The sequence below is a fragment of the Nocardioides caldifontis genome (assembly GCF_008087345.1).
Taxonomy (GTDB): Bacteria; Actinomycetota; Actinomycetes; order Propionibacteriales; family Nocardioidaceae; genus Marmoricola_A; species Marmoricola_A caldifontis.
In genome coordinates, this window is sequence record NZ_VHIB01000018.1 from 1 (window position 1) to 57,671 (window position 57,671).

Annotated in this window: 47 protein-coding genes, 3 pseudogenes and 1 other annotated feature (1 of these 51 running past the window's edge); of the genes and pseudogenes, 33 read left to right on the plus strand and 17 right to left on the minus strand. The window is 67.7% G+C overall.

Annotated elements, in window-relative coordinates; translation table 11 throughout:
• Positions 1-224: 224 nt before the first annotated feature.
• Both FIP57_RS24580 and FIP57_RS21920 read right to left on the minus strand, forming a co-directional pair.
• Entirely contained in the window at positions 225-596 is a 372-nt protein-coding gene (locus FIP57_RS24580) for a GIY-YIG nuclease family protein (RefSeq protein WP_203231408.1), read from the minus strand.
• Complete coding sequence (locus FIP57_RS21920; RefSeq protein WP_203231409.1) at positions 529-1,677, minus strand: SNIPE associated domain-containing protein; 1,149 nt, start codon at positions 1,675-1,677, stop codon at positions 529-531. Before FIP57_RS21920 ends, FIP57_RS24580 begins: the two co-directional genes overlap by 68 nt.
• Positions 1,678-1,797: 120 nt before the next feature.
• Here FIP57_RS21920 and FIP57_RS21925 point away from each other — a divergent pair.
• Positions 1,798-3,062 (plus strand): IS3 family transposase gene (locus FIP57_RS21925; protein WP_148575820.1). Its coding sequence is split into 2 segments (ribosomal slippage): positions 1,798-2,089 and positions 2,089-3,062, totalling 1,266 coding nucleotides; the frame shifts between segments, so codons are not numbered across the junction.
• Positions 2,076-2,219 (plus strand) — a sequence feature (AL1L pseudoknot). Its footprint overlaps the gene before it by 144 nt.
• Here FIP57_RS21925 and FIP57_RS21930 read toward each other — a convergent pair.
• From FIP57_RS21930 to FIP57_RS21940, 3 genes are all read right to left on the minus strand, one after another.
• Positions 3,028-3,912 carry a hypothetical protein gene (locus FIP57_RS21930; RefSeq protein ID WP_203231410.1) on the minus strand — a complete coding sequence of 295 codons (885 nt, stop codon included), beginning with the start codon at positions 3,910-3,912 and terminating at the stop codon, positions 3,028-3,030. The genes FIP57_RS21925 and FIP57_RS21930 overlap by 35 nt on opposite strands.
• Before the next feature lie 1,463 nt (positions 3,913-5,375).
• Complete coding sequence (locus FIP57_RS21935; protein WP_148575822.1) at positions 5,376-5,717, minus strand: hypothetical protein; 342 nt, start codon at positions 5,715-5,717, stop codon at positions 5,376-5,378.
• Between the two features lie 153 nt (positions 5,718-5,870).
• A complete protein-coding gene (locus tag FIP57_RS21940) occupies positions 5,871-8,297 on the minus strand; it encodes a helicase-related protein (RefSeq protein ID WP_162529925.1) in 2,427 nt (808 codons plus the stop codon).
• Positions 8,298-8,457: 160 nt separating this feature from the next.
• Here FIP57_RS21940 and FIP57_RS21945 point away from each other — a divergent pair, with 160 nt between their 5' ends.
• The gene (locus tag FIP57_RS21945) at positions 8,458-9,687 is read left to right on the plus strand and encodes a tyrosine-type recombinase/integrase (protein WP_148575824.1); all 1,230 of its coding nucleotides are present in this window, start codon (positions 8,458-8,460) and stop codon (positions 9,685-9,687) included.
• The gene (locus FIP57_RS21950; protein WP_148575826.1) at positions 9,680-10,660 is read left to right on the plus strand and encodes a hypothetical protein; all 981 of its coding nucleotides are present in this window, start codon (positions 9,680-9,682) and stop codon (positions 10,658-10,660) included. The genes FIP57_RS21945 and FIP57_RS21950 overlap by 8 nt, the downstream gene beginning before the upstream one ends.
• Here FIP57_RS21950 and FIP57_RS21955 read toward each other — a convergent pair.
• Positions 10,620-10,869, minus strand: a pseudogene (locus FIP57_RS21955) (transposase); the annotation flags it as partial. The gene FIP57_RS21950 and the pseudogene FIP57_RS21955 sit on opposite strands and share 41 nt — an antisense overlap.
• A 998-nt stretch (positions 10,870-11,867) precedes the next feature.
• Between FIP57_RS21955 and FIP57_RS21965 the strand changes: the two are divergent.
• The gene (locus FIP57_RS21965) at positions 11,868-12,956 is read left to right on the plus strand and encodes an AbrB family transcriptional regulator (protein WP_148575828.1); all 1,089 of its coding nucleotides are present in this window, start codon (positions 11,868-11,870) and stop codon (positions 12,954-12,956) included.
• A gap of 166 nt (positions 12,957-13,122) precedes the next feature.
• Here FIP57_RS21965 and FIP57_RS21970 read toward each other — a convergent pair whose 3' ends face one another.
• A complete protein-coding gene (locus FIP57_RS21970) occupies positions 13,123-13,362 on the minus strand; it encodes a hypothetical protein (protein WP_148575830.1) in 240 nt (79 codons plus the stop codon).
• An 873-nt stretch (positions 13,363-14,235) separates the two neighbouring features.
• Positions 14,236-15,542, minus strand: a pseudogene (locus FIP57_RS21975) (ISL3 family transposase).
• Between the two features lie 249 nt (positions 15,543-15,791).
• Here FIP57_RS21975 and FIP57_RS21980 point away from each other — a divergent pair.
• The 12 genes from FIP57_RS21980 (at position 15,792) to FIP57_RS22040 (ending at position 27,967) form a co-directional block, all read left to right on the plus strand.
• Positions 15,792-16,637 carry a CoA transferase subunit A gene (locus tag FIP57_RS21980; RefSeq protein WP_275266190.1) on the plus strand — a complete coding sequence of 282 codons (846 nt, stop codon included), beginning with the start codon at positions 15,792-15,794 and terminating at the stop codon, positions 16,635-16,637.
• Positions 16,634-17,389, plus strand: a complete 756-nt coding sequence (locus tag FIP57_RS21985; RefSeq protein WP_148575834.1) for a CoA synthetase — start codon at positions 16,634-16,636, stop codon at positions 17,387-17,389. The genes FIP57_RS21980 and FIP57_RS21985 overlap by 4 nt, the downstream gene beginning before the upstream one ends.
• Positions 17,389-18,453, plus strand: a complete 1,065-nt coding sequence (locus tag FIP57_RS21990) for an ATP-grasp domain-containing protein (RefSeq protein ID WP_162529926.1) — start codon at positions 17,389-17,391, stop codon at positions 18,451-18,453. Before FIP57_RS21985 ends, FIP57_RS21990 begins: the two co-directional genes overlap by 1 nt.
• The gene (locus FIP57_RS21995) at positions 18,450-19,325 is read left to right on the plus strand and encodes a succinate--CoA ligase subunit alpha (protein WP_148575839.1); all 876 of its coding nucleotides are present in this window, start codon (positions 18,450-18,452) and stop codon (positions 19,323-19,325) included. Before FIP57_RS21990 ends, FIP57_RS21995 begins: the two co-directional genes overlap by 4 nt.
• A gap of 58 nt (positions 19,326-19,383) precedes the next feature.
• Entirely contained in the window at positions 19,384-20,061 is a 678-nt protein-coding gene (locus FIP57_RS22000; RefSeq protein ID WP_162529927.1) for an enoyl-CoA hydratase/isomerase family protein, read from the plus strand.
• A gap of 37 nt (positions 20,062-20,098) precedes the next feature.
• Positions 20,099-21,148, plus strand: coding sequence for a TRAP transporter substrate-binding protein DctP (gene dctP / locus FIP57_RS22005; protein WP_162529928.1), 1,050 nt, complete (start codon positions 20,099-20,101; stop codon positions 21,146-21,148).
• A gap of 40 nt (positions 21,149-21,188) precedes the next feature.
• Positions 21,189-21,764, plus strand: a complete 576-nt coding sequence (locus tag FIP57_RS22010) for a TRAP transporter small permease (RefSeq protein WP_148575846.1) — start codon at positions 21,189-21,191, stop codon at positions 21,762-21,764.
• A gap of 31 nt (positions 21,765-21,795) precedes the next feature.
• Complete coding sequence (locus FIP57_RS22015) at positions 21,796-23,061, plus strand: TRAP transporter large permease (RefSeq protein ID WP_162529929.1); 1,266 nt, start codon at positions 21,796-21,798, stop codon at positions 23,059-23,061.
• 13 nt (positions 23,062-23,074) lie between these two features.
• Positions 23,075-24,244, plus strand: a complete 1,170-nt coding sequence (locus FIP57_RS22020) for an acyl-CoA dehydrogenase family protein (protein ID WP_148575851.1) — start codon at positions 23,075-23,077, stop codon at positions 24,242-24,244.
• A gap of 76 nt (positions 24,245-24,320) precedes the next feature.
• A complete protein-coding gene (locus FIP57_RS22025) occupies positions 24,321-25,688 on the plus strand; it encodes a phenylacetate--CoA ligase family protein (protein WP_162529930.1) in 1,368 nt (455 codons plus the stop codon).
• A gap of 438 nt (positions 25,689-26,126) precedes the next feature.
• Positions 26,127-26,282 carry an IS3 family transposase gene (locus tag FIP57_RS24585; RefSeq protein WP_148575855.1) on the plus strand — a complete coding sequence of 52 codons (156 nt, stop codon included), beginning with the start codon at positions 26,127-26,129 and terminating at the stop codon, positions 26,280-26,282.
• A gap of 872 nt (positions 26,283-27,154) precedes the next feature.
• Positions 27,155-27,967 carry a plasmid pRiA4b ORF-3 family protein gene (locus FIP57_RS22040; RefSeq protein WP_238993670.1) on the plus strand — a complete coding sequence of 271 codons (813 nt, stop codon included), beginning with the start codon at positions 27,155-27,157 and terminating at the stop codon, positions 27,965-27,967.
• Here FIP57_RS22040 and FIP57_RS22045 read toward each other — a convergent pair.
• Positions 27,940-29,511, minus strand: a complete 1,572-nt coding sequence (locus tag FIP57_RS22045; RefSeq protein ID WP_148575861.1) for a class I adenylate-forming enzyme family protein — start codon at positions 29,509-29,511, stop codon at positions 27,940-27,942. The two genes, FIP57_RS22040 and FIP57_RS22045, sit on opposite strands and share 28 nt — an antisense overlap.
• Positions 29,512-29,777: 266 nt before the next feature.
• Between FIP57_RS22045 and FIP57_RS24365 the strand changes: the two are divergent.
• From FIP57_RS24365 to FIP57_RS22085, 8 genes and pseudogenes are all read left to right on the plus strand, one after another.
• Positions 29,778-31,190, plus strand: a pseudogene (locus tag FIP57_RS24365) (acyl-CoA dehydrogenase family protein); the annotation flags it as partial.
• A 68-nt stretch (positions 31,191-31,258) separates the two neighbouring features.
• Positions 31,259-32,581, plus strand: a complete 1,323-nt coding sequence (locus FIP57_RS24370; RefSeq protein WP_275266191.1) for an acyclic terpene utilization AtuA family protein — start codon at positions 31,259-31,261, stop codon at positions 32,579-32,581.
• Positions 32,578-34,158 carry an acyl-CoA carboxylase subunit beta gene (locus FIP57_RS22060; protein ID WP_148575865.1) on the plus strand — a complete coding sequence of 527 codons (1,581 nt, stop codon included), beginning with the start codon at positions 32,578-32,580 and terminating at the stop codon, positions 34,156-34,158. Before FIP57_RS24370 ends, FIP57_RS22060 begins: the two co-directional genes overlap by 4 nt.
• A complete protein-coding gene (locus FIP57_RS22065) occupies positions 34,155-36,191 on the plus strand; it encodes an ATP-binding protein (protein WP_238993671.1) in 2,037 nt (678 codons plus the stop codon). Before FIP57_RS22060 ends, FIP57_RS22065 begins: the two co-directional genes overlap by 4 nt.
• 58 nt (positions 36,192-36,249) lie before the next feature.
• Positions 36,250-37,779 (plus strand): class I adenylate-forming enzyme family protein, encoded by a 1,530-nt coding sequence (locus tag FIP57_RS22070; RefSeq protein WP_238993675.1) that lies wholly within the window; start codon positions 36,250-36,252, stop codon positions 37,777-37,779.
• Positions 37,772-38,569 carry an enoyl-CoA hydratase-related protein gene (locus FIP57_RS22075; protein ID WP_148575872.1) on the plus strand — a complete coding sequence of 266 codons (798 nt, stop codon included), beginning with the start codon at positions 37,772-37,774 and terminating at the stop codon, positions 38,567-38,569. The genes FIP57_RS22070 and FIP57_RS22075 overlap by 8 nt, the downstream gene beginning before the upstream one ends.
• The gene (locus tag FIP57_RS22080) at positions 38,566-39,735 is read left to right on the plus strand and encodes an acyl-CoA dehydrogenase family protein (RefSeq protein ID WP_148575874.1); all 1,170 of its coding nucleotides are present in this window, start codon (positions 38,566-38,568) and stop codon (positions 39,733-39,735) included. The genes FIP57_RS22075 and FIP57_RS22080 overlap by 4 nt, the downstream gene beginning before the upstream one ends.
• Positions 39,732-40,796 (plus strand): MBL fold metallo-hydrolase, encoded by a 1,065-nt coding sequence (locus tag FIP57_RS22085; RefSeq protein WP_148575876.1) that lies wholly within the window; start codon positions 39,732-39,734, stop codon positions 40,794-40,796. Before FIP57_RS22080 ends, FIP57_RS22085 begins: the two co-directional genes overlap by 4 nt.
• A 16-nt stretch (positions 40,797-40,812) precedes the next feature.
• Here FIP57_RS22085 and FIP57_RS22090 read toward each other — a convergent pair whose 3' ends face one another.
• Positions 40,813-41,433 (minus strand): TetR/AcrR family transcriptional regulator, encoded by a 621-nt coding sequence (locus tag FIP57_RS22090; RefSeq protein ID WP_162529932.1) that lies wholly within the window; start codon positions 41,431-41,433, stop codon positions 40,813-40,815.
• A 69-nt stretch (positions 41,434-41,502) separates the two neighbouring features.
• On the opposite strand from FIP57_RS22090, the gene FIP57_RS22095 reads away from it, so the two are divergent.
• Positions 41,503-43,167 (plus strand): acyl-CoA synthetase, encoded by a 1,665-nt coding sequence (locus FIP57_RS22095; RefSeq protein WP_238993672.1) that lies wholly within the window; start codon positions 41,503-41,505, stop codon positions 43,165-43,167.
• A gap of 30 nt (positions 43,168-43,197) precedes the next feature.
• Here the strand turns inward: FIP57_RS22095 and FIP57_RS22100 are convergent, their stop codons facing one another.
• The 7 genes from FIP57_RS22100 to FIP57_RS22130 all read right to left on the minus strand — a co-directional run bounded on the left by FIP57_RS22100 (position 43,198) and on the right by FIP57_RS22130 (position 50,243).
• Complete coding sequence (locus FIP57_RS22100; RefSeq protein WP_148575880.1) at positions 43,198-43,959, minus strand: SDR family NAD(P)-dependent oxidoreductase; 762 nt, start codon at positions 43,957-43,959, stop codon at positions 43,198-43,200.
• Between the two features lie 21 nt (positions 43,960-43,980).
• Complete coding sequence (locus FIP57_RS22105; RefSeq protein ID WP_148575882.1) at positions 43,981-44,607, minus strand: TetR/AcrR family transcriptional regulator; 627 nt, start codon at positions 44,605-44,607, stop codon at positions 43,981-43,983.
• Positions 44,604-45,668, minus strand: coding sequence for a CaiB/BaiF CoA transferase family protein (locus FIP57_RS22110; protein WP_148575884.1), 1,065 nt, complete (start codon positions 45,666-45,668; stop codon positions 44,604-44,606). Before FIP57_RS22110 ends, FIP57_RS22105 begins: the two co-directional genes overlap by 4 nt.
• Positions 45,668-46,828, minus strand: a complete 1,161-nt coding sequence (locus FIP57_RS22115; RefSeq protein WP_148575886.1) for an acyl-CoA dehydrogenase family protein — start codon at positions 46,826-46,828, stop codon at positions 45,668-45,670. Before FIP57_RS22115 ends, FIP57_RS22110 begins: the two co-directional genes overlap by 1 nt.
• Complete coding sequence (locus tag FIP57_RS22120; protein ID WP_148575888.1) at positions 46,828-47,790, minus strand: hypothetical protein; 963 nt, start codon at positions 47,788-47,790, stop codon at positions 46,828-46,830. Before FIP57_RS22120 ends, FIP57_RS22115 begins: the two co-directional genes overlap by 1 nt.
• 132 nt (positions 47,791-47,922) lie before the next feature.
• Complete coding sequence (locus FIP57_RS22125) at positions 47,923-49,086, minus strand: thiolase family protein (RefSeq protein WP_148575891.1); 1,164 nt, start codon at positions 49,084-49,086, stop codon at positions 47,923-47,925.
• Positions 49,083-50,243 (minus strand): thiolase family protein, encoded by a 1,161-nt coding sequence (locus FIP57_RS22130; RefSeq protein ID WP_148575893.1) that lies wholly within the window; start codon positions 50,241-50,243, stop codon positions 49,083-49,085. The genes FIP57_RS22125 and FIP57_RS22130 overlap by 4 nt, the downstream gene beginning before the upstream one ends.
• Positions 50,244-50,352: 109 nt before the next feature.
• Between FIP57_RS22130 and FIP57_RS22135 the strand changes: the two genes are divergently transcribed.
• From FIP57_RS22135 to FIP57_RS22170, 8 genes are all read left to right on the plus strand, one after another.
• Positions 50,353-51,201 carry an NUDIX hydrolase gene (locus tag FIP57_RS22135; protein ID WP_148575895.1) on the plus strand — a complete coding sequence of 283 codons (849 nt, stop codon included), beginning with the start codon at positions 50,353-50,355 and terminating at the stop codon, positions 51,199-51,201.
• A 164-nt stretch (positions 51,202-51,365) separates the two neighbouring features.
• Entirely contained in the window at positions 51,366-52,442 is a 1,077-nt protein-coding gene (locus FIP57_RS22140; RefSeq protein ID WP_148575898.1) for a thiolase C-terminal domain-containing protein, read from the plus strand.
• 34 nt (positions 52,443-52,476) lie between these two features.
• Complete coding sequence (locus FIP57_RS22145) at positions 52,477-53,523, plus strand: NAD(P)H-dependent flavin oxidoreductase (RefSeq protein ID WP_148575900.1); 1,047 nt, start codon at positions 52,477-52,479, stop codon at positions 53,521-53,523.
• A 60-nt stretch (positions 53,524-53,583) separates the two neighbouring features.
• Entirely contained in the window at positions 53,584-54,588 is a 1,005-nt protein-coding gene (locus tag FIP57_RS22150; protein WP_203231412.1) for an LLM class flavin-dependent oxidoreductase, read from the plus strand.
• 5 nt (positions 54,589-54,593) lie between these two features.
• Positions 54,594-55,607 (plus strand): beta-ketoacyl-[acyl-carrier-protein] synthase family protein, encoded by a 1,014-nt coding sequence (locus FIP57_RS22155; protein WP_148575902.1) that lies wholly within the window; start codon positions 54,594-54,596, stop codon positions 55,605-55,607.
• The gene (locus FIP57_RS22160; RefSeq protein ID WP_148575904.1) at positions 55,604-56,806 is read left to right on the plus strand and encodes a thiolase family protein; all 1,203 of its coding nucleotides are present in this window, start codon (positions 55,604-55,606) and stop codon (positions 56,804-56,806) included. Before FIP57_RS22155 ends, FIP57_RS22160 begins: the two co-directional genes overlap by 4 nt.
• Positions 56,807-56,847: 41 nt before the next feature.
• On the plus strand, positions 56,848-57,567 hold the full coding sequence (locus FIP57_RS22165; RefSeq protein WP_162529933.1) for an enoyl-CoA hydratase/isomerase family protein: 720 nt from the start codon (positions 56,848-56,850) through the stop codon (positions 57,565-57,567).
• A 2-nt stretch (positions 57,568-57,569) separates the two neighbouring features.
• On the plus strand, positions 57,570-57,671 hold the 5' portion of the coding sequence (locus tag FIP57_RS22170; protein ID WP_148575909.1) for a Zn-ribbon domain-containing OB-fold protein. It continues 372 nt past the right edge of the window; the window shows 102 of its 474 coding nt (coding positions 1-102); the start codon lies at positions 57,570-57,572; its stop codon lies off the right edge, out of view.

Here is a 57,671-nt window from a genome sequence, read left to right on the forward strand (position 1 = left end):
GTCATCGGTGTGTCCTTCTTCGAGTCGGTTGTGAGAGATCACTCGAAGGATCACCCGATGACCGCGTTCACGTTCTCAGCGACGCGCTACCGGGATCTCGTCGTACACCACTCTGCTGGACTCCACTGACCTCTGCTGCCAGATCGGCGAAGGAAGGGCAGATGACCGGTTTGTAGGCGCGCGCTGTGGCGCGGTCCTGGTGCTTACGACGACTGCGTGCGTAGCTATCGGGCTTGCTGGCTCTGGTGGTACTCGACGGCCTCGGGCAGTTCGTCGAACTGAAGCAATTCGCCGGTGAGCTCGGTGAGAAGGTCCCGAGCTTCGGCGGGTGTGGCGTAGAAGAACTCGCGACGCGGGTTGACGCGGTTGACGCGTCGGTCGGCGAGGCGTTGATGCATTTGGGATTCGATGGCGACGGCGTCCTCGGAGAAGAAAAGCGCGTGGACGTCGAAGTTGAACGGACGGAGGCGTCGCTGAGTTCGCGGATGCGGTCCATGGGTTCGAGGCGGCGCGTCATGCCGACCTTGATCATCTTCTGCCGAGGGCGCCGATGTTGGAGATGACGTATACGTACCCGGCTCGGATGTTCGCGGCACGATAGTCGACGTCGGACAGCGCCTGTTCGACGTCGGCGAGCTGGGTGCGCAGCCGTGCGGCACCTTCGGCGTCGCCCTTGACCTCGAGTGCGGCGAGGGCGTTGAGGTAGTGCTGCTTCTCCTTGTCGAGCCGTTCCCGTTCGCGCTGGATCTCGTGCTGCACTTTGCGTTCTTCGCGAAGCCGTTCTTTCTCCTCGCGCTCCTGCTCCTTCTCGCGGGCGAGCATCTCCTGGTAGTCCGCGGTCAGCTCGAGCTCTTGGACTCGGAGCCGGTGGTTGGCCGGGGAGACCCGGATCGACATTGAGGCTCCAAGCTTCGCGATCGTGAACGCGACCTTCTCCAACCGGTCAATGGCAGTGGGGAGCTTGTACGGCTTGAGGCCGCGGACGAGGTTGTCAGCTTCGGCGTTGTAGGCCCGCAGCATGAGCTTGGATATGTCGCGGACCATCTTGCGGCCCTCGGCGGCCGACCCGTTGACCTGCCAACTAGTGGTCGCCTCGATGGCTCCGCCGTCAGCGCGCACCATCGTTTTGATCTGTCCCTGGACACGCGCCAACGCGTCCCTGAAGGCGACCGAGTCGCTGAGCGGATGGCGGTACCGGTAGACGCCGACCTCTTGCAGGATCTCGTCCTCCTGGGTGACAACAACCCGCTGGCGGAGATCGGCCAGTTGCCGCTCCATCTCGGTGCGCTCGGCGGTCAGGCGCGCACGTTGCGCGTCGACCTCGACGCGCAGCTGGTCGCGTTGCCGGCTCAGCTCGGCGACATCGAGGACGCCCAGCCGTGCCATGTCGGCGCGCAATCGGTCCAGTTCTTCAGCTTGTTGCTTCGCGACGTTGCGTGCCCCGAACAACGGCACCTTGGACTCAGACGCCGCTGGTGCCGCTTGGGCAGTTGGCTGAGCAACTGACTGGGGAGCGGGTGCCGATGCCCCCGCCGTCGGTGTCGCCGGCGCAGCCGTCTGCTGACCCTGCACCGCAGGGTTGGATGCGCGGTGGTCGGTCCAGCTGCTGCCGTCCCAATACCGCAGTTGCCGGGCGTCGTGCGGATCCGGGTACCAGTTCGCCGGCGTACTAGTCATGGGGTTCCTCCTGCTCTTCGAGCCGCCCCTGTTCGGCTCGACCGTGAACGCATTCGACCACAACACCGTGTCCCGTGCCGGGTCTGATGGAGGCTCTCATTCCACGAGAGGATGAGAGTCATGGCAGCACCGAGGAAGTACCCCGAGGAGCTTCGGGAGCGGGCGATCGAGATGGCGGTCAGTCTGCGGCGTGATCCAGCGACTCGTAGCGGGGCGTTGCGACGGGTGGGTGACCAGCTCGGGATCAACCCTGAGACGTTGCGGAACTGGGTCCAGCAGGCCGAGATCGATGCCGGCGAGCGGGCGGGCACGACGACCGCTGAGGCCAAGCGGATCGCCGATTTGGAGCGCGAGGTCAAGGAGCTTCGTCGCGCCAACGACATCTTGAAGACGGCATCGGCGTTTTTCGCCGCGGCGGAGCTCGACCGCAAGATCAAGTGAGCACGGCGGTGGTCGTGGACTACATCGACGAGCACCGCGCCCAGCACGGGGTCGAGCCGATCTGTGAGGTCCTCACCGAGGCCGGTATGCAGATCGCCCCGAGCACCTACTACGCCGCCAAGAAGCGGCCACCCTCGGCCAGGAGCGTCAGCGACGCCGCCACGACCGAGGTCCTCACCCAGGTCCATGCCGAGAACTACGGGGTCTACGGGGTGCGCAAGATGCACGCCGAGCTCAACCGCCAAGGTCACCAGGTGGCTCGGTGCACCGTCCCGCGGCTGATGAGGACCGCTGGGCTGCGCGGGATCTCGCGCGCGAAGGGACCGCGCACCACCATCCCCGGCACGGGTCCGGACACCCGTCCCGATCTGGTGCAGCGAGCGTTCACCGCCACCGCGCCGGATCACTTATGGGTTGCCGACATCACCTACTGCCGGACCTTCGCCGGCTGGGTCTACGCCGCGTTCGTCATCGACGTCTTCTCCCGCCGCGTGGTCGGCTGGCAGCTGGCGAAGAACCTTCGCACCGACCTCGCTCTCGACGCCCTGGAGATGGGGCTGTGGACCCGCGCCCGGGCCGGCCACGACACCACCGGCGTCATTGCGCACTCCGACAAGGGCGTCCAATACCTTGCGGTGCGCTACACCCAACGGCTCGCCGAAGCCGGCGCCGTCGCCTCGGTCGGATCCACCGGCGACAGCTACGACAACGCCCTGGCCGAGGCGTTCAACTCCCTGTTCAAGGCCGAGCTGGTCCGCAACAAGGGACCCTGGCGATCCATCGACGACCTCGAGATCGCCGTCGCGGAGTACATCGACTGGTTCAACCACCGACGCCTCCACGGCGAGATCGGCACCGTCCCACCCGTCGAACTCGAGAACGACTACTACCGGCACAACACCGCCCCGGCTACCGTCGAGGCGTCAGTTGGGAGTCTCCACTAGACCCGGCACGGGACAGCTGGCTGGCCGTAACCTGCCGCGCGGAGTCGGCGGTGATCTCAGGCTCAGCGGCGTAGAACGCGTCGGAGGCATGGAGTGGGCGCAGGAACCGGGCCAGGCGTTGCTGTGCGGCCGCCAGGTCGTCAGGTGTCGAGACCAGCGACACCGGCTCCACCACCGTCGACGGCGCCGCCTGCCGCACGCGAGGGGTCGCCTCTTCGGGGCTCGCGGTCGTGGCATGCCACGTCGCGACCCGGGCTGTCTGGGAGAGCACCATGCGCTTCTCGTCCAGCCTCATCGCGTCATCCGGTCGCTGATGCTCAGCCAGCAGGCCGACCTCCTCAAGGCGGGAATCGAGTACGACGACCGCTTCTAGGGCCACCGACACGTCGCGCATCACCCACCAGCCGGCCCCCGGATCGGTGCGCCAAGGCTGCTCGGCGGCCGCCGAGAGCGCATGAGAGGCCGCAAGCAGCTCGATGGCCGCCGCTCGCCACGCCTCGACCGTCGGATCGGTCGAGGCGGGAGCGAGGTAGTCGGCTGGGGAGCGGCGCTCGTCGAGGGGGAGCGTGGGGAGTGCGACGGCGATGTTGTCCACCAGCGTCGCCAGCTTCTCGTCCAGCCCAGCCAGTGTCGGCATCGGCGTACGGGCCGGCAGGTGGTCCGGCGGCGGGTACCAGCTGTCCTGGCCGACGTCGTAAAGCCGCTGCCGCAGCGCGTCGACCACTGCCTCGCGGCAATGCAGCAGCCGGTCGACCGCGGCCTCGTCGGCCGGGATCACGTCATCGCGGATCAGGTTGTTCAGCGCCTGCGCCGCGTTCTCGGTGTGCTCGCCATAGGTGGAGACCGTCATCGCGGGTCACCAGCCGGGCACCGTACGGGCCAAGTCGTTGCCATGCCCGGAGAAGCAACCGCCGAGGTGTCGGATCGGACACCGCGGCGGGAAATGCTTGTGGAGACGGCCGACTACCTACCCGGCGGTCCGGGGAGCGGTCTACCGGCTCCGCGATGCCCTCGGCGTCCGGCCGGCTCTCATCCGAGCCGGGCGGGTGCAGTGCGCCGGCCTGCAGCAGCCCGCGACGGGCCGTACTGAGGCGGCGTTGCGCGCCGGGGTGGGGTCGGGGTCCCCGAAATGGCTCGGGTCACCCGGGTCGATCAGCGTGACCCGGTGCCCGTAGTCGGCGTACATCTTGGCGATCGAGGCCGGATCTGTGGCCACGTACACGTCATCGAGCCACTCGTTGCGGTTGGTGTCCTCGGCGAAGCCGTCGATGAGGGGCCGGCCCGCCCGTCGCGCCCGTCGAGGCGGGGGCCGACCAGGGAGGGGGTGGTCGAGTCCTGCATGGCGGCCACCGCCTGCTCGTACGACGAGTACGGGCCCACGACTTCCGGCCGCGGGTGCACGGAGTCGGCGAGCCAGCCCAGGGTCACCCACCATCCCGACGCCTCGGGGCCGCCGTGCGCGTTGAGATAGTCGGTCCAGGTCGCATCGTTGGGCAGCGCGTTGGTCATGTCCGAAGAAGCAACCTCCGACGTGCAGTATCGGACACCTTGATCCTGACGTGACTACAGTCGAGGCCGCGGCGGACCGCCGTGAGCGAGGCGGTGGGGGAAGGTGGCCGTGCCCCCCTCCGCCTACTGCTCGCTCTTCGCGACGCGCGTCTCCCATGCCGTGGCGGGCTTCCACCAGCGGGGTCGGGCGTAGCCGACCACGGTGATGTCGTCCGGGCTGAGGCCGTGCTGGGTGAGCAACTGGTACTCGACCTGATGCCAAGGGGCGAGGTCGGTGGCGGTACTTCGGGTACTGGAGTGGGAGCCCGTCGATCTCCTCCCAGTCTCCAAGAAGGAGGGCTGAGTGCCCGTCGGGCCGACGTCGCGGGGTAGGCACTCTTCGATTTCCGCGACGATCGCGTTGGCGAGGACTGTGTGATCTTCGTCGGTCGCCAAAGGTGTGGTCGTGGCTTGCAGCGAGAGATAGTCGCGCCGTCGTCGGCCGTGATGCCAGGCGAGGCGCAGCCGTCGGGTGGCCGTGCTGGTTATGGTCGGCCTCCTTGGTTGGCTTCTGAGTGTTCCCGACAGGTCCGATACAACTCCGCGGCCGCGGTCAGGATGCCGCGCCTGTGAAGGCCTGGACAAGGTCGCGATCGGCTGGTGGACCTGATGACCAGCGGGCTCGGTCCACCGCTTCACGTTTGCGCCGTGGTACCACCGTGGGGAACGAAGTTTCGGTTCCACCGGCTTTACCAGCGCCCCGACCGGCTGGTCGAGCAGGTTGCCGGTGACCTCGCGGACCCGGCCGCGGTCATCGCAGGGTTCCTAGGTGACAGTGGCAACGCCGCGGCGCAGCAGCCGGCGGGCTGAGTCGAGGCGCAGCGTGTGCTGGAGCACCTGCGAGTCCGCCAGGAGCACGGTGAGGCGCTGCTCGAGGTCGGCCAGACCGGACCGCAGGTCGCCGATCTGCACCGGAACGTAGCGGGCCGGACGCCGCTGCCCGAAGTCGGTGAGCTCGGCACGGGCCATGCCCAGGAACGGCAACACCATGGCGTGCCCCTCCTGCCCGGTCGCGTCCTCGAGCGCGGCGAGCAGCGAGACCGCGTAGACGAAGTCCGGGGACGCGTCGTACACCTCACTGGTGCGATAGGTGGCGGGACTAGTCATCGGGCGTGGTCCTTTCGAGAGAGGTCGCCAGCAGGTTCGACCCCGCTGACCAGTGGAGCAGAGTCCGCCAGCACGGCGCATCCGGCGCGCCCGAACCGGTGGAGAACAGCCGCGCAGCACGGCCTGTGGAGAGGATTGGGATCTGCGCCGTGCTCATCGCGACCACCCCACAGGGACGGGCGGCCGAGGGTCCTCGTCCGGCCGCGGCCGTGGGGGAGCGGGTGGAGGCGCGATCGCGGGCCGCCCCGCCTGGCCAGCCGGCTCGGGCACCGTCGTGGGCGTGCGGGGCTGGGATCCGTTAGGCGCGGAGGGCTGCTCAGCGGCTTGCACGAATGAGGCCTTCTCGGCGCTGTCGGCGGCCAGCTCGGCCGAGAGCCGGTCCCGCGTCGCGCGCACCTCGGTCAACTCTCTGGCACGCGGGAAGACATCGACCAGCCCAGCCTGGGCACGCTCTGCGTCGCGGTTGATCTTGCCTGTGTCCATCTCGACGTCGTCGAGCACCCGCTCCAGGCGCCGGGGGAGGTTCTCGACCCGCGTAACCAGGCCGATGCTCGGTTGGCGCACGTCGCCGGCCTCGACGAGCAGATGCACTCGCGGGATCTCGACGAGCGAGACGACGTACCTGGGCTGGCCCATCCACGAGTCCGCGGACACCTGCAGATGTAGGCCTCCGACGTCGCCGAGCGGTTGCGGGTCGCGCTGGTACGGCTGCACCGCTAGCAGGGCCCGCTGCAGCTCAGGGGCGGCATCTGCACGCTTGTCGTACGCCGCGCCGTTGATCCGCATCGAGAACGCATCCCCGTCGGTGTCGCGGCGCAGCGGCAGCGCCGCGATCAGCTGCTCGCGGTCGGTCGCCAGCCGCTCCAGCCGCGGCTTGGCCTCCCGGATCGTCGCCGCGAGACTGCGCTGGGCTGCCGCCCAGGCGCGCTCCAGGCGCTCCAGCTTGGTCGCATCCGTCTCGGCCTTGGCCAGCTCCATGATCCGCGGGTCACCCGATGCGAGGGCTTTGACCTCGGCGTAGGAGAGGGCAGAGTCGCCGATGTCCTCGATCTCGCGCACATCCAGCCGGCCGCGCATCAGCTGGTTGATGAACTTCGCCTTCCGCCCCACCGTCTGCCACAGGTAGGTGTCGAAGCTCGACTCGGTGACATACCGGTACACCCGGACGGACTCGTTCAGGTTGCCCTGCCGCATGATGCGGCCGTCGCGCTGCGCCAGGTCGGCGGGCCGCCACGGGCAGTCGACGTGATGCAACGCGACCGCGCGGCGCTGCACGTTGGTGCCGACGCCCATCTTCTCGGTCGACCCGATGAGCACCGCGACGTGGCCGGTGCGGGCTTGCTCGAACAGCCGCGCCTTCGCGCGGTCGTTGTTGGACTCGTGCATGAACCTCACCTTCGGCGCCGGTACGCCACGGGCGACGAGCTGGGCCTTGAGCTCCTCATAGGCGTTCCAGCCTGCCCCGGTCGGCGTACCCAGGTCGCAGAACACCAGCTGCAGGGCGCCTGGCTCCGGGTCGTTGCCGAAGGCGATGTCGGCGTGGTCGTGGTAGATGCCGGCGACACGTTCGGCGACCGCGTCGACCTTCGAGGGCTCCCGGTCCAAGTACGCCCCCAGGCCGTCGATCTGGTGGTCGATGAGCCGCAGGTCGAGCGCGGCAGCGCGGCCGTGGCCGCTGATCTTGAGCATGTTGTCTTCGCTCGGATCGACCGCCCGCGAGGAGACGGCGTCGGCCCGCTTGGCGAGCAGCGCCATAAAGTCGACCAGCTCCTGGCTCGGCGGCACCACCACCGCTCCGCCCTCGAGGTCGGGGGTGGGCAGGTGGAGGTCGTCTGCGGTCTTCACGTCGGCGACCTGGTTCCACAGCCGCAGCAGTTCGGGGACGTTGTTGAATTTCGCGAACCGGGCCTTCATCCGGAACCCCGTCCCGGACGGGGAGAGCTCGAGGTCGGTGACGACCTGCCCGAAGGTGGCCGCCCAGGTGTCGAAGTCGCTGATCCCCGCCGCCTCCAGGTCAGCGGGGGCGAGGTAGCGCAGCATCGTGTACGCCTCGGCCACGGAGTTGGCGATCGGGGTGGCGGTCATGAACGTCGCGACCCGGCGGCCGTGGCGGCCGCGTAGGTAAGACATCTTCAAGTCCAGGTCGGTGGCCCGGTTCGACCCGTCCACGGCCACACCGGGGATGTTGGAGGCCAGCCGGAGGTTCTTGTAGCCGTGCGCCTCGTCCACGCACAGGTAGTCGATCCCGGTGGCCTCGAAGGTGATCGCCGGGTCGCGTTCGACGTCGCGCAGCTTCTTCAACCGCTCCTCGGCCCGCGCGAGGGTGCCCTCCAGCCGCTTCACCGACAGGCCGCGCTCGGACTTCGAGGCTGCGAGCCACATCCGCAACTGCGTCAGCTGCTCGTCGAGGTAGGCCTCCTCGGTGTCCCTGGAGACCGGGATCTTCTCGAACGCCGACCTGGACATGATGACCGCGTCCCACTCACCGGTCGCGGCGCGGGCGACGAACAGCTGGCGCTTGTCCTTGACCAGGTCCTCGGTGCCGCACGTCAGAATCCGGGCCTGCGGGTAGGCCTGCAACCACTCCCAGCCGAACTGGTCCTGTTGACTGCACTTCGGAACCCGCCCAGAAGTTGCCGAGTGTACTGCCCCCGTTGTCCCCGGGCCGGTTCCCCATAGGGCAGGCGTCATCCGGCAGGGACACCCGCGCAGGCGGGTTTGAGCGGAGGCGCTGCACACCATGGTGGGCGAGATTCGACGGGCTCTGATGGACGGGGGCGAGCAGCTCCCTCGCACGGGAGCCGTACGCGCCGGCGAGACGGCGTCGCTGCCGTTCGTGGTGGTCGACGCGCATGGCGAGGAGGTCGAGCCGTTCTCGGCGTTCTTGCGGGACCTGATGCTTACCGACATGAGCCCGCTCACCGCCCGCTCCTACGCCCAGGACCTGCTGCGCTGGTGGCGGCTGCTTCACGCGCTTGAGGTCGACTGGGATCGCGCGACGCGCGCCGACGTCGAGGTATTGGTCGGCTGGATGCGAACAGCCGACAACCCGCAACGACGGCGCGGGCCGTCGACATCGACGTCGACGGCGTCGGTCAACCACCGCACCGGCAAGCGCGCGCTCGGGTCGGGGTACGCCCCGGCGACCATCAACCACACCCTCTCGGTGCTGTCCTCGTTCTACATCTTCCACGCCCAGTTCGGCCGCGGCCAAACCAGGAACCCGGTGCCGGCTAGCTCGACTCGCCGCGCACGACTGGCGCACCGCAGCCCGCTCGAACCACGGCCGCAACAGCGCCGCGCGCCGCTGCGACAGAAGCCACCGGCGCTGGTCCCCCGTTCTCTCCCAGACGAGCTGGCCGCCGAACTGCTCGCTGCGATGCGCAACACGCGCGACCGGGCGCTGCTGGCCTCGTTCCTTTCCACCGGGGCCAGGGCCAGCGAACTGCTCGGCGTCACCGGCGACCGGGTGGACTGGACCCGACAGCAGCTCTGGGTGATCAGCAAGGGCACCCGCGCCCTGCAGCCAGTGCCCAGCTCGCCGGAGGCGCTGCGCCTGCTGGCGGTCTACTTCGACGAGCGCGGCACACCCGCCGGCGACGAGGTCATCTGGCGCGCCCTGCGCGGCCAGCCACGGCCGCTGTCGTACTTCGCCGCACGGAGGGTGGTGCAACGCGCGAACGATCAGCTGGGCACGGACTGGACGCTGCACGATCTGCGGCACACCACGATCGAACGGATGACCGCCGACCCGAACCTCACCCTGGAGGACGTCATGACCGTCACCAGGCACCAGCATGTGGCCTCCCTGGACCCGTACCTGCGGCCCCGGGTCGAGGAGGTCTTCGACCGGCTCCAACAGCACTACACCGCGCCCCGACCGGCGACCACGCCGACGCCGGGATACGACCACGCCGACTTCAAGACCGTGTTCGGTGGCGGCAGTTCGGCGGGTGAGGTCGATGGCTGAGCGACGACACACCAAGCAACGCGCGCTGCACCCCGAAGCCCCGCCGCGCCCACGTCGGCAACTGACTGCCCGGCAGGTGATCACTCCGTCACCATCCCCGGCCCCCGCGGTCCCACCCCGCCCCCACGGGAACCTGGACACCGCGACCGCGGAACAGATCGCTGCGATCGCCGACGAGATCTGGCCGGTCAGCCAATCGCGCTCCTCCGAACGCCGCGCTGGGCTGCGTCATCTGCTCGCATACCTGGCCCAGTACCCGGGCGGGACCTGGCAGGAGCAGTGGCTCGCATCCGGGCTGGACGCCGGCATCACCCAGGTTCGCGACCTCTTCACGCTGCCGTCGCACCGCGAGCACGCCGGCCACGCGCTGAAGATGCTGTTCTGCCTGCGGGTGATTCACCCGTCCCTTCCTGCATTCCGCAGAAACAGGTTCAAACACTACTTCCAGGACTTCGAGGCCGCCCAAGCCGATCCGGACCTCGAGCGGTTCTCGACACTGGTTGATCAGACGAACACCTCGCTCCACTACAAGCGCTGCGCGAGGATGGATGTTGCCGGCGCGCTGACTACCCAAGGCATCGAGCTGGCCGACCTGACCGCCGAAGGGTTGCTGCACCATGCGGTCGAGACCCGCCGCGGGCGCTACGGCGCCGGCTACGAGCACCACATCGGACACCTCGCCTGGCAGGTTCTGCACGGGTGCGGGCACTTCGGTCCCGGTGTCCCCGCCACGCTGCGTGGCGCGATGCGCGCCCCAGCGATGACGCCGGCTCAGCTGGTCGATTCCTATGACCTGGCCAACCAGGATGTCGCCGAGATGCTGACCCGTTACCTGACCCGCCGCAGCCACGACCTGGACTACTCGACCCTGCGAGGGCTTGCGCGAGACCTGTGCGACATCTTTTGGGCTCTCCTGACTCATCCGTGGGTTCTCATCCACCCGGGAGGACCGGGCGGTGTCGGCCGTCGCTGAGCATGGCCAGGGCGATGAGGGCGTCGGGGCTAGCGAAGCCGAAGGCCCCCCGGGTGATCAGGCAGATCTTCGGTGTTGACCGACTCGATGCGCCCGTTAGACAGGCCGCGTTCGATCGCGGCGATGATCGAGTCTCGGTGGGCGACAATGCGGCGTTCGAGGCTTACGAGGGCGTCCCGATGTCGTCGTGGCCGACCGCGCCTACACCAACGGCGTCAACCGGCGCATGCTGGCCGCGCGCGGCGTCAAGACGGTCATCCCACAGAAGGCCACCGAGATCGCCGCCCGACACGGAAGGGCTCGGCCGGCGGGAGACCGCCCGCCCTCGATCCCGAGATCTATAAGGGCCGCAACGTCGTGGATCGCTCCTTCAACCAGTCGAAGCAGCGGCGGGGCCTGGCGACCCGCTACGACAAGCTCGCCATCTCACCTACCGGGCCGCAGCCGTGCTCGAGGGCTGCATCCGCTGGCTCCACCTATTGGGAGACGCCCTGTCCGGACCGCGTCCTCCTCACTGGGCATGCCGGTCCACAAAGCTTCAGGCTCCTCGAGGTCTGTGCGATGCGCCGCGGCCACGTCACCGGATGCCGATCCCCGTATGCGGAACAGTTCGACGCCTCCGGGGGTAATCTTGGACTCTCCCTTGTCCCATGCTTGTTGTCGCCACCCAATGCCGGAAAGGAGGCGTGCCAACAGGTTCGGGCCCGTCGGAGGGACCGCGGTAACGAATCGAGCCGTTCGACTGCGCCCTTGCTACCCGACTTCAACTGGCTGACGGATCCCGCAAGAGGGAAGTTGTCGCAGGTCACACTCTCCGAGGTTTCCCTGGGAGACGCGGCGGGTAGCCGATCAGCCGGGAGGAACGTGCCACTTGGACCTGATATCGGACCACCGCCTCGCCACTGGCCAGGCGTCCTGCGGAGGTGATTCGTCCCACCGGCCGCTCGCTAATATGCGGGCGGCCTGCCTCCTGCCGGCTGCGGTCGCCGACCCTGCGAGGAGCCCCACCACCAGTCACCGGGCCGGTTGCACGGCGACCACTCGAAGGGCCCCGGCACGGTGCGTGGGCGGATGATCCCCGTCGTAGGACTTTATAGGTGTGGGGGATCGTCTCCCAGGCGGCCGGTTCCATCGATGGGGTCGCTCCGTGGGTGTGGTGCCTGGTGTTGCCGTGGGGCTCCGAGCTGATTGCTGCCGACGAGATGCCGTGCTGACCGGGATCGTGCGACGGATGCCCGGAAGCGGCCCGATCCGCCCTTGGCTGCTGGCCTTCGCGAGTTACGTCGTAACGATCTTGGCCTTGACGGCCCTCGGCGCACCGTCACCGCCACTCTTCGCCGCCATTGTCGCGGGCTGCCTCGCGGCGCGGCGATTGCCCGACCAGCCGCAACTCCCGGGGCCGATGCGTGACCTCGGCATGGGCCTGGTGGGTGCCGCTGCAGGCGCCAACGTCGACAGCGACGTGCTCGACACCATCGTCGACCAGCCGGTTGCGGTGGTGGGAGGGGTAGCGGCCACGCTGGTGATCACAATGCTCGTCGGACAGCTGCTACGACTCGACCCTGAGGTGGACGGCCCGACCGCGGCCTTCGCCTCGATCGCCGGCGGGGCGTCGGGGGTGTCGCTCGCAGCCCGGGAATTCGGGGCGGACGACGCCGTCGTCATGTCCATCCAGTATCTGCGGGTGGTGCTCGTCCTGGTGAGCGTGCCGGTGGTTGCGCCGATGCTGGGCGACGCGGGCGGGGCCCACCTCGGTGCGCCCGGCGCGAGCGACGCGCTGTCGCAGCACGTCTACACCCTCGCGGCCCTGGGGATCGGTCTGGGGCTGGCGCGTGTGCTGCGGTTCAGTGCCTCGGCGATCCTGCTGACGCTAGTCGTGTCGAGTGCACTCGCACTGTCGGGCGTCTTCGCGAACCCCGGCGTGCCCGGCTGGGCACTCGCCGTCGGATACACGATTGTCGGTGCCAACGTGGGTCTTGGCCTTACCCGCGAGCGACTGCGGCGGCTCGCCCGGCTCTTCCCGCTGGCGATGGGGCAAATCCTGGTCGGGGTCGTGGCCTGTGGCGTGGTGGGCATTGTGTTTGCCGACGCGATCGGGATCGCGCGCATCGATGGCTACCTCGCCACGAGCCCCGGTGGCTTGCCGGCTGTGGTCGCGGTGGCGGTCGACTCAGGTGAGGAGGTCGGTCTCATTCTGACGATGCAGTTTCTGCGGGTGTTCGTCGCACTGGCGTGCGCGCCGCTGATCGGCCCCCTGCTGCGGCGCCGGTCCCCGCCTACCCGGCCGGCGGCGTGAGCACCGATGCCGCCTCGAGTCCCACACCGCCCTGGCCCTGTGGCTGTGCCAGAAACCGGGGTTCAGGCCCGAGCATAGTGGTGATTCCCGTAGGGGCGACGCGATTGTCGGAGGAGGGATCCGGCTGTGGTCACGCTCCGCGAGCCCATCCGCCCGCGGGACATAGCTAACGGCGTTGCCGTCCGTTACGGTCGGCAGCCCAGACGGTCCTGGGACGCGGCGGGGCCGACAAGCTCCTTTGCGACACCGCGCCGCCCGGCCAGAGCCGGCGCAAGTCCTGGTAGTGGATGAGGCTGCCGACCAAGCCGACGCCACCACCCCAGGCTGCGGTCGTGCCGCGCGTTGCCAGCTGCGCCCGCAGCAACGCGACCAAGTCGGCCGGACCGCGATGCTGGTACTCGACCATGGCCTCAGTGTCGAGCCTCGCGGGCCGAAAGCCCGCCGGGTAAACAACAACCCGAGGACCTCGGTGCGGCTGCGCGGACAATAGCTGATGACGTGCGCGGCCACGTCTCGCACTCGCCGACCCGCACAAAGGCTGGGCACCCCCACTGCTCGACCAACGCGACTCGAGGAAGTCAGCCATGTCGTCCGCTCGGGAGCTGCCATTGCCATGGCGTCCATGACCACGTCGTAACCATGTAGCTTCGGATCCGCGCTCACCTCAAGCGGTCGAGTCACGGACAGCCTCGCCGATTCCCTAGAACTAGATGTGTTGATGGCCGCCCCGCTTGACGATCGCGTCGTCATTCGTCGCATCGTCGTCCCTGCTGGAAGCAACCGGCACCAGCGCGACGCGGCCTCTGCATTTGGCACGGACGACCTCACTACAGTTCATGACCAACGGGACGTCCGCAAGCAGGGCTGTCACTTGAGAAGAACTCGGCGCGTGCCGCTTCCCACTCCCCGGGATCGATGCCGCCTTTACGGTTGGCAAAGACACCGATCATGACGTCGTCGCTCGTCAGTCCGTCAATGGCAAATCCATCATGGCGAACGGCCAGGGCCCTCCACCGACTGGTAACCCTCCGCCGGACGCAAGCGTCAGGGCCCTGAGATCGAGCCGCCTTCGCCGTAGCCGTTCGGCTACCGCACGTCTCGGCTCCCTGGCCGGAGGCAGCTCGGCGACGTGGTTCCCAATAGAGCCACGTTGGCCTACCGGTCTCGTGCCTACGGTGCCCGTAGTCGATCTCGGTCGGCGTGCCCCGCGAACAACGGGTCCGGCTTGTCAATACGCGTATCCATACGCCGGCACGTCGACTGGCCCATTGACGGCTCTTCACAATCCAGGGTGTAGTCGTGGCCTGAAGCCTCCGGACTCCAGCAGCGATCTAGCGATGTAGTTGGTGAGGTTGCGGAACCCGAGGGCGGAGCCGCGGAGGTGTTCCAGGCGACCGTTGATGGCCTCGGTCGGACCGTTGCTGGTGCCCGGTCGTTCGAAGTAGGCCAGCACGTCAGCTGCGCGCTTCTTCAACGTCCGCCCTAGCGTGACGAGCTCGGCCAGCGCCCGCGGGACGCCGTGGCTGAGCGACTCGATCAGCTTGACCATGAGCTTGCGACCGTGGGCGCGATCTGGGTGCCGGTAGGCGGTGATCATCCGCTGGTAGATCCACCAGGTCACCTCGACCTCGACGTGGGCGTCGGTGGCGAAGAGGGTCTCGAGCCGGTCCTTCTGCTTGTCGGTGAGGAGGGCACGTCCGGTGTGTAGCGTCCTGCGTGCGTTGTAGAGCGGGTCGTCCTTGCGGCCACGGTGGCCGTGCAGGTTCTGCTGAACACGGCGTCGGCAGCGGTCCAATGCGTCGCCGGCCAGGCGGACCACGTGGAAGGGATCCATCACCGCGACCGCGTCGGGGACTTCCTCGGATGCCGCGGTCTTGAAGCCGGTGAACCCGTCCATCGCGACGACCTCGATCTGATCGCGCCATGCCTGCGGGCGCTCAGCAAGCCAGGTCTTGAACGCTGCCTTGGAGCGGCCCTCGACCATGTCCAACAAGCGTGCTGGGCCGGTGCCGTCACGGATGGGCGTGAGGTCGATGAGCACCTTGACGTACTTGTCCCCGCGCCGCGTGTGACGCCATACGTGCTCGTCGACGCCGAGGACCTTGACGCCGTCGAAGCGGTGCGCGTCGTCGATCAGGACGCGCTTGCCCTCAGCGAGGACGGCGTCATTGGCGGTGTTCCACGCGACACCGAGCCCGTCGGCGACCCGAGCGACGGTGAGGTGGGCGACCACGATCCCTTCCAGCGCCCACCGCAGCCACGGCGCGAGAGCTTCGCTCGCGGCTCGGCGGCGCGGGTGGTGTCTTGGCGCCACACGTGCCCGCAGCCCGTGCATCGGTAGCGCCGGATCGTGATGACCAGCGTGGTCGGGCGCCAACCCAACGGCTCGTGTGCCAGCCGCCGCTGGACGGTGTCACGCGGGGCGCCCTCGCAGCCACAGCGGCGGCACCACTGATCGGGTTCAACAACCCGACAAGCGAGGACCGCGCGGCCCGGTTCGAGCCGTTGGCCAGTGACCTCAAGGCCGAGGTCATCGAGCCGGGCGAACGTGGTCAGGTCAGGGCGCGCGAAGGTAGCGTCAGACAAGTCGAGGTCTTCCAGGTGGCTGGCGTAGGAACCGCCATTCTCGGGAGACCTCGACGTCTACCCGGCCACCGGCCCCGGTCCGCTCGCTACACCGTCAACTGTGAAGAGCCCCATTGACGGGTGAGTTCATCGGAACTAACGTGGCGGCTCAGCCGCACGGTCGACAACCTACCGGAGGGATGAACTCATGGGATTCATCCCGACCGCGGCGCCTGTCGGCCGACCTAGATTCATGTCAGGGGTGCATTAGTGGGCAATCGCTTGGTCACCTTTTCCGAGGTTCCAAAACTTCTCTCCGGCGCTCGGAGCGTCACATTGGGGGGAATGCTCCTGGAGAACCGCCCAGCTACATTGGTGCGCGCGCTCCTGCGGGAGGGCGTGAAGGACCTCTTTGTAACCTCCGCCCCCGCCGCCTCGTGGGATGCGGATATCCTTTTAGCGACGGAGAGAGTGGCCAGAATCCGAATACCGCATATCTCGCTGGGTTCCCTTGGTTTAGCCCCTGGCCTCCGTCGGGCCGTTGGTCAGGGCCTTACCATCGATGAGGTCGATGAAGCCACGTTAATCGGTGGCTACATGGCGGCAGCCGCTAACTCTCGGTTGCAAGTCCTCGACCACCTCGGTCGCAATGATGTTCTAGACGGCAACCCCTTGATCGTCGAATCGGGGGGGCTCCGCGGCGTGGAACCTCTCCGAGTCGACCTCGCCCTTATCCATGCGCCATTGGGCGACGCGTCCGGAAACTTATGCCACTTCGGGAGTCGCTACGCCGACCTTCTCATGGCCCGATCCGCCCGCGTCGTTGTTGCCCAAGTGGACCGAATAGTTCCGCGGACGACGACCGCCAGGATGGGGATATCCGTGCCAGGCTATCTAGTCGACGCCATCCTTGAGGCACCCTATGGTGCGCATCCGACCGGCAGTGCTGGCGCGTACGTCGCGGATATGGATCACCTTGATGGATATCGGTCCCAGGTCACTGCCGGGGACGTGGACGAGTACTTGAAGCGGTTCTGTAATCACGAATCCGTTGACGCCTACATCGCCGAGGTCGGGGAGGCCCGTCTCGAGCATTTGGCCAGGTTGGCGGCATGACCACGCCTGAGGCCTCGGTAAAGGAGCGTATCGCAATCCTCCTCTCTCGCGAGTTGGAGGACGACTGGGTCGCCTGCACGGGGGTCGGATCCACCATCCCCCTCGCCGCCTGCATGCTGGCCCAAGCGGCTCACGCTCCGTCCCTGACCGTCCTCGCTGGAGGGATATTCGTCGATCCGAGGCGTTTAGTCCCGGAGTTCTGCGCCGGATACGATGCTCAGCCCGAACACATCGCCGACATGTCTGACCTGTTTGCAATTACGGAACTTGGCATCGACGTCATCTTCTACAGCGGAATGCAGATTGATCACCACGCGAACATCAACCTGCATCGGGTGAAGATGAGTAGCGGTTCCGTCCTTCGCGGCCCCGGAATCGCCAACACTAGTTTTGGCCACACTGCACGTCGCGTATTCCTGTGGACGGAAAGACACGACGCCAGGACGTTGAGAGAAAACGTTGACTTCGTTTCGGTTGCAGGACATCGATACAAGGGATTGACACGCCAGGAGTTGGGTCTGCCGAATCAAGGACCGACAATCCTCGTGACCTCGGAAGTCCTCTTTCGACCTGATCACGAAGGGCTGTTGCAACCAGTCGGCATCCACGGATCAGCGGACTGGTCATCCGTCTCGGCAGCGACCGGATGGGAGTTGGGACCTGCGGATGTGCCCACTCTCGACCCGATCGAGGATGCGGAGTTGACGCTGTTGCGCAAGGTCGTAGACCCCATGGGAATGCTGAGGCGCTGATGTTCTTGTCAGAGGTCGAAGCGAAGAGTGTTCTTCGGCAGTACGGAGTCAAGATCCCGGACGGAGCGGTCTTCCAGCCTTCGGACGCGTTCGCGGTTCCGACTGGGGACGGTCCGTGGTTCGTCAAGGCACAAGTCCGCCGCGGCGGACGCGGGAAGGCGGGATTGGTCACCAAGATTCGTGACAGAGACCTCGCGCAAGCCGAGGTCGCTCACCTTGGGGCCATGGGCGGCGGCGTGCCGGTGCTAGTGGAGGCTGCCGTTGCAGGCGTGGAGCGATATGTAGCCATCGGCATGGATGCTGCTGCCTGCTCTCCGGTGCTGGTCCTGGGCAGTCGTGGCGGTGTCGACGTCGAGGAGGCGGAGGCCGGCACCCTGGCCACGCTGCAGGTCGACCTGTCTCGAGGCGTACTGCCCCATGACGGGGTCCGACTCGCCAAGGCACTCGGCTGGACGCGTGATGAGTTGAAGCGCGTCGGCGGTGTTTGCGCAGCATTGTGGCGGGCGTTTCTCGCGTCGGAGGCCCAGCTGGTGGAGGTCAACCCCTGCATTTGGACTGGTTCTGACTTTGTGGCTGCTGACGCCAAGCTCCTCACCTACGCAGGCGATATCACCGATGGCCTGGTCTTCTTCGAGCGCGAAGGTGCGGTCGCTGTCCTGTCAGCCGGGGCGGGCCTCGGAATGGCCATCGGTGACGCCTTGACCGCCGCCGGCCCAGGTCCGGCCAACTTCGCCGACATCGCGGGAGGTGTTTCTGACGAGCGCGTCAAGGCGCTAGCGACCCGCGTCGCCGAGCGGACTCAAGCCGAACACGTACGCGCGATGCTCATTGTGTTCTCGCTTAGTCATACCCCCCTCGAACGCGTCCTTCGGCCGCTCCACGACGCTTTGTCGCGTGTGGAGGTCCGCGTCCCGACGGTCGCCTTCCTCTCCGGTGCAATACCAGGCGACGAGCAGGAAGCCCAGCGGCTCACCGGAGCCCTCGAGGCCATGGGCATCGAGCTGGTCGAGACAGCAGAAGCAGCTGTCCAGCGAGCAACGGTGTTGGGGGCAGTAGAAGCATGAGCATCCTGATTGGGCCCGAGACCAAGGTCGTGGTGCAAGGAGCCACCGGTAGACAGGGTCAGCGCCAACTATCGGTTCTGCAGCAGGCAGGTCACCCCGCAGTCGCGGGCGTCAGCCCTGGACGAGGCGGTGACACGGTTCTCGGAACACCGCTGTTCGACACGGTCTCCGAAGCGGTACAGGCGACAGGGTGCGACGCCACAATCCTGCATGTCCCTCCAACCGAGGGTGCGGCGCTCTCCGCTGGTCTCGAAGCGGTGGAGGCCGGCATCGCAGTCATCGCGGCAATCCCGGAGGGGATTCCTGTCCTCGAGGCAACGCGGCTAGTCCAATCAGCCCGGTCAGCGGGAACCGTAGTCATCGGGCCGAACGGCATAGGTGCCGCTTCTCCCGGTCAATGTCTGCTGGGAATGGTCGCCACATCCTTCACGCTCCCTGGCCCCATTGGTGTCGTATCCCGGAGCGGAACCCTCACGCTGGAGACTCATCGGTCGCTGACCGCAGCCGGGCTGGGACAGAGCACCATCGTGTCGATGGGAGGGGATCCGGTGGTCGGACTCACCCAGAGCGAGTATCTGGCCAAGTTCGAGGACGATCCCGACACAAGTGCCGTTGTCCTCATCGGGGAACCAGGCGGCAGCATGGAATCGCAGGCAGCGGCCTTCATCCCGTCGATGAGCAAGCCGGTGGTCGTCTACGTGGCCGGGCTCTGTGCACCCGAGGGCAAACGCATGGGCCATCTCGGTGCACTCATGACGGGTGGAGGCACGTCGGCCCAGGCCAAGGCGGACCAGTTCAGGGAAGCAGGCGCCGTGGTGGTCGGCAGCCTATGGGACATCGTGCCCGCTGTCGGTGATTTAGTTGCGTCCTGACTTCTCGGGGGGCCCGCTGAGCCCAGACGAGGTTCTTGTCACGAAGCATGGAGCGTTCGTGAACGTGACGTTGAATCGACCACAGACGTTGAACGCAATAACGTCGTCGATGAAGACACGACTTCTCGAGATCGTCGCCGAAGCCGAGAGCGACCCCTCACTCACCGTCTTGGTACTCCGAGGCGCAGGGCGGGCATTCTGCTCAGGTGCGGATCTCAGCGAACTTGACAACACGGCCCAATGGGACACTGTCAGTTCACTTCGACGTCTCGAGACCACTCAGGCGGTCGTACAGGCCGTGCGGCGAAGCCGCCTCGGAATCGTGACCGTCATCCACGGTGTAGCCGCCGGAGGAGGGGTGGCCCTGGCGCTCGCAGGTGATGTCGTCCTCGCCTCGCAAGATGCCTCTCTTCGGCTCGTCTTCGGGCAACGGCATCTGGTGCCGGACGCGGCCCTGTCCGACTTGCTTATCTCAGCAGTCGGCGCGCGCAAGGCGCTCTCCTTGAGCTTGCTTTCGCAGAACCTCACCGCGGACGAGGCGATGACTCTTGGTCTAGTCGACAAGGTGTGCAGCCGCGACGAGCTGGACCGGACCGTGAACCAGACGGTCGATTCCTTGGCCGAGGCTGGCCCAGAAACGGTGCTTCTTATGAAGCGGCTTTTCGTTCACGAGGATCCCGTTCGAAAAGCCGTTGAGGGCATGGCCCAAGCCTTGGCGTTCAAACACGCCGAATGATCAGACCGATAAGTCGACCTTAATGAGGAGGCACCAAGTGAAGAGATCAGTTCAAGCAGTTGCGTTTTCCATCGCCGCGGCAAGTCTGCTGTCAGCTTGCGGGGGTAACGACGACGCCGGGGGGGAAGGTGGGGAAGGTGGCGAGTCGGTCGAGCTGAAAGTCGCCGACCACTTCCCCGAATCAAACCCTCACGCCGCAGACGGCTCGCTCGCGTTTATCGACCACCTTGAAGGGGCTGCTCCAGAGTCTGTGGACCTTTCGGTCCAGTATCTAGGCGCAGAGCAGTTGGCTGGGGCCGACGAGCTCTTCAACGCCGTGCGCGACGGCACCACCGACATCGCTGCTGCGGTCATGTCGTACGTGACGACAGAGATCCCGGAGGCGGAGGTCGCCCAACTTCCCGGGGCCTTCGGGACCGCCGAGGAGGGCGCGCAGGCCTTCTGGGAACTCGTCAACGGACCCCTGCAGGAGAAGTTCATTGACAAGGGCACACGGCCCTTGTTTGGCACCTGCCTTCCTCCCTACCAGATCGCCACCACCGAGAAGAAGCTTGGCGATCCCGCCGATGTAGAGGGAATGCCTCTTCGGAGCTCGGGGGGTGCGGTGACGCTGACCATCGAGAAACTAGGCGGCACCCCCGTGGAGCTGCCGGCGCCCGAGATGTACCTGGCCATGCAACGCGGCACCGTGGAAGGAGCGCTCGCACCGATCTCCAGTCTGCCCTCCTACAAGATCGAGGAGGTCGCCGACTACACGACCACCAATCTTGCGCTGGGCAGCGCCTGCACCGTGTGGCTCATCAACGAGGAGGTGTGGGGCGGCCTCTCCAGCGACACGCAGGACGCCATTGTCGAAGCGGCGGAGCTTACCCAAGCAGACATCGGGAAGGCGATGGACGAGGCCGACGTGGCCTCGGCCGACGCGCTGACCGAAGGCGGTGTTGAGCTCTACGAGGTACCCGATGTGGCGGCTTTCGAGGCGCGTCTGGGGAGCGTTGCGGAGGAGTGGGCATCGGATGCGGACTCGAAGGGCTACGAAGGGACAGCGACGCTCGACGCTTGGCGGGAGATCACAGGTGCGGAGTGAGACCCGGTTATGACGAGTCGCCGCGCAGCCCGAGACGGCCATGCCGGCTGAGCCGGAACTGCGCCCATTCGATGCGCACGGACGTCATGGTTTCCTCCGAGGATTCGACCGTGCCCTTCGCGGCACGCAAGTCCTCTTGTCCGCCGCCGGAGGCGTCATCGTCATCTTGATGATGCTTGCCATCACTGTCGATGTGGTCGGCCGACGCTACTTAGACTCACCACTGAGCGGCACCTACGAGACGGTCGAAGACTTCTTGATGGTCGGCCTCGCATGGCTTTGTCTACCGGCCGTCCAGCGAGCCGGCGGCAATGTCCGCGTCGGGATCATCGTGGACCGGTTTTCCGCCAGGCGCCGGTACTGGCTCGCCGCTGCACCCAATGCGGCGGTGGCGGTCACACTAGGGGGACTCGCCTGGGCGGCGTTGGAGCGGGGCTTTGACCTGTGGGGGGAGACGACTTACAACACCGTGATCCCCCTTTCGCTAGGGCTCTCCTGGCTCATGATGGGATTCGGTCTCGCGGCGACGTGCCTCCAGAGCGTCGCGAGCGTATTGCTACCTGTCGCCACGGCGGATGAAGCCGACTTGGCACATGCGCCAGGAAAGTTGCGGTGATCCGATGGTCATCGTATTGACTCTCGGACTCTTGTTCATCCTGCTCCTGGTGGGAACGCCCATCGCCTACGCGCTCCTCCTTGCCGGGACGCTCGGCCTTTGGCTCGAGGTGGGATGGGATTCGCTGACAGCGACTGTGCTTTCAATCTCCCACGCTGAAACCGCGAGTTTCACCCTATCAACCGTGCCCATGTTCATCCTCATGGCAGAATTTCTGTCACAGAGCCGGTTGACTGGTGACATGTTCACCGCCATTGCGCGCTGGCTGGGGTCAGTGCGCGGTGGCTTGGCCGCCTCGACCGTGGCAGCCAATGCTGTGTTCGGGGCGATGTCCGGGTCGAGCGTTGCTGCCGCCGGACTCCTGGGCCGTGTGTCGGTCCCTCAAATGCGGAAGCATGGATACGACGAGCGCCTCTCCTTGGGAACCGTTGCCTCTTCTGGGACCCTCGCAGTGCTTATTCCACCCAGCATCGCGCTGATCGTGTACGGCGTCGCCACTGAGGTATCCATCGGCCGCCTATTTGCCGCAGCCCTCATACCAGGCCTTATTGTGGCGGTCGGCTTCGCCATTCTCGTCCTGGCGTGGGTCTTCGTATCGCCCTCGAGCGCGCCGCCTGCAGAGCGCTACACATTCAGGGAGAAACTGGCCGCGACTGTACCGGCACTCCCCGCGATCCCCCTGATTGCCCTGGTCCTCTTCGTCTTGTACTCCGGCGTGGCCACCCCGACGGAGGCGGGCGCTCTCGGTGCAGCTGCGGCATTGGCGATCGCGGTGATCTTCGGGGGATTGCGGATGCGTGGATTTGTCGCGGCGGTTGCGTCCACCGTGGCCATCAATGCGATGATCATGATGATCATTGTCGGAGCAACAGTCTTCAGCCGATTCTTGTCGATAAGTGGCACTGCCCAAAGCTTGGTGACGACCATAAACGAATCTGGTTTGCCGTCCATCGGGGTCCTGATCCTCCTCCTTGCGCTGTACCTCATCTTGGGCTTCTTTGTGGACCAGACAGCGATCCTGCTGATGACACTTCCGGTCACATTCCCGGTGATCATGGAACTGGGGTATGACCCGGTTTGGTTCGGCATCATCGTGACACTGACGGTTGAGATAGGCCTTATTACGCCGCCGCTCGGCTTGAACGTGCTCGTCACTCACGCCGCCGCTGGCGGCGAATTGAGTGACATTTTCAAAGGCGCACTGATCTTCATGGTCGTCCCGGTGATTGTATTGATCGGCTTCATTGCCTTCCCTGACGCCATCACGACTTTCGGCAACATCATCTATAGAGAATGATCGGGGTATAGAGGTGGACTTTAACGAACCACAGGAACGTCGTGACATCCGGAATGCGGTGGCCGAGATTACCGCCCGCTTCAACGACGACTACTGGCTTGCTTGCGATCGTGACGAAGTGTTCCCCTATGAGTTCTACCAAGCGATGGCCGATGCGGGCTGGCTGGGTGTCCTGGCCCCGTTGGAGTCCGGCGGCGGATCGCTGGGAATCGCCGACGTCTGCACCATCATGGAGCAGGTCGCCTACTCCGGAGCCGCAATGGCGGGGTGCACGGCCATGCATCCCACCATCTTCGCCATGAATATCATCGCTACCTTCGGGCAAGAAGAGCTCAAGGCAGCGGTGCTACCGACGATGGCCGACGGGAGTTCGCACGTCTCGTTTGCAATCACCGAGCCGAACTCTGGTTCGGACACGACACGTATCACCACATTCGCACACCGAGACGAGGCAGGAGATTTCGTCGTCAGCGGACAGAAGGTGTGGATATCGAAGTCAACTATGGCTGATGCCATGCTGATCCTAGTACGGACGACCCCACGTGAGGACGTCACAAGGCCCAGCGACGGGCTGACCATGCTGTATGCCGACATCGACCGAGACCGGGTGCTAACCAGAAAGATCGACAAGATGGGCCGCGCCGCGGTGGATTCTTGCGAGATGTTCATCGACGAGTTGCGAGTACCAGCTCATCGAGTCATTGGAGAGGTCGACCGCGGGTTCTACGCTTTGCTCCAAGGGTTGAACGCCGAGCGGATCGTCATTGCGGCCGAGGCGCTTGGGCTGGGGCGCCGCGCCCTGGAAACAGCAGTCAGATACGCCAAAGAGAGGGAGGTCTTCGGACGCCCCATCGGACAAAACCAAGGAATTCAGTTCCCCCTTGCGGAGTCACTCATGGAGTTGGACGCTGCGTCGCTGGTCGTGCAACATGCGGCCTGGAAGTACGATCAAGGACTCGAATGTGGAAAGGAAGCCAACAGCGCGAAGTACCTGTGCGGGGCTGCTGGATTTCGCGCGGCCGATCGAGCTGTCCAGACGCACGGCGGCTTCGGATACGCCAAGGAGTATCACGTCGAGAGATACTTCCGAGAGTCCCGCGTTATGCGCATCGCTCCCATCAGCGAGGCGATGATTCTCAACTACATCTCCCACCGCGTGCTCGGGATGCCCAAGTCGTACTGATGAGCCCTCACGGACTCCCGAAGGGTTGACCATCATGCAACAACCCCGCGTGCAGGGGACAATCTCGTTAGCGCCGGTGAGCGAAGCTGACTGGCCCAGCATCCAGCTCGAGAAACTGCGCCACCGACTCCGATACTGCTACGAGCGCAGCGAGTTCTACCGCCGGTTGTGGGGTGAAGTGGGAATCGACGACGCCTGGATCGACTCACTACAGAACGGCGCTGAGTTCTCGCGACAGATGCCCTTTACCACCAAACAGATGATCTTGGACGATCAGGCCAGTGAACCGCCTTTCGGCGGTCGCCTCTGCGTGGCGGAATCGGAACTGGTCGCGGTCAGTAGTTCCGGCGGTACCTCGGGCGGCAGACGTGAGCTACAACCCCTCACCAGAATCGACGTGGTGCGCGCCTCCCGGGCGCGGACGGCCTTCGCTGGCTGCTGGACGGCGGGACTTCGACCCGGCGGAGTGGTACCGGTCCTCTTTCCGGTAGGCCCCGCCGGGGGAACCTGGTTCCCCCTGGACTGGATCAAGCAGGTCGGCGCTAGACCGCTAATGGTCATGCAGTTGCCCACCCGGGAGAAGCTCGAAGAAATGGTGACACACCGTGCGACCTTTCTCGGACACGTGCTTCCGAGCTACCTGAACGTCCTGGCTATCGAGGCTCGGAATGCGGGCATCGATCCGCGCCGAGACCTGACGAGTCTCGCAGGGATCATGTTGGCTGGAGAGTCGTACCCCGTCGCCTGGCTGGAAGCGATGAGCGACTTCTGGGGGGTGCCGATCCACGAGAACTACGGCAGTACGCAAGCTACAGGTCACCATGCCTGGACTTGCGAGCGGGGACTCGCGGCCGATGGCAGGCAGAGAGGTGTCCTGCACGTTGACGAGTTGTCGTTCTACACCGAGGTCCTGCGACCAGGGACGAGCCAGCCGGTTCAGCCGGGAGAAAGAGGAGAACTGGTCATCACGACGTTGGATGCAGTCGCGGCGCCCTACATGAGGTATCGAACCGGCGATTCAGCGGTGTACCTGGGTGAGTCTGTTTGTCCGTGCGGGCGCGCCGGAGCGTGTATCGAGGCGGGAACCATCGGCCGTATCGATGATCAGGTCAAGATTAAGGGGAACGTCGTGACTTTCACGGCGATCGAGAGCATCGTCTTCGAGACCCCGGGCGTGAAGGACTTCCGCATGCGGATCGGCACTTCTGCTGACGGCCGCACCAAGGTGGGGCTGACCCTGTGGGTGAGCGGCCACTCTGACCGCTCGATAGAAAAGGACGTCGCCACCAGACTCCACGGCCTAATGAACGTGTCAATCGACGTCGCCCGAGCCAGGGAGAGCCAACCCGCGGACGCGAATGACTCGGCGGCCTACAAGAAGGTTCAGCGAATCGCGGACGCGCGCAGGATCGAGTTCCCCGACCGGGACGGGGCACGCCGGTGACCGCCTCCCAAGGCCACGCGAGCGACATCTCATCCATGAACGAGGCCGTAGAGCCACTTCTGCGCGCTTCCCGCTCGGACGACGTCGCGGTCGCCACGTGCGCCCTCCAAGCCCTGACGGTACTCGTCGAGGGACTCAGCCACTTGGATCCGGCGAACTTTGCTTCGTACGAAGGGTTCATCATCCGATCTCCCGATTGAGACTCTGTCACAACTTCGTGGAACCGGCTTCTCCGAGTCCAGGGTGCAGGCCCTGAAGCCGTCGGTCTCGAGTAAGCACCGGGTGGTGTGGTTAGTGAGGTGCGAACCCCTAGGGCGATGCCGCGACCAGCAAGTCGCATGACCCGCCGATCCACAAGTCTTAACTGGCTCTTCACAGTTGACGGTGTAGCGAGCGGACCGGGGCCGGTGGCCGGGTAGACGTCGAGGTCTCCCGAGAATGGCGGTTCCTACGCCATGGAACACCCGGCTCGAGCTAGCAAACGCGATCTTCGAGTACCTCGAGATCTGGCACAACCGGAAGCGTCGTCACAGCCAACTCGGATGGCTCACGCCGATAGAGTTCGAGAGGAACCGCATCATCACCGTGGCATGAGATCCAACGAATCTCGACTCCGCGGAACCGGGGGCAGACCAGAGCCTCCACGAAACCCGGGGCGATTCAGTCCCCAACGTCCCCGGAGTAGGCCTTGAGCATCTCTGGATGTGTCATCGGTCCTCCTGGTCGATCACGGTCGAGCCGCTCCGGTGGCGGCCCGGGCGCCGGCGGCGTTCACACCCGAGTACCCAGGAAGGCCGAAGTCATCCGCACATCCGCACGGTAATCAGTCTTGTTCAGCTCCGGACCAGCAGGACAGGAACGAGGCTGCCTTCGGCACCCAAGGGCACGGCATGCGTTTGATCGGCCGACGGCTAGGGTGACGAACGGTCTCGCCGATGACCTAACTGAACACTGGCTGGTGCGTCCCTGGGGCGCACGCCCCCGAGGAAACGGGAGGCAACCCGAGGCAACGGGACACCGCTTTCACGCTCAGGACGGCGGTGCGTGCGTGCTTTGAGCGTGGTGTCCCTACGGTTCAACGCCCCCCTCGCGCACGTACGTGAGTGGCTGGCCCCGGGTCTTCGGATCCGGGGCTTCGTCCATTCCGGCCAACGAGACGCCGGGGCTTGGTAACAGCTTGGTGCCTCGCGATGTTCGGTTGTCGCCGCTGCTGCGGCGTGGTCCTCCTGGTGCTGATGGGTGGGTGTTGTCGGTCACCTATGTCGCATGGCAGCCGTTGGGCGATCACTTCACGCGACGGAATCGACGCGCTGTACTTGCCGAGACGGTCGGGCGCCGTCGTTGACACGCTGGCGGCGCTACTGGCGCCGGGCGAACTGTCGTGGGTCCGGCGAGCGTCGGTGCCCGTCGGCAGTCGGGTCAGTGTTGCGATCGAACGCGGCCTCCCGGCGTGATTGGCTGGGGGTGTGTCGAAGAAGAGCCGGAAGAGGAAGAGCAGTGTGTCTAGGTCCGGGGGTGTGGACCTGGCGTTGCTCCAGGCGCTGGTGGCGAACGCCGGCCGCGATGCGTTCGCGGGGATGTTGGATGAGCCGACGCCGCAGGTGCGGGAGGTGCCGGAGCGGGTGCGGGGCTTCCGGGTGAGGGTCGATCTGATGTACGCCAAGCCGCCGATCGGAGTTGCATGTCGTGTTGCAGTCGCGATGGGCTGGGAGGACGGCCATCTGCACAGGTTCGGGGTCGGCGTGGACCAGCGTGCTCGTGCCTACTTCGTCACCGGGTTCGATCTCAGCGACGGTGACGAAGGCGTCGCTGAGGACGAGGTACGACTCGACCAGGTGGTGTCTGCCAAGGGCGATCGGGTCTTCTATGACTACGACTTCGGCGATGGGTGGGAGCACGTGCTGGTGGTCGAAGAGGTTCTCGACGACCCTCCATCGGATCCGGTCTGTCTGAAGGGCAAGAGGGCCTGCGCGCCGGAGGATTGTGGCGGCCTGGCGGGCTACGAGGAGCTCGCCGATTGGGTTCGTGGCGGATATGACTCTCGTGTGAGGCCCATGGGGCTCGGTGCCGAGGAGATGCGGGACTGGCTGCCCCAGGGCTGGCATCCGGACCGTTTCTGGGTGGACGAGACCAACGTCGCTGGCCTCGCTGGCTTGCGGGTTGAGCGCTTCAGCGCTGCGGAGTGCCAGGATGGCATCGCGGCGCGCGACACGGCCGGAGCACATGCCTGTGACACCCTCACGCGCCCCCCTCAAGAGGGCGTCTGCGGGTCTCTGTAGCGCTGCCGCAGCTCGCGCTTGAGCACCTTGCCAGCCGCGCTCACCGGCAGGTCGTCCACGAACACGACCGACTTGGGCGCCTTGAAGTGGGCGAGACGGTCACGCACGAACTCGATCAGCTCCGCCTCATCGAAGGCGGCCCCGGGCTTGCGGATGACGATCGCGCACGGGACCTCCACCCAGTAGTCGTCGCCCACGCCGATCACGGCGCATTGTTCCACGCCGCTGTGCTGGTAGATGATGTTCTCGATCTCGGTGGGGTATACGTTAAGCCCACCCGAGATGATCATGTCCTTCTTGCGGTCGGTGATGGTGAGGAAGCCATCCTCGTCGAAGTGGCCGACGTCGCCGGTGTGGAACCAACCGTCGATGATCGTCTCACTCGTTCGCATCTGCTGCCTCCAGTAGCCCGCGGGATGCTCGGTCAGCACGACCACCTCGCCGAGCTCTCCCGTGGGCATCGGGGCTCCCTGGTCGTCGACGACACGCACCACGTTGTTGCGCTGCACCCGGCCACAACTTCCCGGCTTGCGCGAGTGCCACTCCGCGGTGAGCTGGGTGCAAGTCATGGATGTCCCGTTGCCGAGCAGCTCCGTGAGGCCGTACATCTGGTTGAGCACGTTCCCGAGCGTCGCCTCGGCGCGCTTGGCGATCTCGACGGGAATCGGCGATGCGGCGTACCACACCGCCTTGATCGGAGCCCTCCGCCACGTGTCGAGCGCTTCGGGGTGGTCCTCGATGTGCCGCAGCAGTCCGATGATGATGGTGGGCGCAAGAAGGCTGTAGGTCACCTGGTTCTCGGCGCACATGTCGAGGAACTCGGCAGGATTCCATCCTTCGACGCATACGACGGTGCCGCCGCGGGCGAGGAAGGGCCACACGAAGCCGATAGCCATGTGGGTGAACGGCGTGACCGGCAGGTAGCGGTCTTCCTCGGACACGCCGGACAGTTGGTTGAGTAACGTGGTCGCCGTGTGCAACGCGAAGTGGCTGTGCGTAATGGGCACGCCCTTGGGCATGCCCGTCGTGGCGGAGGTGTACATGAGCCGGTAGAGGGTCTCAGACGGAACGACCGTGTCCGGTTCTGCGTCGCTCGCGGCATCGAGCAGGTTGTCGAAGTTGACGGCCCAGTCGGGGACCGCCTCGTCCCCGTCGGGGATGCACAGCAGGTGAGTGCAGGTCGTGAGTTGGTCCCGAACCGACTCCAGGAGCGCCGCCTGCTTCGGCCTGAAGATGACGGCACGCGACTCACTGTCGTTCAGGTGCCATGCCACCTCCTGGGGAGAAAGGCGGGTGTTGAGGGGGACCGTGGCGATGCCGAACTTGGCCTGACCGCCCTCGCACTCCACCCAGCGATCGGAGTTGTGCTGCAAGATCGCCGAGTGATCACCGATGTCGAGGCCCAACTCCCGAAGGGCGTTGCCTACTCGATTGAACGACCGATTCATCTCGGCGTACGTCTGTACCCGCCCTTGGTGCACCAGCGCCGGCCGATCGCCGAACTCCTGCAACGCCGGACGGATGAACCTCTCGAAGAAAGACATGAAGCACCACTCCCTGAGACAGATGGAAACCAAGCCGTGCTGCAAGCGCCGCGGTCAAGCACCAGGTGTGCTCGTCGACGGCGGTAGCGCGACTGCTTTGAAACGACGTTATCAGACGCACCAGTCAAAGATCGACCGTGTGGTTGGCAGGCCCGTCGGCTGCGACGGTCGTCCTCATGGTGGTTGCGTGCCATCTTCGGGACGGCTAACCTGACGGGACTGTCAATTCCTTGGTGGCCCTGCGCCCGTGACCTACAGGAGCCCCCGTGCGCTTCACTGACGAGCACCGCGCCTTCCGGAAACTGGTGCGCGACGTGGTCGACAAAGAGATCGCGCCCTACGTGGACGAATGGGAGCGAGACGGCACGTTCCCGGCGCACGAGCTGTTCCCCAAGCTCGGCGAACTCGGTCTGCTCGGGTTGCAGTACGACCCCGACTTCGGGGGGCAGGGTGCCGACCACCTGTACTCCGTGATCCTCGCCGAGGAACTGCACCGGTCCGGTTGCGCGGGGATTCCGATGGCGATCGGCGTACAGACGATGATGGCCACGCCGTCGCTGCACGAGTTCGGCAGCGACGAGCTCAAGCGCCGCTACCTCGAACCGGCCATCCGGGGCGAGGCGGTCTGCTCCATCGCGGTGACCGAGCCCGGCGCCGGCTCGGACGTGGCAGGGCTTCGCACCCGAGCCGTACGCGACGGCGACCACTGGATCATTAACGGCAGCAAGCTCTACATCACCAACGGCACCCAAGCCGACTGGCTGTGCCTGCTCGCGCGCACCTCTGATGAGGGCGGCTACCGAGGGATGTCGCAGATCATCGTGGAGACCAGCACGCCCGGGTTCTCCGTGTCTCGCAAACTGGACAAGCTCGGCAACCGGTCCTCCGACACCGCCGAGCTGTTCTTCGACGACGTCCGGGTGCCGGTGAGCAACACGATCGGTGAGATCGGCCGCGGCTTCCAGCAACAGATGGCCCAGTTCGTCATCGAGCGCGTGTTCGCCGCCTACGGCGCGGTCGGCAGCTGCCGGTGGGCGCTGGAGCGTACTCGCGACTACCTGCGGCAGCGGGAGGTCTTCGGCCAGCCGCTGCTGGCCAACCAGTACATCGGGTTTCGCCTGGCAGAGCTGTCTGCTCAGGTGGAGCTGCTGCAGTCGCACAACTACGCCTGCGCACAGGCGTACATGGACGGCGAGGACATCACCCGGGCCGCCACGGTGGCCAAGCTCACGGCGGGCCGGCTGATGCGCGAGGTGGCCGACACCTGCCTGCAGTTCCACGGCGGCCTGGGCTACATGGAGGAGACCTGGACGTCCCGGTTCTTCCGCGACACCCGCCTGGCCTCCATCGGCGGCGGTGACTACCTCGCCGAGCTCACCATGTTGATCCTCGGCCGCCAGCGTTCCATCGACCCGGCCGCGGGCTATGCCCGCTCCTTCCTGACCCAGCTGGAGGACTGCCTCGCTGACGCACTCAGCCGCGGGGTGCGGATCGTCAGCAACGCCGGCGGGCTCAACCCGCGGGGCCTGGCCGACGCGGTCGGTGAGCTCGGCGCTCGGCTGGGGGTCCCGGTCCGGGTCGCCACCGTCAGCGGTGACGACCTGATGCCCCGGCTAGCCCAGCTGGGCTCCGCCGGCCGCCTGCGGGTCGGCGAGCGGCCACCGGCAGCCGGTGACCTGGGGCCGGTGAACGAGGAGTTGCCCGACGTACTGACCGCCAACGCCTATCTCGGCTGCTGGGGGGAGTCGTGCGGGCACTGGAGGCCGGTGCCGACGTCGTCGTCACCGGGCGCGTCACCGATGCCAGCCTCGTCGTCGGCCCAGCCGCCTGGCACCATGGCTGGAGCGCCGACGACCTTGACGCGCTGGCCGGCGCCACTGTTGCCGGACACGTGCTCGAATGCGGCACGCAAGCAACCGGTGGGAACTTCAGCTTCTTCACCGAGCTGCTCGATGCCGACCCCGGCTGCCTGGACCACATTGGTTTCCCGCTCGCCGAAATCGCCGCCGACGGCACGGCGATCATCACCAAGCACCCCGGCACCGGCGGAGCGGTGACCGTCGAGACGGTCACCGAGCAGCTGCTCTACGAACTCACCGGCAGCCGCTACGGCGGCCCCGACGTCGTCACCCGGTTCGACGGCCCGCGGTTGCGCCAGGTCGCGCGCGACCGCGTCGAGGTCACCGGGGCACGCGGCCTGCCGCCAGGAGAGTGGCTGAAGGTGGCGACGAACCGTCTCGGTGGCTTCCGCAACGCCATGACCCTGCCGCTGGCCGGGCTGGACGTCGACCGCAAGGCCGATCTGCTGCGTCGACAACTGGCTCCCGTGCTGGCGGACGTGGCCGAGGCGGTGGTGACCCTGGCGCGCACGGACTCTCCGGACGCCGAGGCCGAGGAAGAGGCCAGCGCCGTGCTGCAGGTGACCGTGAAGGATCCCGACCGCAACAAAGTGGGCAAGGAGTTCACCGTGCCCGTGATCGAGTTGGCCCTGGCCACCGTCCCCGGCTTCTTCGCCGCAGGCGCCCCGCCCAGCCCGTCGGCCTACGGCGTCTACGCGCCGGCATGGGTGCGGGTCGATGACGTCGCTCAAGTGGTTGGCCTGCCTGACGGCGGCACGGAGAGGGTCCCTTCGACGCGGCCGCAGCCGGTAAGTACGTCGGAGGATGAGCCGCCGGGGCCTGTGGAGCCGGCGGGCGACAGCGGCGGCCCGGAGCCCGCCCGACCCACCCGCCGCGTCCCGCTGGGCTGCGTCGTCGGCGCCCGCAGTGGCGACAAGGGGGGTGCCGCGACCCTCGGCGTCTACGCCCGCAGCGACGAGGGTTACGCCTGGCTGTCGAGTTTCCTCACCGCTGAGCGGGTGCGTGAGCTGCTGCCCGAGGCCTCCGGCCTGCCGGTGACCCGTGAACTGCTGCCCGGGTTCCGCGCGCTGATCTTCCAGCTGCCTGGCCTGCTCGGCGAGGGCGTGGCCGCCAGCACTCGATTCGATCCCCAGGCTAAGGCCGTGGGGGAGTGGCTGCGTTCTCGCTTGGTCGATGTCCCGATGTCCCTGCTACCGGAAGGAAGAACGTGACCATCCTCGCCGACCGCGCCGCGGAGAACCGTACCGCGCTCCTCGATCGCCTCGCCGAACTGGGCGAGCTGCGCGCACAGGCCAACCTGGGCGGCGGCGAGAGTGCCGTGGCCCGCCACCGGGCCCGTGGCAAGCTCACCGTCCGCGAACGCATCGAGCTACTGCTGGACCGGGACAGCCCGTTCCTCGAGCTGTCGCCGTACGCGGCGTGGGGCACCGACTTCCCCGTGGGGGCCAGCGTGGTCACCGGCATCGGTGTCGTCGAAGGCGTCGAAGTGATGATCTCGGCGAACGACGCGACGGTGCGGGGAGGAACGAGCAACCCCTACACCTTCCGCAAGACCCAGCGCGCGCACGAGATCGCCGAGACCAACCGGCTGCCGTTCATCAGCCTGGTCGAGTCCGGGGGCGCGGACCTGCCCACCCAGTCGGAGATCTTCATCCCCGGCGGGCGCGCGTTCCGCAACCTGACCCGACTGTCCTCGCAGGGCATTCCTACCGTCGCCCTGGTCTTCGGCAACAGCACGGCCGGCGGCGCCTACGTGCCCGGCATGAGCGACCATGTCGTGATGATCGAGGGCCGCAGCAAGGTGTTCCTTGCCGGGCCGCCGCTGGTGAAGATGGCCACCGGGGAGGAGGCCGAGGACGAGTCCCTCGGCGGAGCGTCGATGCACGCCCGCACCTCCGGCAGCGCCGACCACCTGGCCGTCGACGAGCTCGACGCGATCCGGCTCGGGCGGCAGATCGTACGCAATCTCGACTGGCGCAAGGCCGGCCCCGGCCCGTCCCGGCCCGCCGACCCCCCGCTGTTCGGCCCAGAGGAGCTGCTCGACCTCGCCCCCGCGGACCTGCGCCAGCCGCTGGATCCCCGCGACGTGCTAGCCCGGGTCGTCGATGGCAGCCGCTTCGACGAGCACAAGCCGCTCTACGGCACGTCGTTGGTCACCGGGTGGGCAAGCATCCACGGCTATCCGATCGGCGTGCTGGCCAACGCCCGTGGCGTGTTGTTCCGGGAGGACGCGCAGAAGGCCGCGCAGTTCATCCAGCTGGCCAACCAGGTTGACACCCCGCTGCTGTTCCTGCAGAACACGACCGGCTACATGGTCGGCACCGAGTACGAGCAGAACGGCATCGTCAAGGCTGGCTCGCAGATGATCAACGCTGTCTCCAACAGCACGGTGCCGCACCTGACGATGAACATCGGCGCCTCGTACGGCGCCGGGAACTACGGCATGTGCGGGCGGTCCTACGATCCTCGTTTCCTGTTCGCCTGGCCCAATGCCAAGAGCGCGGTGATGGGGGCGGCGCAGCTGGCAGGAGTGCTCGATATCGTCGGAAGAGCCAGCGCGCAGGCCCGTGGCCGCGACTACGACGAGGAGGCCGCGGCTGCGATGCGGGCCGCGGTGGAGCAGCAGATCGAGGCCGAGTCGGTAGCGCTCTTTCTCTCTGGCCGGGTCTACGACGACGGGATCATCGACCCGCGCGACACCCGCACCGTCCTCGGGCTGGCGCTGTCGGTGATTCACAACGCACCTCTCAGAGGACTGCACGACGGATGGGGGGTGTTCCGCCTGTGAGCGACCAGCACACGCTGCGGAGCGTCCTGGTGGCCAACCGCGGCGAGATCGCCCGCCGAGTGTTCGCCACCGCCCGGGCCATGGGGCTGCGCACCGTCGCGGTGTACTCCGATGTCGACGCAGACGCCCCGTACGTCGCCGACGCCGACGTAGCCGTCCGGCTACCGGGCAACACCCCGTCCGAGACCTATCTGGATGCCGACCTCGTGGTCGCCGCGGCGCTGAGGGCGGGCGCGGACTGCGTCCACCCGGGCTACGGGTTCCTGTCCGAGAACGCAGATTTCGCCCGGGCGGTGCAGTCAGCGGGACTGGTCTTCGTGGGTCCCAGCGCAGAGGCCATCGAAGCCATGGGCAGCAAGCTTGCCGCCAAGGAGCTCATGCAGCGGGCCGGGGTGCCGACCCTGCCCGGCGTGGACGCCACCGGCCTCTCCGGAACGGAGCTGGAGAAGGCAGCCGCCGACGTCGGCTACCCGCTCCTGGTCAAGGCATCCTTCGGTGGCGGCGGTCGCGGCATGCGGGAGGTACGCGACCCGAGCGACCTCGCGGATGCTGTCGCGGGTGCCGGTCGCGAGGCGGCGTCCGCCTTCGGCAACGGCACCGTGTTCCTGGAGCGGCTGGTCGAGCGGCCCCGCCACGTCGAGGTTCAGATCTTCGGCGACAGCCACGGACACACGGTGGCGCTCTTTGAGCGGGAGTGCTCCATCCAGCGCCGCCACCAGAAGGTGGTCGAGGAGGCGCCGTCCCCCGCGGTCGACCCGGACCTGCGTGATCGGCTGCAGGAGGCGGCCGTCGCCGCCGCCCGCGCCATCGACTACGTCGGCGCGGGCACGGTCGAGTTCCTGCTCGACGAGTGGGGCGACTTCTTCTTCCTCGAGGTCAACACCCGCCTGCAGGTGGAGCACCCCGTCACCGAGGCCGTCACCGGGCTGGACCTGGTCCGGTTGCAGTTCGACGTCGCGGCGGGCCGGCCGTTGCCCTCCGAGGCACTGACGCCGACCCTGACCGGCTGCGCGATCGAGGTGCGGCTCTACGCCGAGGACCCGTCCCGCAGCTGGCTGCCCCAGTCGGGGCGACTCGAGGACTTCCACGTCCCCGCCGAGGCCGAGTTCCGGCTGCCAGACGGGCCGGGAGTCCGGCTGGACAGCGGCGTCGCCCCCGGCGTCGAGGTCGGGGTTCACTACGACCCGATGCTCGCCAAGGTCATCGCCTGGGCGCCGGACCGGACCTCGGCCGCGCTCGCACTGGCAGGCGCCCTCCAACGCGCCCGGCTTCACGGGCTGACGACCAACCGAGATCTTCTGGTGCGCGTATTGCGCAGCGAGGCCTTCCTCGCCGGCGAGACCGAAACCGGGTTCCTGGATCGGCACGGCCTCGACGTCCTCGCCGCGCCGCTGGCCGATGAAGAGGGGCGTCGCCGGCATGCCGTCGTGGCGGCGCTGGCCGGCGCCGCTCTGCGGCGAGCCGCCGCGCCGGCGCTCGCCGGCCTGCCGTCCGGCTGGCGCAACAACCCGACAGCGCCGCACACCACGGTCTTCGACGCCGGCACGGTGCGCTACCGCCTTGACCGGACGGGGCTCACCGCCGACGTCGACGGGACGCCGGTGCCGCTGACGGTGCTCGGCACGGACGTCCTGCAGCCGGGTCGGGTCCGGCTGGAGGTTGAGGCCGACGGGCTGCGCGGCACCTACGACGTGCACGTGGAGGGCGACCGCTCGTTCGTCGACGCGCCTGACGGCTCGACGACACTGGTCGAGCAGCCGCGCTTCCCGGAGCCCACGGCGAAGGTGGCCCCCGGGTCGCTCACCGCCGCGATGCCTGGCGCGGTCACCCGGGTGGCCGTGGCTGAGGGCGATCGCATCGCCGCGGGGCAGCTGGTGCTAGTCCTGGAGGCCATGAAGATGGAGCACCCCGTGGTGGCGCCCGCCGCCGGAGTGGTGCAGGCCCTGCACGTTCACGTGGGCGCGCAGGTAGAGACAGGCGCGACGCTGGCCGTCGTCGCCGAGACCGAGGAAGGGAACAGCAATGCGTCCTGATCTGTCGGGGGTCGACCCCCTAGCGTTCAACCTGGCGACCAGGTTGTCGGTGGGCGACATGCTCACCCGCTCGGCATTCCAGTTCCCCGACCGCACCGCCATCGTGCAGGGCGACGAGGAGATCACCTATGCACGCCTCGACGCCTCCGCCGAGGCCTTCGGACAAGGCCTGCTCGACACCGGCCTCCAGCGGCAGGAGCCCGTGGCCTTCCTGCTGGGCAACTCCTGGCGGTTCGTGGCCACGTTCTTCGGCTGCGCCAAGTCCGCGCTCGTCGCCCTGCCCGTCAATCTGATGCTGCCCCCGGACGAAGTGGCGTGGATCCTGGCCGACGCAGGAGTGCGCGCCGTGGTCGCCGACCCGGCATTCGTACCGCTCCTTGAGCAGATACTCCCCGATCTGCCGCAGGTCACCACCGTGGTCGTCACCGGGGAGACGTCGGACTCGGTGGCCGGGCGCACCGCGTTGCGCTGGGACGATGTGGCCGCGGACCCGACCCCGTTGCAGGTGGTGGTCGAGGACCGCGACACCTTGCACTGCCTCTACACCTCGGGCACCACGGCCCGTCCCAAGGGCGTACTGACCAGCCACCTCGCTGTTCACGTGGCGGCACTCAGCAGCGCGCTGCAGGTGGGGCACCGGCACGGGAACGAGTTCTCCGTGGCCCCGATCGTGCTGCCGCTGTTCCACACCACGGCACTGGACACGCTGCTGCTGCCCGTGCTGCTCACCGGCGGCACCGCGATCCTGCCCCCTGGCTTCCAGCCCGAGGCCTACCTGGACATCGTGGAGGGCAGTGGGGCCACGCACCTGCTGCTGCTGCCCATGATGTGGGCCGCGGTGCTGGCCACGCCGAGGCTCGACGAGCGAGACCTGTCCTCGGTGCGGCTGTGCATGTACGCCATGGCGCTGATGCCGCAGGAGCGGATCGGTCAGATAGCCGCCGCCTTCCCCAACGCCGACGTACTGCTCGGCTCGGGGCAGACCGAGTGCGTGCCGGCCACGGTGCTTCAGTGGCCGGCGCACCAGGACACCAAGAGCGCCTCGTGGGGTCCCTCGGTCGTGACCGTCGACACCCGGATGATGGGACCGGGCGGGGACCTCCTGCCCCGGGGAGAGACCGGGGAGATCGTCTACCGCGGTCCGCACGTGATGAGCGGCTACTGGAACAACCCCGCAGCGAACACCGCTGCCTTCGCTCACGCCTGGTTCCACAGCGGCGACATCGGGCACCTCGACGAGGAGGGGGTGGTCTGGTTCTCCGATCGGCTCAAGGACATCGTGAAGACCGGCGGGGAGAACGTCTCCTCGGTCGAGGTCGAGCGGGTGTTGCTCAGCTCCCCGGAGATCACCGAGGCCGCGGTCATCGGCGTACCCGACGACAGATGGGGCGAGGCCGTGACAGCGGTCGTCGTCGCCGTCGACCCCGACGTCGACCCCACCGCCCTATCGGAGCGGCTGACCGCGTTGTGCCGCGAGCACCTGGCCGGCTTCCAGGTCCCGAAGCGGATCGAGGTCCTGACCGGCCTGCCCAAGACGGCGACCGGCAAGATCCAGAAGCACGAGCTGAGGGAGCGTTTCCGTGGCTGACCAGGAGCTGGTCCACGTCCACCACCGCGGGCCCGTCGCGGAGGTCACCCTGGACTCCCCGCACAACCGCAACGCTCTGTCTCGCGCCCTTGTCGAACAGCTGCATGCGGCCTTGGCGCTGGTCACCGCCGACGATCGGACACGAGTCGTCGTGCTGACGGGAGCCGGCACGGTGTTCTGCTCCGGCGCCGACCTCAAGGAGCAGCGGTCGGGTGCGGCGCCGTCGGCGCTTGGCCTGCCCGACATCCTGACACTGATCTACGAGAGCCCCATACCTGTGATCGCGCGGGTCAACGGAGCTGCGCGCGCGGGCGGGTTGGGCCTGATCGCGGCCTGTGACCTCGCGGTCGGACTGGCCGGCGCGACGTTCGGGTTCAGTGAGGTCCGCATCGGCGTGGCCCCGGCCGTCATCGCCGTAGCCTGCCTGCGCCGGATGGACCGCCGCGCCGCCCGAGAGCTGTTCCTCACCGGAGAGAACTTCGACGGGCTGCGTGCCCGCGACGTCGGCCTGCTGGATCGCGCGGTTCCCGACGACGAGCTGGACCTGACGGTCGACATGCTGGCCGGGCAGCTGAGCAAGGGTGCCCCCCAGGCACTGGCGATCACCAAGCAGTTGCTGCGAGACCTCCCCGGCCCGGATCTGCAGGAGGACCTCCGGCGGATGGCTGCGGTCTCCGCCGAGAGGTTCGCGTCGGACGAAGCGCGGGAGGGCATCGCCGCGCTGTTGGACAAGCGCCCGCCGGTGTGGCTGATTCCGGCGGACGCACCGAGTGGAGGAGGACGACAGTGACGGCGACCGACATCACCGCACCCACCGGCGACCCGTGGCGCACACCCGAGCGGGTGGCGCTACGGCGGCTGGCGCGCGACTTCGTCGCCCGGGAGATCGCAACGAACATGGACGAGTGGGAACAGTCCGGCGAGCTGCCGCGCGATCTGCACCGCAAGACCGCCGACGTCGGTCTCCTCGGCGTCGGGTTCGCCGAGGAGGTGGGCGGCAGCGGCGGCGACGCGATCGACTCCGCGATCATCACCGAGGAGATCCTGAACGGCGGCGGATCCACCGGTGTGTGTGCCTCGCTGTTCACCCAGGGCATCGCGCTTCCGCACATCGCCGCCAACGGCGGCCCCGAGTTGGTCGAGCGCTATGTCCGCCCCACGCTTGCCGGGGAGCTGATCGGATCGCTGGCGGTGTCCGAGCCGGGCGGGGGTTCCGACGTCGCCAACATCCGCACCCGGGCGGTCCTCGACGGAGACGAGTACGTGGTCAACGGTGCGAAGACCTTCATTACCAGCGGCGTCCGCGCCGACTTCGTCACCGCCGCGGTGCGCACCGGCGGACCCGGCCACTCCGGGATCTCCCTGCTGGTCATCGACAAGGCCACGTCCGGGTTCACCGTGTCCCGCCGGCTGGACAAGATGGGCTGGCGGTGCAGCGACACCGCCGAACTGTCCTTCGCCGACGTCCGGGTCCCGGCCGCGAACCTCGTGGGCGCGGAGAACTCCGGCTTCGTGCAGATCATGCAGCAGTTCCAGAACGAGCGGATCGGCCTTGCCGTCCAGGCCTACGCCACCGCGGCCCGCGCCTTGGATCTGGCACTCGGGTGGGCGCGGGACCGGGAGACGTTCGGGCGACCACTGTCCTCCCGCCAGGTCATCCGGCACAAGCTCGCCGAGATGGCCCGCCAGGTCGACGTCGCGCGGTGCTACACCCGGGCGGTCGCGCAGCGGTACCTCGCCGGCGAGGACGTCGTCACCGAGGTGTCGATGGCGAAGAACACCGCCGTCTACGCCTGCGACTTCGTGGTGAACGAGGCCGTGCAGATCTTCGGCGGCATGGGCTACATGCGCGAGTCCGAGGTCGAGCGCCACTACCGGGACGCGCGGATCCTGGGCATCGGTGGCGGGACGAACGAGATCATGAACGAAGTCATCAGCAAGAGGATCGGCCTGTGACCGTAGAGCCGGCCCGGCCGTTTCGGGTCACCGGGGCCGCCCAGAAGCGGGCGTGGGCGGAGAAGGTGCTGCCCCCGGTGGAGCAGGTCCAGCAGGGGCTGTGGTCCATCCCCGTCCCCATCCCCGACAACCCGCTGCGCTACGTGCTCGTCTACGCACTCGAGCTGGACGACGGGCTGGCGCTGATCGACGCCGGCTGGGACACTGACGACGCCTGGCTCGCCCTGACCCACGGCTTGGTCACGGCCGGGCACGCCATCGGCGACGTCCGCGGCGTGATGGTGACGCACATCCATCCCGACCACTACGGTCTGGCGGGGCGGATCCGCGAGGCGTCGGGTGCGTGGGTGGGACTGCATCCCGACGACGCGGCTCTGCTGCCCGCCCGGTACGGGGCCGGCATCACCGACCTGCTCGACGACATGGCCGCGCTGCTGCAGAACTGCGGGGTACCCGAGGACGAGCTGCAGACCCTGTCCCGCGCTTCGCTGCCGATCGCGGCCTACGTCCGCCAGACCGAGCCCGACCGCCTCATCCGAGACGGCGACCGGCTGCCGTTGCCCGGCTGGGATCTGCGTGCGGTCCACACGCCCGGCCACTCGCCCGGCCACCTGTGCTTCCACGAGCACCGGCGTCGCGTCCTCTTCTCCGGGGACCACGTCCTTCCTCGCATCACGCCCAACATCGGGGTGCACGCGCAGTCGAGCGGCAGTCCGCTGGCCGACTTCGTCGACTCCCTGGCACGCGTCGCCGGGCTGGATCACGAGCTGGACGAGGTGCTGCCCGCGCACGAGTACCGCTTCGCCGGCCTCGCGGCGCGCGTGTCGACGCTGCTGGGCCACCACGACGCGCGGCTGGAGGAGATTCACGCCGCCCTGACGGCGGCACCGACGACGTGGGAGCTGACCGCCGCGTTGACCTGGTCGCGCCCCTGGGACCAGGTCTCCGGTTTCATGCGCAGGGCGGCTGTCGCGGAGACCCTGGCGCACCTGGTCCTGCTGGAGAGCAGGGGACGGGTGGCGCCTGGTCGCGAGAGCCCGTGGCGCTGGGAGCAGCGCTGACGGATCTGCCCACCGGTCACTCGTGGAGCGCCTCGGTGCCCGCTGCGCCCGCTCGGCCCGTCCGGTCGCCCCCGGGCCAGGCTTGCGGCGCCAGGCCGATCGCCCCGGCCCACAGCCGAGTGAGTACGTCGACGGCCTCCGCCTCGTCCAGCCGCTCCACCGGGTCCTGCCACAGGTGGGCGAAGGACTCCACCATGGCGCCCAGGGCGCTGGCCGTCGCTCGCGGCGGCAGCAGCGGATCGGCCAGGCCCAGCTCCTGCAGCCGGATCAGGCCCTCCATACCCCGCTGGACGAACGACTCCCGGATCTCCAGTCGCAGCCCCCGGAAGTCCTCCCGGACATCCGCCAGAGAGTCCAGCACCCGCAGGATCCGGGAGTGCCGGGTCACGGCCCGCAGGAACGACCGGTTCGCGGCCTCGATGCGGGCGTACGCCGCGTCCGGCGGCAGGCGGGCGCCGATCGAGGTCGCGGCGAAGATGTCCTCCGTGACACCGGTGACGATCTCGCGCAGCAACGCCTCCTTGGAGTCGAACCAGGTGTAGAACGTCCCATGGGAGACCCCGGCGCGCCGGGCCACGGCATCGATGCCGACGGCGGAGAACCCGCACTCCTCGAACAGCTCCCGCCCAGCCTGCAACAGCGCTGACCTGGTGCGCCGGCCACGCGCGGTGACCGGCGGGGGTCCTGGTTCGGCCGATGTCATGCGATGTCCCTTCATCCGACGGTTCCGCCGCGCTCCTATCTTGACGCCACAGTCAGGTTTGACCAAACTGCGGGTGACCTGGGTCACCCGCAGTTGGGGCCCTCTTTGAAGGGACGGGACATGGACAGAGGAATCGGCAGTTGGGTCACGACGAGGGCTTTCCTCTCTGGGGACCGGATCGCTCTCGTCGACGGTGAGCGGCGACTGACCTACGGCGACTTGGACAGCAGCACCAACCAGCTGGCCCGGGCACTGAGTGCCCTGGGGGTCCGGCAGGGCGACCGGGTCGCCGGGCTCCTCGTCAACAGCACCGCGTTCCTCGAGACGATGCTGGCCACCGCCAAGCTGGGCGCGGTGTTCGTCCCCATGAACGTGCGGCTCGCACCGGCCGAGATCACCTACCTCCTGGCGGACTCCGGGGCTGACACCTTCGTGTATTCGGCGCCCCTGGCGCCGGTGGCCCGCGCGGCCCTGGGCGGTGACGGGGTTCGCGTCCGCTCCCGACTGATCGTCGGCGGCGAACCCGAGCAGGGCGAGCTGCGCTACGACCAGGTGCTGGGCAGCGGCGAGTCCCGTCCGATAGACACCGACGTCGATCGGCGCGACCTGTCCTGCTTGATGTACACCTCCGGAACCACAGGGCGACCCAAGGGAGCGATGCTGACCCACGACAACCACCTGTGGAACGTCGTGAACAGTCTGTCCTTCGGGCGGGGACTGCGCGAGGGCGACCTCACCGTGACCGTGGCGCCGATGTTCCACATCGGTGGCCTGGGGATCCACACCCTGCCACTGCTGTACGCCGGCGGGACCAACGTCCTGCTGCCCGCGTTCGACCCGGTCCAGACGCTGGACGCGATGTCCCGAGAGCGGGCCACCGTGCAGTTCATGGTCCCCGCCATGTGGGCGGCCCTCATGTCGGTGCCCGGCTTCGACGACTTCGATCTGTCGTCGCTGGAGCTCGCCGTCTCGGGAGGAGCGCCGTGTCCACTGCCGGTCATCGACTTCTACCAGGGGAAGGGACTGCCCTTCCAGGAAGGGTTCGGAATGACCGAGACCGCTCCGATCGTGTCGGTCCTGGACGCCGATCACGTCAAGGAGAAGGCGGGATCCATCGGCCGGGCGGTGTTTCATGTCGAGGCGCGCATCGCCGATGAAGCCGACAAGGACGCGCGCGTCGACGAGGTGGGGGAGCTGGTCCTGCGCGGACCGAACGTGTTCACCGGCTACTGGGGTCTGCCCGAGGCCACGGCCGAGGCGTTCCGCGGCGGATGGTTCCACACCGGCGATCTGGGCCGCATGGATGCCGAGGGCTTCATCACGCTCGTCGACCGCAAGAAGGACATGATCATCACCGGCGGCGAGAACGTCTACCCGATCGAGGTCGAGCAGGTGCTCTACCGGCACCCCGCGGTCCGCGAGGTGGCCGTCGTCGGCGTCCCCGACGCCCGCTGGGGCGAGACGCCAGTGGCCACGGTGACGTTCCAGGAAGGCGCCGAGGCGACTGCCGAGGAGCTCATCGCCTACACCCGGGACCGGCTCGCCCACTTCAAGTGCCCCACCCGCATCGAGTTCGTGTCGGAGCTTCCCCGCACCGCCACTGGCAAGGTGCTCAAGACGCTGCTGCGTCAGCAGCACGGCGGAGGAGAACAAGCGGTGGGCCGCTGAGCCCTTCCGGCGGCCGGGTGGTGGTCCGCCTCACCAGGTCGCTGAGAGGCCGCCGTCGACCACGAGGGTCTGTCCGGTCATGAACGCCGACCCGGGGCCGGACAGGAAGACTGCGGCGGCGGCCATGTCGGCCGGGACGCCCCAGCGCCGGACAGGGGTACGCCGCACGACGCGCTGCTGGAACCGCTCGTCGGAGTGCAGGTCGCTGACGAGGTCGGTTTCCACCCAACCGGGGCACAGGGTGTTGACCGTGACCCCGCGGCGGCCCAGCTCAGCCGCCAGTGAGCGGGTCATGGCGATCATGCCGCCCTTGCTGGCCGCATAGGCACTGGAGTGGGTGTCGCCCACCAAGCCCATGACGCTGGCCACGTTCACCACCCGACCCCAGCCACGCTCGGCCATCGCCGGAGCCAGTTCGCGCGTGAGTGCGAAGGCAGCGGTGAGGTTGGTCTGGATCGTGCGGGCCCAGCTCTCGTCGTCCACATCACTGAGGGCCTGGTTCCAGGATCCGCCCGCGTTGTTGATGAGGATATCGATCGCGTCGGCAGAGGCCCGGGCTTCGCCCGCGAGGCCCGTCGGCCCGTCGGGGTCCTGCAGATCGGCGGTGAGAACGACGGGGTCGTGTTGGAGGGTCGAGGCCACCTGGTCGAGGCGTTGGCGGTCTCGGCCCGCAAGGATCACCTGGGCGCCGGCGGCATCGAGCGCCTGGGCCATCGCCTCACCGATCCCACGCGTTGCTCCGGTGACGAGGGCGGTGCGGCCAGCAAGGCTAAACAACTGGTCGAGTGTCATGGATGAGGGCCTTTCAGGCTGCTATCGGAATATGTCGAGGATGCTTTCGGTGACGAGGGTGAGAACCTTCCTGTCCTCGGATGCCGTCCGCGATCGGAACCAGATCGGGACGAAGTTGATCGACCCGTGCATGCAATGCAGGGCGACCCGCGGGTCGCGCGGGTGGAGTTGACCCGACGCCACGCCATCCTCGACGACGGCGACGAAGATCTCTTCGTGTTGCCTGCGCCAGTGGCGCTGCTCCTCGCGCATCGACTCCGGCCAATCCTGGTGCTGCAGGAACAGGCGCGCCATGTGGGGGTCGTCGTGCACGAAGATCTCAAGCTGCTCGAGGATGAGGTCACGCAACGCGTCCAGAGGGGTCGGCGCCGCGTTGGCGACCGCCGCGAGACGAGCGATGGTCTTCTCCGCGACCGCCTGGAAGCAGGCACTGAAGAGATCGTCCTTGCTGTCGAAGTAGTGGTACAGCGATGCCTTGGTGAGATCGACCCGGTCGGCGACCATCTCCAGGGAGGTGTTGTGGTAGCCGTGTTCGGACACCACTTGGGCGGCGACATTCAAGATCGCATCGATGCGCTGGCTTCGCTTGCGGGCGACTCGGCTCAGGGGCTGCTGTTCGTCATCGGGCTTGGTCGCCGGACCGCTCATGTTGTCACTCCTGTGGTGGACGAGTCTCCCCCGAGGGCCGCGTCGGCGGAGGCAGTTGCGAAACGCACTGGGTGAGCGTATCTGGCTCCGAATCCGCTGCTGCGGATGAGTCCTCGATGCTGAAAGGGAGCGCTGTCGAGCACGTCCTCCGGGCGGAGCACCATGGCAGCGGGCACGTCGACGCGCGTCGTTCGGGCGATGACGTCTGCGGCTGGAAGGCCGGCGAAGAGCGTTTCCAACCGGTGTCGCAGGCGTTGGTGGTCTTGTTGGCGTCCTTCGAAGGTGGAGCTGCGTTCGTCAGCGAGGCCGAACTCGTCACAGAACCGCTCCCAGAAGTGCTGCTCGTGCACGATCCCGAGCGCGATGCGGTGCCCGTCGGCGGTGTCGAAGACGCCGTAGTGCGGCGTGGAACCGAACAGGTCCACCTCCCCAGCCGCGCGGGGAAGGGCCACGGGGAAGGTCCAGGAGGCCATCACGTCGGCCATACTCACGTCGAGATGGGCGCCCTCGCCGCTGGTGGCGCGACCGACCAGCGCGGCGTTGATCGTCGTGGCCGCCATCAGTCCGGACGCCAAGTCGGCGATGGGCAGCGGCGGCACGATCGCGGCGCAGGGTCCGTTCTGCGCCAACGTGCCGGCGTCGGCATGGTAGGTGAGATCGTGACCGGGTTTGCCGGCACGCTCGCCGTCTTGGCCGTATCCCGAGATCGAACAGTAGATCACTCCCGGGTTCGTCTGAGCCACCACCTCGTAGCTCAGGCCGAGGCGTGCCAGGACACCAGGTCGGAAGCCTTCGACCAGCACGTCGCACTCGCGCGCGAGGTCGAGCACGCGACGCCGTCCGCTGTCTGACTTCAGATCCACCTCCTGGACCTTCTTGCCCGCGTTGACCTCGGTGTAGAGGGAGGGGAAGGCACGCGCCGGATCACCCCCGGGGGGCTCTATCCGGTGCACCTCGGCACCCATATCGGCCAGCAGCCGGGTCGCGTACGGCCCCGGCAGCTGCAGGCTGAGGTCGAGGACCCGGATCCCGGTCAGCACCGGCAGCGCCGACTGCCACATCAGTACGACCTCGGCAAGTGCAGCACCTGTTGCGCGATGTGGTTGAGCACCATCTCGCGGCTCACTGGCGCCGTCTTGTGCAGCCGCACGAAGCCCCAGAGGTCCGCCAGGCCGAACTCTGTGGACAGGCCGTGGCCGCCGTGCACCTGGATCGCGCGGTCCAATGCCTCCCCAGCGGCATCCGCCGCGGCGAACTTCGCGCTGTTGGCGGCGACTCCCGATTCTCGTGGGTCCATGCCTGCGTCGACCAGCCAAGCCGCCCTCTGGGTCATCAGCCACGCCAGGTCGCGGTGGATCGAGGCCTCCGCGAGCGGGTGCGCCACCCCCTGGTGTGCTCCGATGGGCACGCCCCACACCACCCGCTCCTGCGCATAGCGGGCGGCCTTGTCCAGCGCATAACGAGCCAGTCCGCAGGCGTGGGCGGCTGTCATGATGCGCTCGGGGTTGAGCCCGACGAAGATCTGCCGCAGCCCCTCGCCCTCCTCGCCCAGTAAGCGGTCGGCGGACAACCGCACGTCCTCGAAGGTGAGGGTGAACTGCTTCTCCGGGGCGTTGACCTGCATCGGGATCGGGTGCATGCTCAGCCCCGCCGCGTCCGTGGGAACGACGAAGAGGCTCAGCCGTCCGCGGCCGGAGTCGGTGCGCCCCGTGCGGGCCACGACCAGGATCTCACGGCTCTCGTCCACGCCTGAGATGTAGTGCTTGGTGCCGTTGAGCACCCACTCCTCGCCGTCACGGCTGGCCCGGGTGGCGAGCTGGTGACTGTTGCTCCCGGCTTCGGGTTCGGTGATCGCGAAGGCCATCTTGGCCGACCCCGAGCACAGGTCGGGCAGCCAACGCTGCTTCTGCTCGGAGGTGCCGTAGGCAGAGATGACCGTGCCGCAGATCGCGGGCGACACGACCAGCAGCAGCAGCGGACAGCCGTGAGCGGCCAGTTCCTCGCCGACGATCGCCAGCTCGCTGATCCCCAGCCCGCCGCCGCCGTACTCCTCGGGAAGGTTCACCCCGACGAACCCGGCTTGTGCGACTTCGTTCCACAGCTCCTCACTGCGCGACCCCTCGGCGGCCGTGCGCTGGTAGTAGGCATGGCCGTACTTCTCAGCGATGGCGCGCACCGAAGCGCGAATGTCGCGGTGCAGTTCGGATGCGGCGAAGTCCATCATGATCCTCCCGAAGGGGCGTCCGGGGATGCCTGGTCGAACGCGAGCCGCAGCGAGGCGGCGAGGTCCTCCGGGCTACGCGCCATGTAGGGCTCGCCCAGCTGCAGGTTCAGCGCGCCGATGTCGTTCGCGTGCAGTGCGGGGGAGAAGGACAGCCGTGGTGTGAGTACGGCGTGCAGCCGCCCGCCGTCGGCGGCATCCAGGGTGGCCGGGAAGAAGGACATGTTGAAGCTCGAGATGCCGGTCTCCCCGAGTGCACCCAGCAGCCGGGAGGTGACCGTGGAGAAGTCCGCCAAGGCCGCGTCGTCGAGGGTGTCGAGCAGCTGATGGTCCGAGAAGACGATGCGCACGTCCGACAGCGCCGAGAGTGATACGAAGTCGGTCAGCACCGTCAAGTGCTCGCTGTCGTACACCCAGCGCTCACCCAGGGCACGCTCGGTCTCGACCAGGTCGTCGAAGTAGGGGCGCCCCCAACGCTCGAAGTACTCCCGCTGCGCGCGGATCCGCCTTTTGACGTTCTCTCCCGGCTCGTCGGTGACGATCACCTGCAGATGGGGATGGATCTGGGTCGACGCAGCGGGCGGCATGTAGTTCCAGCTCAGCAGTGTGAACGGCAGGTCGTTCCCGGCCTCGCGTACCGCCTTCGCGTAGTCACCGGCAAGGCTGATGGCGTTGCGCAGGACGTCAGGGGACCACGCATCGATCGAGACGAAGTGCTGGGCGCAGATCACCGTCACCGCGCTGAAGGCGTCGTAGGGGGACAGGTTCGGGACCAGGGTCGCCTCCCCCCGGCTCAGACGTCCCTCGGCGAAGACATCGGGAGGAAGCTGCGGGGTCACGACCTTCAGGCGCTCGGGACAGAAGGGGCAGATCTCGCGGGTGGTCTCGGCAAGCTCTGCGAAGTCCTCCGGTTGAGGTTTGAATCCCACGAAGTGGGCGAGCCGACCGGTGGTGCCCAGCAACGGGTCACGTCGGATCTCGCTGGTGATCTGAGCAGGCGCCCAGTTCTGGGACGGGTCGAGGTACCGGGTGGTGCGGGGGGAGCGCTCGAAGGCGATCCCGTGGGCGCCCGGCCGGGCGGCGTCGCTCACCGCTCACCGCCCCAGGATGTGCACTGTGGCCGCCGCGACGTCGCCGCCCAGCCAACCACCGGCGTTCTCGGTGATCCCGATCCGGGCACCCTCGACCTGGCGCCCACCGGCCCGGCCCCTGAGCTGGTCGGCCACCTCGACCACCTGCGCCACGCCGGTGACACCCACCGGGTGGCCCTTGCAGACCAAGCCTCCGCTGGGATTCGTCGGCAGGTCGCCTCCCACGCTCAGCCGTCCCTTGCGTACCGCGAAGACACCCTCCCCCGAGGCGAGCAGGCCCAGCTCCTCCAGCGCGATGAGCTCGGCAGGCGCGGTGGCGTCGTGCACCTCGGCCAGGTTCACGTCGCCGGGTGAGACCCCCGACTGGTCGAAGGCCAACCGCGCCGCATGGGCGACGGCCGGCTCGGAGTGCCGTCCTCGACCGGAGACCAGGCTGGAGGCGAGCAGCCGCACCGCCGTGGCTTCGCGGGTGGGCTCGATGGTGAGGACGAGCGCTGCCGCGCCGTTGCCGATGGGCGAGCACATCGGCAGGGTGAGCGGGTCGTTGATCAGCCTGGCCTCGAGAACCTCCTCGACGGTGATGGGAGCCGTGAACTGAGCGACCGGGTTGTGGGAGGCGTGACGCCTGTTCTTCACGACCAGCGCGGCGAAGTCCTCAGGGCGTGCCTCGTGGTCGCTCATATAGTCACGTGCCAACTGCGCATAGATGTCCATGAACAGCGAGCCGCTGCCACGGACTTCGGGCGACTCCTCCTCCAGCCGCTCTTGGTCCACCGCTGCGGCCAAGGCGATCATCGGGCGTTGCTTGTCCTCGCTGGCCATCTTCTCGGCTCCGACGACGAGCACGGTCCCGGCCCGGCCAGCGCGCAGCGCGGTGTCCGCGAGGTGGAGCGCCGTGGAGCCGCTGGCGCAGGCGTTCTCGCAGTTGACGATGGGCACACCGCTCAGGTCGAACTGGCGCAGCAGCACCTGGCCGCGAATCATCTCCTGCCCGGTGAGCAGGCCGCTGGCAGCGTTGCCGACGTAGACGGCGTCGATCTGATCCAGTCCGACGGCCGCGTCCTCGAGGGCGGCACGGACGGCGTGCTCGACCTGGTCGGCGGACCGGGTACTGGGGGAGCGGTCGAAGACGGCGATGCCGGTGCCCGCGACGAAGGTGTCTGTCATCGCTCGGCGCCCCAGCGCTCGATCAGCGTCGCGTTCGCCTGACCGCCACCCTCGCACATGGTCTGCAGCCCGTAGCGACCGCCACGTTCATCGAGCACCGACATCAGGCTGACCATCAGGCGGGCGCCCGAGCCGCCGAGGGGATGGCCCAGGGCCATCGCCCCGCCATGCACGTTGACATGCTCGTCGTACCACTGTTCGGAGATGTTCAGTTCGTTCCGCCAAGCCAGCACGACGCTCGCGAACGCCTCGTTGATCTCGACCGCGTCGAGGTCGTCCACCACGAGGCCGGCTCGGTCGAGAACCTTGCGGGTGGCCGGGGCCGGAGCCGTCAGCATCATCACCGGGTCGTCACCGGCCAGCGCCATCGAGACCATCCGCGCACGGGGGGTCAGGCCCAGCTCCCGCGCCCGCTCGCCACTCATCAGCAGCAGCGCCGCAGCGCCGTCGGTGATCTGGGAGGAGGTCGCCGCGGTGATCACGCCGTCCTCTCTGAAGACCGGCTTCAGCGAGGCGATCCTGGCAGGGTCGGGTTCGCGGATCCCCTCATCTTGGTCCACCAGTGTCTCGCCCACCTGGACGGGGGTGATCTCGCGCGCGAAGACTCCTGCCTCCCGTGCCGCGATGGCGGTGCGGTGGGACCGCACAGCCAGCGCGTCCAGGTCCGAGCGCGAGAACCCCCACTTCTCCGCGATCCGCTCGGCCGACTCGCCCTGCGAGACCAAGGAATGCGCTGCCAGCAGCTGTTCGCTGTAGGGGGAGCCCTGGAAGGTGGCAGCGGAGCCGATCGGAATCCGGCTCATCGACTCCACGCCACACGCGATGGCAACGTCGTAATTGCCGGAGGCGATCCCTTGAGCGGCGAAGTGCACCGCCTGCTGGCTCGAGCCACACTGGCGATCGACGGTGACCGCTGGCACCGATACGGGCAGTCCCGCCGCCAGCCACGCGTTGCGAGTGACGTTGGTGGACTGTTCGCCGACCTGCCCTACGCAGCCGCCGATCACGTCGTCGACTGTCGCCGGGTCGATTCCCGTGCGGTCGACGAGCGCGCCGAGCACATGGGCCAACAGGTCAACCGCATGCACTCCGGCCAAACCGCCTCCCCGCTTGCCCATCGGGCTGCGGACACCATCGACGATCACGACCTCGTTCACAGGGCTGCTCCTTCACTCTGCGCGATCTCTCGCGCGGCTGTCTTCGGGTTGTGCGAGACTCTACAATCCTTCGACCGATAAGTCGATATCCGTCTGAGTGGATGGGAGAGTGGACATGGTGGGCACTGAAGGTGAGGTCGTGACCCCGCGCAGAGCGGCGAGCGTGGTCGTGGTCCGCGACGGCGACGAAGGGGTCGAGGTGCTCCTGCTGCGCAGGACGTCGAAGGCGGCGTTCGCGCCAGACCGGTTCGTCTTCCCGGGAGGCAGCGTTGACGACAGCGATCAGCGTGTGCCGCTGATCGGTCCGCCGCAGGTGGACGAGCGTGGCCGGGCGGCGGCGCCCGCCGAGATGGTCGACCAGGTCGCGGGTGTCGTCGACGACGTCTTCGTCGCCGGGGTGCGGGAAACGTGCGAGGAGGCGCTGATACTGCTGGCCCTCGACAGCAGTGGCGCTCCTGCGAGCGTCGATCACGCCCGCGCCGTGCGTGCTGCGATGGCGAGCGGAGCCTCGCTCGCCGAGGCGTTCGATCAGAGAGCGCTGCGTCTGGATCCCGCGTCCCTCGTCTACCACGACCGGTGGATCACTCCCGAAGGCGCACCGCGCCGGTTCGACACCTTCTTCTATTACGCCGCCACGCCGGCGGGACAGATCTCGGAGCACGACCGGAGTGAGGCCGTCGACTCCGTTTGGGTCCGCCCCAACGAGGTCCTGCATAGCGAGGAGTGGACGCCACGCCTGCTGCCGCCGACTCGATATCACCTGTCCCTGTGCGAGCAGCACGCGGACGCGGCGGCGGTTCTGGCGGCCGCACGAGCCGACGCGGTTCACGAGCCGGTCCGCGCGCGACTGGTCTCCGACGGGGCCGGCGGCACGGCCGTGGTGGTGCGGCCCGGTGCAGCGCCGGTGCCGTTGGGGGCGCTGCCGTGGCGGGAGCCCGGGACGAACGAGGGCCGCTGAACCGTAGACAACTTGACCGATAAGACGTAAACTGTCTGCTCGGTTGAAGATTTACTAACTATTAGAGTCCGTACATGAGAGAGGAGCCGTGCATGCGTGAGGTTGCCATCGCCGGGGTCGGGTACACCCCGCTATCCCGCAACTCTGGCCGCACCGTCTTGTCCTTGGCTGCCGAAGCCACCCGCAACGCGTTGGCTGACGCCGGCATGTCGAAGGACGACGTAGACGGCGTGGCGAGCTTCTCGGTGCTCAACGACTCAGTGAGTTGCGAGGCGGTGGCCACTGCGCTGGCGCTGCCCAAGCTGCGGTACGTGCTGGACTTCCAGCAGGGCGGTCAGTCGCCGAGCATTATCACCTATCAGGCGGCCATCGCCGTGGCGACCGGGCAGGCGGAGGCGGTCCTGGTCTTCCGCGCCCTCAACGGCCGCTCGGGAATCCGGGTCGGCAGTGGCGCCTTCGCCGGCGGCGCCGCGCAGTTCCGCTACCCCATCGGTTACAACGCCTACCTGATGTACATCGCCATGTGGGCACGTCGTTACATGCACGAGGTCGGTGCGACCGAGGCGGACCTGGCAGCGGTGGCCATCGCCCAGCGGGCGTACGCGGAGTTGAACGACCGCGCGATCCTGCGCAAGCCGCTGGACATGGATGCCTACCTAAACAGCCCGTGGATCGCGGACCCGTTCCGTGCCGCCGACTGCACCACCGAGGTCGACGGAGCCTGCGCGGTTCTCGTGACCACGCTCGAGCGGGCCCGCGACCTTGCGCACCCCCCGGTCCGGGTCGCATCGGGTGCGTACGCCGCCGGACCTCGTCCTGGTCTCGACATCGGCGACCAGCTGCTGACCGACGACTTCACCCGCAACTACGGCTACCTGCTGCGCGATGAGCTGTTCGGGCGCGCCGGGATCGGTCCGGGCGACGTCGACGTCGCCGAGATCTACGACTGCTTCACCAGCACGGTGCTGATGACCATCGAGGGGCTCGGTCTCGCGGAGCGCGGGGGAGCGGGCGAGTTCATCCGCTCCGGCGCGACCGCGATCGACGGCTCGCTGCCGATGAACACCCACGGCGGGCTGCTCGCCGAGGGATACCTGCACGGAATGAACACGATCACCGAGGCCGTGCTGCAGGTCCAGGGCCGCTGTGGCGAACGTCAGGCACCTCGTCACGAGGTTGCCGTGGTCACCTCCGGCGCCCTCAACGACGGGTCGGCTCTGATCCTCACCGCCGACCGCTAGACCTCTGACCTTTTCCTTTTCCTTAGGAGCCGAAATGTCCGTTCTCCCCACCCGATACACCGAGCTCGTCGGCATCGAGCACCCGATCATCCAAGAGGGGATGGGCCCCTTCAAGACCGTGGCCCTGGCGGCGGCGGTGAGCAACGCCGGCGGGATGGGCACCATCAGCATGCCCGGTATGTCCCAGGAACCGAGCGAGGGCGCAGCGATCATGCGCAGCCACATCGCCGCCTGCGCCGAGCTCACCGACAAGCCGTTCGCGGTCAACGTCCCTGTCGGCGCTGACGACACCGGCACGGTGCTACCAATCACCGAGGCCTACATCAACGCCGTGATCGAGGCACGTGAAGCCAGCAGCAAGGTGGGCCAGCAGCTGAAGGTGCTCACCACCAGCGCCGGCTTCCCGGGAGCCTTCGCGGCGCGGATCAAGGACGCCGGCCTGATCCACCAGCACAAGGTCGGCAGCACGCGCCAAGCGATCAAGGCCGAAGAGGCCGGCGCCGACGTCATCATCGCCTCCGGCTACGAGATGGGCGGCCACACGCACCACTCACCCGTCCACACATTCGTGCTCCTGCCCAACGTCACCGCGGCGGTGTCGGTGCCCGTGCTGCTCTCGGGCGGTGCCCGCGACGGACGGACCCTGGCAGCCGCGCTGACCCTCGGCGCGTCGGGGGTCGCGATGGGCACGCGATTCATCGCCTCGGCCGACAACACCGACTGGCACCCGTCCGTCCCGCAGTTCATCGTCGACGCGCGAGAGGGTGACGACCTGGTGTTCCCCGGCGTCTACGGCCCGGCTCGCGGCCTCCGCAACCCCGCCACGGACCGTCTGCTGGAAATCGTCGCCAACAAAGAGATGACGACCGACGAGCTGACCGAGTGGAAGGACCACGCCCTGCAGCTCGCGCAGTCCACCGGCGACTTCGAGAAGGGTCTTGTCGCAGCGGGCCAGGTCTCCAGCGGTATCCAGGACGTGATCGACGTAGCCACCTTCGTCCCCCAGATGGCCCAGGATGCCAGCGACATCCTTCAGCGACTCGTGCAGGGCCTCACGCCCGCCAGCGCCGCCAGGGTGTGACGGTCTCCCGTGGTAGGCGATTCCGCGCCGATTGCGTCTGGAACTCCTAACAGAGGCCTGGTGCTGCTCGGGGGAGACCTGGACCTCGTCCAGGACGTGACCCGCCGCGCCGAGGCCGCCGGCTTCGACTCGGTCTGGACGACTGAGTTCTACGAGCGCACGGCGGTCGTATCCCTGGCGGCCATGTCGATGGTGTCCTCTCGTGTGGTCCTCGGCAGCGCGATCGCCTATGCGGTCGGGCGCTCGCCGCTCGTGCTGTCCGCCGAAGCGCGTGACCTCGATGAGCTCAGCGGTGGGCGCCTGATCCTGGGGTTGGGCACCGGCACGCGGACGATGCAGCGGGACTGGCACGGCAGCGATCCGACGGCTCCGGCACGGAGGGTGGAGGAGCTGGTTCCGCTGCTGCGTCGACTGTGGTCGATGGACGACACCGGCGTGTCACACGATGGGGATTTCTATCATCTCGCCCTGAGCCCCACTGCGGCGGTGCGCCCACCGTTGCGAGCCGACATTCCGGTTTACCTTGCCGGCGTCAACCCGCGGATGGTGCGGGCAGCCGGCTCCGTGGCCGACGGTCTGGTCGGGCACCCGATCTTCAGTCGCCGCTACGTGGAGGACGTCGTGCGTCCGGCCCTCGACGACGGCGCAGTTCGCGCCGACCGAAGCCGCTCAGTGCCCATCGCGGGCTACGTCATCTGCAGCATCAACGAGGATCCCGATCTGGCGCTGCGTTGGGCGAAGGCGCAGATCGGCTTCTACGCCGTCGTACGCACCTATCTGCCCGCGTTCGCCGTGCACGGCCTCGAGTCGATGGCGGCGGATGCTCGCGCAGCGTGGTCGCGACGCGACATGGACGCCATGATCGCCGCCGTTCCCGACGACGTAGTGGAGTTGTTCGCGGTGGCCGGCACCTCGGACGAGGTCGCCCAGCAGCTGCACGAGCGGTTCGACGGACTGTACGAGCAGACGTTGCTGTACTCCCCGAGTTTCGGCTTGGATGCGGCGCAGCTGCAGGGCAACGTCGAAGCCATCATGGAGCTTCTCGCCCCCGGAGGGGCGGCATAACAGCGGTGGGGCTCGCCGGCTGGGCGGTCGCGGAGTTCGGAAGTGGGCCGGAGCGTCTCGATGTGCCGCTCGGAGTCCACCTCGCGGCGCGGGCCGCCGTGAACCACGCAGGTCTGAGCCGCGCCGACATCACCGGGGTGGTGCTCGCCGGCTCCGACGCCTTGGACGGCCGCCTGATCTCGTCGATGCACATGGCCGGACCGGCTGGAGGCTACCTCAAAGACGAGACGAAGGTCGTCGACGATCCGAGCGTCGCACTCGCCTCGGCGGTGTGGCGCGTCTCCTCGGGAGCCGACCGAGCGGTACTCGTCGTCTCCTGGCACAGCCCCGCAGAGTCCGATCCCTTCAACGCCGTCTCGCCCGACCCCGAGCCGGTGTTCTCCAGACCCGTCGGCGCGCACCCGCTGGCGGCCGAAGCCCTGGCGGTCACTCGCTGGCTGCACGCCCACGGACTCAGCGCCGACCGCTTCGACTCCCTCACGGCGTTCCTGACCCCCGACAAGGCCGACGACGACCGGCTCTGGTTCACCCCGCTCAGGGCGGCGCACGTCGCCCCCGTCGACGGGGCCGCAGTGGCGGTGCTAGTCTCGGCCGCCGGGGCGCGCGCGGAGATCAAGGCTGTCGACTTCGCCAGCGACAGCGGGCTGCCGCTCGAGCAGCATCCAGACCCGGTGGGCAGGCTGCGGCAGCGGATGCTGGCGCGCACCGGTAGCGACCCCGCTCATGCCGAGGTCATCGAGACCACCGACCGGACGGTCTTCCGTCTGGTGATGGCCGCCAACGCGCTCGGTCTGGGGCAGCCGAGCGAGGTCGCCGACGCCGTCATCGAGGGCGGGTTGTCGCACCTGCAGCCCTCAGGTGGGCTGTTCCGCCGCAACGCCGGCTATGCCGCCGGACTGGAACGGATCGTGTGCGCCGCCGAGGCAGTCGAGCGCGGCGCCTTGAGCGCACTTGCGCACTGTTCGTACGGTCGAGCCGGACAGGGGCACTCGCTCACAGTGCTGGGGGCGCCGTCATGAGCCTCACCAGACCCGGCGTCGTGGGCGTCGGAATGACGCCGATGCGCACTCGCCGGCCCGACACCGACCTCTTCGGACTCATTCGCGATGCTTCCGTCGCTGCCTTGGGCGACGCAGATGTGAGCATGGCCGACGTCGATCTGGTAGTGCTCTCGCAAGGCCCGGACGCCCTGTACGGCATCGGACATCCCGAACAGGAACTCGTCGACGTGCTCGCCGCTCGCGGCAAGCGGGTGGTGAGGGTGCAAACCGGTGGGGCCACCGGCACGTCCGCGGCGCAGATGGCCTGGTGCGCCATCGCTGCCGGAGAGTCCCAATGCGCGCTGGTGGTCGGGGCCGACAAGATGGGCGACTCCCAACAGTCGGCACAACACGTCCTCAACCTCATCTGGGATCCGGCCTACGAGGCTCGCCTGCCGTTGAACACGATCTCGATGACCGCGCTACAGGCCCAGCGCTATCTCCACCGCCATGGCATCGGCTTGCGCCGTGGCGAGGAGGCATGGGCACAGATCGCCTCCAGGTTGCGGAACAACGGAGCACTCAACCCCGCAGCCCAACTGCGGAACCCGGTCACCCCTGACGAGGTGCTCTCCAGCCCACTGCTGTTCGCACCGATCCGGCGCGACATGGCCTGTCCCCAGACCTCAGGCGGCGCCGCCGTGGTCATGGTTTCGGCCGAGCGCGCAGCCACCATCGCCCGACCGGTGGCGTGGATCGACGGGTTCGCGGCCCGCTCCAACACCTACTTCCTGGGCGACAAGATGGGTGCAGCCGGCGACAACGATCACGGCTCGTTCCTCGAGCTGTCGCGTGCCGCGGCGGCCGCCTACGCCCAGGCGGGCATCACCGACCCGGCTCGTCAGATCGACGTCGCGGAGCCCTACATCCCCTTCGCCACGATGGAGCCGATCGCCGTCGAGGCGCTCGGGTTCTCCGAACCGGGCCAGGGCATCGCCGACGCGGAGAAGGGCCGGTTCGATCGCGGCGGCGAGATCCCTGTGTGCCCCTCGGGCGGCGTGCTCTGTGCGGCCCCCATCAGTGTCAGCGCCCTCGTACGGTTCGCCGAAGGGGCGCTCCAGGTCCGCGGACGCGCCGGGGATCACCAGATTGATGGGTGTCGCACCGCCGTCGTGACCGGTGCTGGCGGCTCGATCCAGTTCGCGGGCGTAGCCGTACTTCGGGGGGAGGACTCGTGACACGGGTAGGACAGGTCCTCATCGATCGCGTCGGTAGCGTCGTGCATGCGCGGCTCGACCGGCCCGACGTGCGCAACTGCATCGACTTCGGCATCATCGAGGGGCTCGAGCGCGCAGTCGAGATGGCGCGTGCAGACGCGTCGGTGCTGGTCGTTCGTGGATCCGGTGGGCACTTCTGCGCAGGCGCCGACCTCGACCTCGTGCGTGGCCTGATCGGCGACCGGGAGGGACTAGAGGCCTACGTGACGCGGCTGAGCGAGGTCCTCGACGCGATCGAAGCAGGCCCGTTCGCGAGTCTGGCGGCCATCGAAGGGTACGCGGTCGCCGGCGGCTGCGAGATGCTGCTGGCGTGCGACGTGGTGCTCGCTTCGACCGAAGCCCGCATCGGCGACCGGCACCTGGAGCATGCTCTTCTGCCCGGTGCCGGCGGCTCGGTCCGGCTGGTCCGTGCCCTGCCTCGGGCATACGCCCGGTGGCTCCTGCAGAGCGGCGAGATGATCTCGGGCGACCAGGCTCAAGCATGGGGCTTGGCCGCGTTGGCCGTGCCGCCGGACGAATTCGAGTCCGAGCTCGACCGGGTCGTCAACCGTCTCGCCTCACGGGACAGGGTCGCGATGACCGCAGTCCGCGAGATGGCCCGCTGCGCCGAGGACGAGCCGCCAGCAGCCGCCATGCAGCGTGAGCGAGAGCTCTTCCTCGACCACATCACCACGAGTCCGAACGTCCGCGAGCAACTCGATGGCTTCGTGAAGAGGAGCTGACCATGGGCGACGCCCTGACCAGTCACGTCGTGATCCCGGGGGCCTGGCACCTCGACTTCCGGCACGCGGCGGGGCCGGCGGCGAGCCGGTTCCTCACCACTGTG

Bases quoted from the DNA above. Each gene is read 5' to 3' on its own strand.
- FIP57_RS21985 (WP_148575834.1), top strand. From the start codon at position 16,634: ATGACCACGCCTGAGGCCTCGGTAAAGGAGCGTATCGCAATCCTCCTC.
- FIP57_RS21950 (WP_148575826.1), top strand. From the start codon at position 9,680: ATGGCTGAGCGACGACACACCAAGCAACGCGCGCTGCACCCCGAAGCC.
- FIP57_RS21920 (WP_203231409.1), bottom strand. From the start codon at position 1,677: ATGACTAGTACGCCGGCGAACTGGTACCCGGATCCGCACGACGCCCGG.
- FIP57_RS22100 (WP_148575880.1), bottom strand. From the start codon at position 43,959: ATGACACTCGACCAGTTGTTTAGCCTTGCTGGCCGCACCGCCCTCGTC.
- FIP57_RS21935 (WP_148575822.1), bottom strand. From the start codon at position 5,717: ATGACTAGTCCCGCCACCTATCGCACCAGTGAGGTGTACGACGCGTCC.
- FIP57_RS22115 (WP_148575886.1), bottom strand. From the start codon at position 46,828: ATGGACTTCGCCGCATCCGAACTGCACCGCGACATTCGCGCTTCGGTG.
- FIP57_RS22105 (WP_148575882.1), bottom strand. From the start codon at position 44,607: ATGAGCGGTCCGGCGACCAAGCCCGATGACGAACAGCAGCCCCTGAGC.
- FIP57_RS21970 (WP_148575830.1), bottom strand. From the start codon at position 13,362: ATGGTCGAGTACCAGCATCGCGGTCCGGCCGACTTGGTCGCGTTGCTG.
- FIP57_RS22070 (WP_238993675.1), top strand. From the start codon at position 36,250: ATGCTCACCCGCTCGGCATTCCAGTTCCCCGACCGCACCGCCATCGTG.
- FIP57_RS21995 (WP_148575839.1), top strand. From the start codon at position 18,450: ATGAGCATCCTGATTGGGCCCGAGACCAAGGTCGTGGTGCAAGGAGCC.
- FIP57_RS22125 (WP_148575891.1), bottom strand. From the start codon at position 49,086: ATGACAGACACCTTCGTCGCGGGCACCGGCATCGCCGTCTTCGACCGC.
- FIP57_RS22145 (WP_148575900.1), top strand. From the start codon at position 52,477: ATGTCCGTTCTCCCCACCCGATACACCGAGCTCGTCGGCATCGAGCAC.
- FIP57_RS22045 (WP_148575861.1), bottom strand. From the start codon at position 29,511: ATGTCTTTCTTCGAGAGGTTCATCCGTCCGGCGTTGCAGGAGTTCGGC.
- FIP57_RS21945 (WP_148575824.1), top strand. From the start codon at position 8,458: ATGGTGGGCGAGATTCGACGGGCTCTGATGGACGGGGGCGAGCAGCTC.
- FIP57_RS21930 (WP_203231410.1), bottom strand. From the start codon at position 3,912: ATGACGGTCTCCACCTATGGCGAGCACACCGAGAACGCGGCGCAGGCG.
- FIP57_RS24585 (WP_148575855.1), top strand. From the start codon at position 26,127: ATGGCGGTTCCTACGCCATGGAACACCCGGCTCGAGCTAGCAAACGCG.
- FIP57_RS22110 (WP_148575884.1), bottom strand. From the start codon at position 45,668: ATGTGGCAGTCGGCGCTGCCGGTGCTGACCGGGATCCGGGTCCTCGAC.
- FIP57_RS22160 (WP_148575904.1), top strand. From the start codon at position 55,604: ATGAGCCTCACCAGACCCGGCGTCGTGGGCGTCGGAATGACGCCGATG.
- FIP57_RS22095 (WP_238993672.1), top strand. From the start codon at position 41,503: ATGTCCCTTCATCCGACGGTTCCGCCGCGCTCCTATCTTGACGCCACA.
- FIP57_RS21990 (WP_162529926.1), top strand. From the start codon at position 17,389: ATGTTCTTGTCAGAGGTCGAAGCGAAGAGTGTTCTTCGGCAGTACGGA.
- FIP57_RS22010 (WP_148575846.1), top strand. From the start codon at position 21,189: ATGCCGGCTGAGCCGGAACTGCGCCCATTCGATGCGCACGGACGTCAT.